General features: G+C 70.3%; 50 protein-coding genes and 1 pseudogene (1 of these 51 running past the window's edge). 25 read left to right on the top strand and 26 right to left on the bottom strand.

The features are described 5' to 3' along the window. The 4 genes from ACWD3H_RS31170 to ACWD3H_RS31155 all read right to left on the bottom strand — a co-directional run. On the bottom strand, nt 1-736 hold the 5' end (the start) of the coding sequence (locus ACWD3H_RS31170; protein ID WP_451957529.1) for a S9 family peptidase. 1,238 nt of this gene lie to the left of the window's left edge; the window shows 736 of its 1,974 coding nt (coding positions 1-736); its start codon is at nt 734-736; the stop codon falls past the left edge of the window. A 69-nt stretch (nt 737-805) separates the two neighbouring features. Then, complete coding sequence (locus tag ACWD3H_RS31165; protein WP_451957528.1) at nt 806-1,072, bottom strand: hypothetical protein; 267 nt, start codon at nt 1,070-1,072, stop codon at nt 806-808. Nucleotides 1,073-1,216: 144 nt separating this feature from the next. Next, the gene (locus ACWD3H_RS31160) at nt 1,217-1,888 is read right to left on the bottom strand and encodes a response regulator (RefSeq protein ID WP_451957527.1); all 672 of its coding nucleotides are present in this window, start codon (nt 1,886-1,888) and stop codon (nt 1,217-1,219) included. Next, nucleotides 1,885-2,982: a sensor histidine kinase gene (locus ACWD3H_RS31155; RefSeq protein WP_451957526.1), complete on the bottom strand. Its 1,098-nt coding sequence runs from the start codon at nt 2,980-2,982 to the stop codon at nt 1,885-1,887. Before ACWD3H_RS31155 ends, ACWD3H_RS31160 begins: the two co-directional genes overlap by 4 nt. 148 nt (nt 2,983-3,130) lie before the next feature. Here ACWD3H_RS31155 and ACWD3H_RS31150 point away from each other — a divergent pair, with 148 nt between their 5' ends. After that, the gene (locus ACWD3H_RS31150) at nt 3,131-4,264 is read left to right on the top strand and encodes an alpha/beta hydrolase family protein (protein ID WP_451957525.1); all 1,134 of its coding nucleotides are present in this window, start codon (nt 3,131-3,133) and stop codon (nt 4,262-4,264) included. 68 nt (nt 4,265-4,332) lie between these two features. On the opposite strand, the gene ACWD3H_RS31145 is transcribed toward ACWD3H_RS31150, so the two are convergent. Then, the gene (locus ACWD3H_RS31145) at nt 4,333-4,617 is read right to left on the bottom strand and encodes a hypothetical protein (protein WP_451957524.1); all 285 of its coding nucleotides are present in this window, start codon (nt 4,615-4,617) and stop codon (nt 4,333-4,335) included. Here ACWD3H_RS31145 and ACWD3H_RS31140 point away from each other — a divergent pair. Then, complete coding sequence (locus tag ACWD3H_RS31140; protein WP_451957523.1) at nt 4,616-5,695, top strand: alpha/beta hydrolase family protein; 1,080 nt, start codon at nt 4,616-4,618, stop codon at nt 5,693-5,695. The genes ACWD3H_RS31145 and ACWD3H_RS31140 overlap by 2 nt on opposite strands. Nucleotides 5,696-6,361: 666 nt before the next feature. Here the strand turns inward: ACWD3H_RS31140 and ACWD3H_RS31135 are convergent. Then, nucleotides 6,362-7,015: a phosphotransferase gene (locus ACWD3H_RS31135; protein ID WP_451957522.1), complete on the bottom strand. Its 654-nt coding sequence runs from the start codon at nt 7,013-7,015 to the stop codon at nt 6,362-6,364. Further along, on the bottom strand, nt 7,006-7,701 hold the full coding sequence (locus tag ACWD3H_RS31130; RefSeq protein ID WP_451957521.1) for a TetR/AcrR family transcriptional regulator: 696 nt from the start codon (nt 7,699-7,701) through the stop codon (nt 7,006-7,008). The genes ACWD3H_RS31135 and ACWD3H_RS31130 overlap by 10 nt, the downstream gene beginning before the upstream one ends. A gap of 110 nt (nt 7,702-7,811) precedes the next feature. On the opposite strand from ACWD3H_RS31130, the gene ACWD3H_RS31125 reads away from it, so the two are divergent. Beyond that, nucleotides 7,812-9,518, top strand: coding sequence for an amidohydrolase (locus ACWD3H_RS31125; RefSeq protein ID WP_451957520.1), 1,707 nt, complete (start codon nt 7,812-7,814; stop codon nt 9,516-9,518). 91 nt (nt 9,519-9,609) lie between these two features. Then, a complete protein-coding gene (locus tag ACWD3H_RS31120) occupies nt 9,610-11,211 on the top strand; it encodes a CocE/NonD family hydrolase (protein ID WP_451957519.1) in 1,602 nt (533 codons plus the stop codon). A 28-nt stretch (nt 11,212-11,239) separates the two neighbouring features. Here the strand turns inward: ACWD3H_RS31120 and ACWD3H_RS31115 are convergent, their stop codons facing one another. Both ACWD3H_RS31115 and ACWD3H_RS31110 read right to left on the bottom strand, forming a co-directional pair. Next, on the bottom strand, nt 11,240-14,074 hold the full coding sequence (locus tag ACWD3H_RS31115; protein WP_451957518.1) for a PEP/pyruvate-binding domain-containing protein: 2,835 nt from the start codon (nt 14,072-14,074) through the stop codon (nt 11,240-11,242). Nucleotides 14,075-14,293: 219 nt separating this feature from the next. Further along, nucleotides 14,294-14,950, bottom strand: a complete 657-nt coding sequence (locus ACWD3H_RS31110; protein ID WP_451957517.1) for a hypothetical protein — start codon at nt 14,948-14,950, stop codon at nt 14,294-14,296. A 590-nt stretch (nt 14,951-15,540) separates the two neighbouring features. Here ACWD3H_RS31110 and ACWD3H_RS31105 point away from each other — a divergent pair. Together ACWD3H_RS31105 and ACWD3H_RS31100 are read left to right on the top strand one after the other, a co-directional pair. Beyond that, the gene (locus ACWD3H_RS31105) at nt 15,541-16,776 is read left to right on the top strand and encodes an NAD(P)/FAD-dependent oxidoreductase (RefSeq protein WP_451957516.1); all 1,236 of its coding nucleotides are present in this window, start codon (nt 15,541-15,543) and stop codon (nt 16,774-16,776) included. 94 nt (nt 16,777-16,870) lie between these two features. Then, nucleotides 16,871-17,446, top strand: a complete 576-nt coding sequence (locus ACWD3H_RS31100) for a GNAT family N-acetyltransferase (protein ID WP_451957515.1) — start codon at nt 16,871-16,873, stop codon at nt 17,444-17,446. 45 nt (nt 17,447-17,491) lie between these two features. Here the strand turns inward: ACWD3H_RS31100 and ACWD3H_RS31095 are convergent, their stop codons facing one another. Continuing rightward, a complete protein-coding gene (locus tag ACWD3H_RS31095) occupies nt 17,492-19,102 on the bottom strand; it encodes a hypothetical protein (protein WP_451957514.1) in 1,611 nt (536 codons plus the stop codon). 325 nt (nt 19,103-19,427) lie between these two features. Here ACWD3H_RS31095 and ACWD3H_RS31090 point away from each other — a divergent pair, with 325 nt between their 5' ends. Next, complete coding sequence (locus ACWD3H_RS31090; RefSeq protein WP_451957513.1) at nt 19,428-20,030, top strand: ATP-binding protein; 603 nt, start codon at nt 19,428-19,430, stop codon at nt 20,028-20,030. 635 nt (nt 20,031-20,665) lie between these two features. Here ACWD3H_RS31090 and sigJ read toward each other — a convergent pair. Further along, complete coding sequence (sigJ, locus tag ACWD3H_RS31085) at nt 20,666-21,565, bottom strand: RNA polymerase sigma factor SigJ (protein WP_451957512.1); 900 nt, start codon at nt 21,563-21,565, stop codon at nt 20,666-20,668. 102 nt (nt 21,566-21,667) lie between these two features. On the opposite strand from sigJ, the gene ACWD3H_RS31080 reads away from it, so the two are divergent. Beyond that, nucleotides 21,668-22,030: a hypothetical protein gene (locus tag ACWD3H_RS31080; RefSeq protein WP_355619543.1), complete on the top strand. Its 363-nt coding sequence runs from the start codon at nt 21,668-21,670 to the stop codon at nt 22,028-22,030. Nucleotides 22,031-22,339: 309 nt separating this feature from the next. Here ACWD3H_RS31080 and ACWD3H_RS31075 read toward each other — a convergent pair whose 3' ends face one another. Next, the gene (locus tag ACWD3H_RS31075) at nt 22,340-22,528 is read right to left on the bottom strand and encodes a hypothetical protein (RefSeq protein ID WP_451957511.1); all 189 of its coding nucleotides are present in this window, start codon (nt 22,526-22,528) and stop codon (nt 22,340-22,342) included. 130 nt (nt 22,529-22,658) lie between these two features. Beyond that, nucleotides 22,659-22,835: an ATP-binding protein gene (locus tag ACWD3H_RS31070; RefSeq protein WP_451957510.1), complete on the bottom strand. Its 177-nt coding sequence runs from the start codon at nt 22,833-22,835 to the stop codon at nt 22,659-22,661. A 237-nt stretch (nt 22,836-23,072) separates the two neighbouring features. Between ACWD3H_RS31070 and ACWD3H_RS31065 the strand changes: the two are divergent. After that, nucleotides 23,073-23,220 (top strand): annotated as a pseudogene (locus ACWD3H_RS31065) (IS256 family transposase); the annotation flags it as partial. On the opposite strand, the gene ACWD3H_RS31060 reads toward ACWD3H_RS31065, so the two are convergent. Continuing rightward, a complete protein-coding gene (locus ACWD3H_RS31060) occupies nt 23,211-23,933 on the bottom strand; it encodes a MerR family transcriptional regulator (RefSeq protein ID WP_451957509.1) in 723 nt (240 codons plus the stop codon). The pseudogene ACWD3H_RS31065 and the gene ACWD3H_RS31060 overlap by 10 nt on opposite strands. 673 nt (nt 23,934-24,606) lie before the next feature. On the opposite strand from ACWD3H_RS31060, the gene ACWD3H_RS31055 reads away from it, so the two are divergent. Beyond that, on the top strand, nt 24,607-25,800 hold the full coding sequence (locus ACWD3H_RS31055) for an acyltransferase family protein (protein ID WP_451957508.1): 1,194 nt from the start codon (nt 24,607-24,609) through the stop codon (nt 25,798-25,800). Here the strand turns inward: ACWD3H_RS31055 and ACWD3H_RS31050 are convergent. After that, a complete protein-coding gene (locus tag ACWD3H_RS31050) occupies nt 25,781-27,046 on the bottom strand; it encodes a LacI family DNA-binding transcriptional regulator (protein ID WP_451957507.1) in 1,266 nt (421 codons plus the stop codon). The two genes, ACWD3H_RS31055 and ACWD3H_RS31050, sit on opposite strands and share 20 nt — an antisense overlap. A gap of 144 nt (nt 27,047-27,190) precedes the next feature. Between ACWD3H_RS31050 and ACWD3H_RS31045 the strand changes: the two genes are divergently transcribed. The 3 genes from ACWD3H_RS31045 (at nt 27,191) to ACWD3H_RS31035 (ending at nt 31,361) form a co-directional block, all read left to right on the top strand. Then, nucleotides 27,191-28,468, top strand: coding sequence for an MFS transporter (locus ACWD3H_RS31045; RefSeq protein WP_451957506.1), 1,278 nt, complete (start codon nt 27,191-27,193; stop codon nt 28,466-28,468). A 591-nt stretch (nt 28,469-29,059) separates the two neighbouring features. Continuing rightward, complete coding sequence (locus ACWD3H_RS31040; RefSeq protein WP_451957505.1) at nt 29,060-29,905, top strand: helix-turn-helix transcriptional regulator; 846 nt, start codon at nt 29,060-29,062, stop codon at nt 29,903-29,905. 238 nt (nt 29,906-30,143) lie between these two features. Further along, nucleotides 30,144-31,361 carry an MFS transporter gene (locus tag ACWD3H_RS31035; protein ID WP_451957504.1) on the top strand — a complete coding sequence of 406 codons (1,218 nt, stop codon included), beginning with the start codon at nt 30,144-30,146 and terminating at the stop codon, nt 31,359-31,361. Nucleotides 31,362-31,441: 80 nt separating this feature from the next. Here the strand turns inward: ACWD3H_RS31035 and ACWD3H_RS31030 are convergent, their stop codons facing one another. After that, on the bottom strand, nt 31,442-32,047 hold the full coding sequence (locus tag ACWD3H_RS31030) for an NADPH-dependent FMN reductase (protein ID WP_355553403.1): 606 nt from the start codon (nt 32,045-32,047) through the stop codon (nt 31,442-31,444). A gap of 151 nt (nt 32,048-32,198) precedes the next feature. Between ACWD3H_RS31030 and ACWD3H_RS31025 the strand changes: the two genes are divergently transcribed. Next, nucleotides 32,199-33,053 carry a helix-turn-helix domain-containing protein gene (locus ACWD3H_RS31025; protein ID WP_451957503.1) on the top strand — a complete coding sequence of 285 codons (855 nt, stop codon included), beginning with the start codon at nt 32,199-32,201 and terminating at the stop codon, nt 33,051-33,053. A gap of 169 nt (nt 33,054-33,222) precedes the next feature. Here the strand turns inward: ACWD3H_RS31025 and ACWD3H_RS31020 are convergent, their stop codons facing one another. From ACWD3H_RS31020 to ACWD3H_RS31005, 4 genes are all read right to left on the bottom strand, one after another. Continuing rightward, nucleotides 33,223-34,155, bottom strand: a complete 933-nt coding sequence (locus ACWD3H_RS31020) for an acyl-ACP desaturase (RefSeq protein WP_451957502.1) — start codon at nt 34,153-34,155, stop codon at nt 33,223-33,225. A 122-nt stretch (nt 34,156-34,277) separates the two neighbouring features. After that, the gene (locus tag ACWD3H_RS31015; RefSeq protein WP_451957501.1) at nt 34,278-35,003 is read right to left on the bottom strand and encodes a DUF998 domain-containing protein; all 726 of its coding nucleotides are present in this window, start codon (nt 35,001-35,003) and stop codon (nt 34,278-34,280) included. Nucleotides 35,004-35,171: 168 nt separating this feature from the next. Further along, entirely contained in the window at nt 35,172-36,410 is a 1,239-nt protein-coding gene (locus tag ACWD3H_RS31010) for a glycosyltransferase (RefSeq protein ID WP_451957500.1), read from the bottom strand. An 8-nt stretch (nt 36,411-36,418) separates the two neighbouring features. Beyond that, nucleotides 36,419-37,249, bottom strand: a complete 831-nt coding sequence (locus ACWD3H_RS31005; protein ID WP_451957499.1) for a DMT family transporter — start codon at nt 37,247-37,249, stop codon at nt 36,419-36,421. A gap of 210 nt (nt 37,250-37,459) precedes the next feature. On the opposite strand from ACWD3H_RS31005, the gene ACWD3H_RS31000 reads away from it, so the two are divergent. Further along, a complete protein-coding gene (locus tag ACWD3H_RS31000; RefSeq protein WP_451957498.1) occupies nt 37,460-37,861 on the top strand; it encodes a lipocalin-like domain-containing protein in 402 nt (133 codons plus the stop codon). Nucleotides 37,862-37,906: 45 nt separating this feature from the next. Here ACWD3H_RS31000 and ACWD3H_RS30995 read toward each other — a convergent pair whose 3' ends face one another. From ACWD3H_RS30995 to ACWD3H_RS30985, 3 genes are all read right to left on the bottom strand, one after another. Beyond that, complete coding sequence (locus ACWD3H_RS30995; protein ID WP_451957497.1) at nt 37,907-38,536, bottom strand: DedA family protein; 630 nt, start codon at nt 38,534-38,536, stop codon at nt 37,907-37,909. Between the two features lie 240 nt (nt 38,537-38,776). After that, nucleotides 38,777-39,235 carry a TspO/MBR family protein gene (locus tag ACWD3H_RS30990; RefSeq protein ID WP_355553381.1) on the bottom strand — a complete coding sequence of 153 codons (459 nt, stop codon included), beginning with the start codon at nt 39,233-39,235 and terminating at the stop codon, nt 38,777-38,779. Nucleotides 39,236-39,301: 66 nt separating this feature from the next. After that, nucleotides 39,302-39,946 (bottom strand): VC0807 family protein, encoded by a 645-nt coding sequence (locus ACWD3H_RS30985; protein WP_451957496.1) that lies wholly within the window; start codon nt 39,944-39,946, stop codon nt 39,302-39,304. 294 nt (nt 39,947-40,240) lie between these two features. Here ACWD3H_RS30985 and ACWD3H_RS30980 point away from each other — a divergent pair, with 294 nt between their 5' ends. Further along, nucleotides 40,241-40,588, top strand: coding sequence for a luciferase domain-containing protein (locus tag ACWD3H_RS30980; protein WP_350924259.1), 348 nt, complete (start codon nt 40,241-40,243; stop codon nt 40,586-40,588). Here the strand turns inward: ACWD3H_RS30980 and leuE are convergent. Beyond that, nucleotides 40,569-41,222: a leucine efflux protein LeuE gene (leuE, locus tag ACWD3H_RS30975; protein ID WP_451957495.1), complete on the bottom strand. Its 654-nt coding sequence runs from the start codon at nt 41,220-41,222 to the stop codon at nt 40,569-40,571. The two genes, ACWD3H_RS30980 and leuE, sit on opposite strands and share 20 nt — an antisense overlap. A gap of 177 nt (nt 41,223-41,399) precedes the next feature. Between leuE and ACWD3H_RS30970 the strand changes: the two genes are divergently transcribed. From ACWD3H_RS30970 to ACWD3H_RS30930, 9 genes are all read left to right on the top strand, one after another. After that, nucleotides 41,400-41,534, top strand: a complete 135-nt coding sequence (locus ACWD3H_RS30970; protein ID WP_350924263.1) for a hypothetical protein — start codon at nt 41,400-41,402, stop codon at nt 41,532-41,534. Next, nucleotides 41,534-42,676 (top strand): YeiH family protein, encoded by a 1,143-nt coding sequence (locus ACWD3H_RS30965; protein WP_451957494.1) that lies wholly within the window; start codon nt 41,534-41,536, stop codon nt 42,674-42,676. The genes ACWD3H_RS30970 and ACWD3H_RS30965 overlap by 1 nt, the downstream gene beginning before the upstream one ends. A gap of 703 nt (nt 42,677-43,379) precedes the next feature. After that, on the top strand, nt 43,380-45,212 hold the full coding sequence (locus tag ACWD3H_RS30960; RefSeq protein ID WP_451957493.1) for a cellulose binding domain-containing protein: 1,833 nt from the start codon (nt 43,380-43,382) through the stop codon (nt 45,210-45,212). A 32-nt stretch (nt 45,213-45,244) separates the two neighbouring features. Continuing rightward, nucleotides 45,245-46,804 (top strand): cellulose binding domain-containing protein, encoded by a 1,560-nt coding sequence (locus ACWD3H_RS30955; RefSeq protein ID WP_451957492.1) that lies wholly within the window; start codon nt 45,245-45,247, stop codon nt 46,802-46,804. A 219-nt stretch (nt 46,805-47,023) separates the two neighbouring features. Further along, the gene (locus ACWD3H_RS30950; RefSeq protein ID WP_451957491.1) at nt 47,024-48,694 is read left to right on the top strand and encodes a carbohydrate binding domain-containing protein; all 1,671 of its coding nucleotides are present in this window, start codon (nt 47,024-47,026) and stop codon (nt 48,692-48,694) included. Further along, nucleotides 48,691-50,724, top strand: a complete 2,034-nt coding sequence (locus tag ACWD3H_RS30945; protein WP_451957490.1) for a carbohydrate binding domain-containing protein — start codon at nt 48,691-48,693, stop codon at nt 50,722-50,724. The genes ACWD3H_RS30950 and ACWD3H_RS30945 overlap by 4 nt, the downstream gene beginning before the upstream one ends. Nucleotides 50,725-50,947: 223 nt before the next feature. Further along, nucleotides 50,948-52,348, top strand: coding sequence for a hypothetical protein (locus tag ACWD3H_RS30940; RefSeq protein WP_451957489.1), 1,401 nt, complete (start codon nt 50,948-50,950; stop codon nt 52,346-52,348). 27 nt (nt 52,349-52,375) lie between these two features. Then, complete coding sequence (locus ACWD3H_RS30935; RefSeq protein WP_451957488.1) at nt 52,376-53,227, top strand: PhzF family phenazine biosynthesis protein; 852 nt, start codon at nt 52,376-52,378, stop codon at nt 53,225-53,227. 49 nt (nt 53,228-53,276) lie between these two features. Next, on the top strand, nt 53,277-54,929 hold the full coding sequence (locus tag ACWD3H_RS30930; RefSeq protein ID WP_451957487.1) for an AMP-binding protein: 1,653 nt from the start codon (nt 53,277-53,279) through the stop codon (nt 54,927-54,929). A 6-nt stretch (nt 54,930-54,935) separates the two neighbouring features. On the opposite strand, the gene ACWD3H_RS30925 is transcribed toward ACWD3H_RS30930, so the two are convergent. Next, nucleotides 54,936-55,676: a DUF6597 domain-containing transcriptional factor gene (locus ACWD3H_RS30925; protein ID WP_451957486.1), complete on the bottom strand. Its 741-nt coding sequence runs from the start codon at nt 55,674-55,676 to the stop codon at nt 54,936-54,938. Between the two features lie 9 nt (nt 55,677-55,685). After that, on the bottom strand, nt 55,686-56,801 hold the full coding sequence (locus tag ACWD3H_RS30920; RefSeq protein WP_451957485.1) for an AI-2E family transporter: 1,116 nt from the start codon (nt 56,799-56,801) through the stop codon (nt 55,686-55,688). Nucleotides 56,802-57,089 lie beyond the last annotated feature (288 nt).

Below are 57,089 nucleotides of genomic sequence, written 5' to 3'. Positions count from 1 at the left end.
CGGTAACCGCCCTGTCGAGGCCCAGGCGGGAGAGCGCGGCCGTGTACCAGGCGGCCTCGCCCGGAGCAGGGCTGGTGACCGCGACGACCGCGTCGGGGCCGAGCCAGACCGCCTCCCAGATGTTGAGACCCTCCGGCGACAGCCTGGTGGTCGTACCTGCCGCGAGGTCGTGGATCCACAACGACCGCCACGACTCCTCCGTCACGCCGATCTCGACGCGCGGGTGCCAATCCGGCAGCTCCTCCTTCGGCTTGTACGTCGTGCCGCTCCCCTGATCACTGGCCAGATCGGCGCCGAGCCCCGCCACCCCGAGCAGCACCTTCGTGCCGTCCGGCGACCAGGAACAGTACTCCACCGTCCCGGGCACGGCCGGGGTCGCCTCCGCCTCACCCAGCTGACCGGTGCACAACAGGTACAGCTGGAACCGGCCTGCCTCCGTACGGTCCGACAGGAATGCCACCGTCGCCCCGTCCGGGGAGAAGCGCGGTTGCCGCGAGGAACCGGACGGCCCCGTCAGCGGCCGCAGGTCCGCACCGTCGACCAGGAAGCAGGCCTGGCGTGGAAGGCCGGCCAGCTCGTCGTACACGAGGCCGGTCACGGCGATCCGCGACCCGTCGGCGGAGCAGGACGGCTCCAGCAGCTTGTACGGCTGTCCCAACGCCGGCTCGTGCAACCGCCGGAAATACTCTTCGACCTGGCCCCAAGTGGCGCTGCCGCGCACGTCCCCACCGCTCATGGGCGGACCCTACGCGATGGGGCGGTCCATCTCCTATCGACTCAGGTCGGAAACCGGAGGGCTTGGACTCTACGGGTGTCGAGGCCAGAACTCCTTGGAGGGGCCGATCGCGACGAAACACTCGCAGTCAGGGTTGTCGCTGTAGATCCCCACGCGGTAGGCGCCGGCCCTGTCCAAGCGTCCGACACCGAAGTCGGTGGACCAGACGCCCACCGAGCCCGTCAAGCCCTGGACCGGGCGGCTCCACGAGGCGCCGTCCCGGATCCGATCATCGATCCGGCCGGAATCGTCAACCTGAACGTATGCCGACGAGACCGGCTCGGCGGAGTCCTCCACGAGTATTCACATGCCGCTTGAACTGCATGGATAGAGTTTTCGGCAGGCGCAGGGCTGTGATGATCCAGGCGCGTGAGTCGAAGTACACCCCGCTGCCGGTGTCGTGGGCGGCGAGGGTGGCGCGTAGCCGCGTGCGTCGTTCGTCTACCTGCTCCGCTTGGCGGCGGTGACCAGGCCTGATTCGTAGGCGACGATGACGAGCTGGGCGCGGTCGTGCACGTCCAGCTTCGACAGCAGCCTGCGTACGTGGGTTTTAACCGTGGAGATGCTGAGCCCCAAGTGCGCGGCGATCTGGGGGTTGGTCAGGCCGCGGGCGATGAGCGTCAGCACCTCGCGCTCGCGCCCGGTCACCGCTGCCAGCTCGCGCGCGATCAGGGGCTCGGCCGCCTCCTTGCGGGCGAACTCGGCGATGAGCCGGCGCGTGACCGTCGGCGCGAGCAGCGCCTCGCCGGAAGCGACCACCCGAATCGCGGCCAGCAGGTCGGCTGGCGGGATGTCTTTGAGCAGGAATCCGCTGGCCCCGGCGCGGAGCGCCTCGTAGACGTACTCGTCGAGGTCGAAGGTGGTCAGGATGATGACGTGGACCTGCGACAGAGCCGGGTCGGCGCGGATGTTGCGGGTCGCGGCCAGTCCGTCCATGTCGGGCATGCGGACGTCCATGAGCACGACGTCGGGCCTGGTGCGCGCGGCCAGTTCGACGACCTGGTCGCCGGTGCCCGCCTCGCCGACGGCGACCATGTCGTCGGCGGTGCCGACCAGCCTAGTGAGGGTGGCGCGCAGCAGCGGCTGGTCGTCGGCGACGGCGACCCTGATCACGGGGTGTCCTTCAGCGCGTAGGGGAGGCGGGCAAGGACGCGGAAGCCGCCGCCCGGGCCCGGGCCGGCGGTGAGCTGCCCGCCGTACATGAGGCAGCGTTCGTGCATGCCGAGCAGCCCGTGGCCGCCCCCGCCGCGCGGCGTGCCCCGGCCTTCGTCGGCCACCTCGACCTCCACCACCCCTGCCTTCGGTACGGTGACCCGCACCCGACAGCCGGTTCCCGCGTGCTTCACCACGTTGGTCAGCGCCTCCTGGACGATCCGGTAGACAGCCAGGCCGACCCCCTCGGGCAGATCCTCGGCCTCGACGCGCAGGTCCACCTCGACCCCCGCGTGCGCGGCCAGCGCGTGCAGGTCCTGCAGCCGGGGCGCGGGCGCCGTGCCCTGGGTGCTGGTCTGCGAGCGCAGCATGCCGAGCATCGCGCGCATCTCCAGCATCGCCTCCCTGCCGGTGGTCTCGATGAGCCGCAGCGCCTCGCGCGCCTCCTGGGGACGGGTCTCGGCGACGAGCCCGGCAACCCCCGCCTTCATCGTGATCAGGCTCATGCTGTGCGCGACGACGTCGTGCAGGTCTCTGGCGATCCGCAGCCGCTCCTCGACCACGGCCCGCTCCGCCGTACGCGCGGCAAGAAGATTCTTCTCGCGTACGGCCAGGCCTGCCGTCCAGGACAGGCCCATGAGGGCCAGGCCGAACCCAGCGCTGCCGAGCGCCTGCGTCCAGGACGGCCAGGCGGCGGCGAGCAGGGCGGCCGCCACGCAGACGAGGGACGCGGCCAGTCCGGTGACGGCCCGCCTGCGCGGCTTCTGCGCACCGACCGAGTAGAGCACGACGGCGACCGGCAGGTAGGCGGAGTCCACGCCCATAAGCAGCGCGGTGACGGCTGCGGCCAGCGACACCGCCAGCGAGGGCAGCGGCCACCCGCGCCGGGTCGCGACCGGCAGTGCGGCCAGGGCGGACAGCGCGGTCGCCGGTGGCAGGCCGGTCCTCAGCTGGGCCGCGGCGGCGAAGGCGGCGGCCAGCAGCAGCGCGGCCGCCACGTCCAGGGCCACCCAGTGGCCGTGGCGCAGCCTGTGCACCACCAGGGTCTCGTTCACCAGCCGACAGTATCCGCGCAGGTCACCGGCCGGGAAGTAACATCGTCCGCGAGGAGGAGCAGCGGTTTTCGCGTAGCGTCCTGGGTTGAGGCGAGATTCGTTCCGCGGCGCGATGCCGTACGCCTGCCCGGACGGCAGCGTGGAGAGCATGAAACGAACAACTCTCGTGATCGGCGTCGTCGCGCTCCTGGCGGTGGCCGCCGCCCCGGCAGTCGCGGTCACGGCCCCGGTGCGGTTCGAGCCGCCGTCCCCCACCGGCCCGCACAAGATCGGCACGGTCGCGCTGCACCTGGTCGACAAGTCCAGGACCGACCCGTGGGTGGCAGGGAACAAGCGCGAACTGATGATCAGCATCTGGTATCCGGCGCGCAAGACGGCGGGATACCCGGTCGCGCCGTGGATGCCGAAGGCGGCTGCCGACCGCTATCTGCGCGCGCTCGGCGTGCCGCCGGGCAAGCTGGTGCTGGGCGCGACGGACGGTCATCTGGGCGCCCCTGCCGACCGGCGGCTCGGGAAGCTGCCGGTGGTGCTGTACTCGCCGGGCGCCAACGCCTCGCGCTCCTACGGCACCGGGGTGGTCGAGGAGCTGGCCAGCCGCGGCTACGTGGTGGTGACTATGGACCACACCTACGACGCGGCCGTCGTGGAGTTCCCCGGCGGCCGGGTCGCCACCAACCCCAAGGGTGAGATCACCGACTTCGTCAAGGCGGCCAAGGTGCGCGCCGACGACACCAGGTTCGTGCTCGACCAACTGGCCGCGCACAAGCTCCCGGCGGGGTTGTCGGGGGTGCTGGACATGAAGCGGATCGGGATGTTCGGCCACTCCCTCGGCGGCGCCTCCACCTCCTCGGCCATGTACGCAGACAAGCGCATCAAGGCCGGGCTCGGGCTCGACGGCGCGGTGCTCGGTCCGGTCGCGGAGGCCGGGCTGGACCGGCCATACCTGGTGGTCGACACCCCGGGCAAGGGCGGGCTGGCCACCAACCCCGTCCTTCAGACGTTCTGGAAGAACCTGCGCGGCTGGCGGCTCAACCTCACCGTCAAGGGGGCGGCGCACAACTCCTTCGGCGACGACGCCCGGCTCATCAGGAAGGTCGCGCCTCTGATCGGGCTGCCAAAGGAGGAGCTGGCAGGATCCGTCGGGACGATCACGGAGAAGCGGGCGCTGGCCTTCCAGCGGGCCTACCCGCTGGCCTTCTTCGACCGGTTCCTGCGCGGGCGGAAGTCCCCGCTGCTGGACAGGCCGACGCCGCGCTTTCCCGAGGTGACCTACACCAGGTAGGTCACTCACAACCCGGAACGGGCCGCCCGAGTGACGCGGCCAGGGCGCTGGCGATGAGCTTCTTCCATTCAGCGAGATGCGGTGCTCGCGTGAGTGTACTCGAAGGCACCGAAGAAGCCGCCGTGGCCCCAGATGGTCCCCTCGCCGACCTTCTCCACGGCCATAGCGAGCAGGGTGTAGCCGGTGTCGGAGTAGTGGTAGACCTCGCCACGGGTGGGCGAGTGGGGGCGAAACTGCTCCTTGATAGCTGCTTTTGTACCGAGCTCCTCGACCTTCGTACCCTTCTGGGCTGACGGCAGGTTCGGTCGCGCGGCCGAGGCGGGCGGCCCGGCCGGAGGCGAGCCTGGAGACATGAAGCGAACCACCTTCCTCCTCGCCTGCCTCTTGGTGCTGGTCACCGCGTGCTCGGAGCGGCAGCCGGTCACGTTCGAGCTGCCCAAGCCGTCCGGACCCCACCCGGTGGGCACGACCGCGACGCGCCTGGAGGACACGGAGCGCGGGCGGGAGCTGATGATCAGCCTGTGGTACCCGGCCAAGACGACGGCCGGCCTTCCTGTGGCACCGTGGATGCCCAAGGCAGCAGCCGAGCACTATATGCGCGACCAGGGCATCACCGGGCTGCGCCTGGACCGCACCAGCGGATATGAGGGCGCGCCGATGGACACCGGGCTGGGCAAGCTGCCCGTGATCCTGTACTCGCCCGGCCTCGACGCCTCCCGCTCCTACGGGACCGGAGTCGCGCAGGAGCTGGCCAGCCGCGGCTTCGTCGTGGTCACGATCGACCATCCGTACGACGCGGCCGTCGTGGAGTTTCCCGGCGGCCGGGTGGTCGCCGGAAAGCAGCCCACCGACCTCGACCAGGCCGTCGTCGTCCGGGTGGCCGACGTGCGCTTCGTCCTCGACCAGCTCCCTTCGCTCGACAAGGCGGGCTCGTTCGACCTGGAGCGCATCGGGATGTTCGGCCACTCGCTCGGCGCCTGGACCACGGCGTCCGCCATGTTCGCCGACACGCGGATCAAGGCCGGGTTCGGGCTGGACGGCGCCAAACTCGGCAAGAGTGACGAGGGCCGGGGGGCTCTGGACCGCCCATTCGTCGTGGTGGACACTACTGGCAAGGGCGGCATGGACAAGAACCCCCTGGTCCGGCAGTTCTGGGACAAGCTGACCGGGTGGCGGCTGCACCTCACGATCAAGGGCGCTGGGCATAACTCCATGGGCGACGACGTGGTGCTGATCCGGCTGGCTGCCGCGCAGCTGGGGTTGGGGAAGGCGGAGCTGGAGGAGCTGGTGGGGACCATCCCGGTGGAACAGGCGCTCGCCTTCCAGAGGGAGTACCCGGCGGCCTTCTTCGACGAGCACCTCCGCAGCCACCCCTCCGCCCTGCTCAAGGCCCCTTCGGCGCAGTTCCCCGAGATCGGCTACCAGCGTTGATGCGAATTGCACGCCGCGTCATGGTCCGCCTCGGCGATGGCCCCTGTCGTTTGCAAGGGGTGTGGGGTGCGGAAACTCAGCCGCCGAGGTTGACCTGGGTGTGTGTGGCTCGAGCATGATGAGGTCTCGGGCATCCTGCTGACGGTGTTGTGGTCCTGCTGGGTCGCGGTGATCGGGCCAAAGCGATCGAGATCGTGGTGCTTCGCCATCAGGTCGCTGTGCTGTGCCGTCAGGTGAACCGTCCCGATCTCCAGCCTGGAGATCGGGACGTGCTCGCGGCCTTGTCGCGGCTGCTTCCCCGCTCGTCATGGGATGTTTTCTTCGTCACCCCGGCGACGTTGCTGAGCTGGCACCGTGCCCTGGTGACGCGCCGGTGGACCTACCCGTCCAAACGCCCGGGGCGTCCCTCTACCCGCACGGAGATCCGGGAGGCATTACAACCGGCACCGTCCTCATCGCTCACGAGACCGTCGGCCGCCTCAACCACCACATGCCCCCGCTACACCCACCGATCTCGATCAGGTCCGCCTGCAGCGCAGACAGGTACTTGACGGTCTGATCAACCAGTACCGGCGGGCCGCATAGACGAGGCGATGATCACAGGCCAGAGGCCACATCCGGGTTTTCGCACCCCACAGGGTGGGACTTGAACCCACGACCCACGGATTATGAGTCCGGCGGTCGCAGGGCGCGCAGTCGCGCCGCCTCGGTCGCGGTGACGTTCGGGTCCGCCAGGCGCGCCGTGACGACCTCGGCGGTGCGCGACGCCGGATCGGTACGGCATTCCCGCTGGAACGCCCGTAGCAGGGCACGCCTGCGAAGCCGGGCGGCGAACCCCGAGACGTCGCCGTTCCGCACCAGCACGAGGGTCTGGGCCACGTCCGCCGCGGGATCCCCGGCGGCGGCGTTGCACCAGTCGATGACACTCGGCCCGCGGTCGGTGAGGATGACGTTGGCCGGGTGGAGATCCAGGTGCAGCACCCGGTGGTCCGACTCGCCGGCGAACCGGCGCGGGAGCCAGTCGGGCGCGGTGACCGCGTGCAACGTGTCGTGCAGCTCGCCGAGCAGCCGGCCGTACACCGTCGTCCGCCAGGGCCGCCGCCGCAGGGCCTCCAGCATCGTCGGCCCGTGCAGCCGTTGGAGCACCAGATCGGTGTCGGTGACGTCGTGCACCCGCGGAACCGGGTATCCCTGAGCCGAGAGGTAGGTCATCAGGCGCGCCTCCTGGCGGGTCGGCCCATCCTGGCGGTACCGGCGCAGCACCCGATCATCGCCGAGCGCGTACACGTCCGCGGTCCTGCCCCTGGCGATCAGCTCCACGGCCGTTTCCCGTCATCACCGGATTCCCGGACGATGGAGTCGAGCAGGAGCCCGAGCGCGGTCTCGAACAGCTCGTCCGGATCGACCTTGGGGAGATGGTCGCGGATCGCGTGGATGTGGGGGTGGGAGTCGGGGTCGGCCGCGCGGTAGGCAAGGCTCGCCCCGGCGATCTCGGCCGCCTTGGTCTCGGGGGCGAGGCTGTGGAAGGCGGCCTCCCCGCCCGACCACAGAAGCGCGAAGTCGGCGACGACCCGGTAGAGCATCGCCGCCCGGGTGCCGTCGAAACCGGCGCCGATCAGTGCGCCGATCATGGTGTCCGCCGCGCGCATCTCCGCGGTTCCCCTGGTCGTGCGCGGCCCGGACAGGGCCGCGGCCGCAGGGTGGGCGAGGTAGGTCGCGCGGATCCTGCGGCAGAGCTCGGCGAGGGTGTCCGCCCAGTACGGGGCCGCGGTGAAACCCTCGAACGCCTCCTGCAGCAGCCGGTCGGCGACGGCGAGCAGCAGGTCGTCACGGCCACTGAAGTGCCGGTAGACGGCGGTCTGGTCGGCGCCGAGCGCCCTGCCCAGCCGGGGCATGCTGAAGGCGGCCGCCCCGTCCTCGTCGAGCAGGCGCAGCGCCGTGCTCACGATGAGGTCGGGGGTGAGTGCCCCGCGGGGCAGGCGGGGACGTCGCTGAGGATTGCTCACCGGGTCATCATCTCAGGTCGCCTCCGCGTCCGGCTGGAATTCAAAGCCATGGACAAAACTATAGTCCAAGGCATTGACATTGCTGTGCCCTGGGTGTTTGCTCAGGGGTCATGAACGAGAAGCCGGCGGACCTGGTTCTCATCGACGGCCCGGTTTTCACCGCCGATGCCGCCAGGTCGTGGACCGACGCGGTCGCCGTACGCCAGGGACGGATCGTGGCGCTGGGAGCGCCGGCCGTCAGGGAGCTGATCGGCCGCACCACCGAGGTGGTCGACCTGGCGGGCACCCTGACGATCCCCGGATTCGTGGACGCCCACGCGCACCCGGTCTTCGGGGGCCTGGGACGTGCCAGGTGCGACCTGCTCGCGGGAGAGGGGAACCTGGCCGCCCCGGCTTCGGCGGGCGCGGCCGAAACGCTGGCCCGTGTCGCCGCCTACGCCGCCGCGCACCCCGGCCGCCCCTGGGTCGTCGGCGGAGGCTGGTCGATGGACCACTTCCCCGGCGGCACGCCGCGCAGGGAGGACCTGGACCGCGTCGTGCCCGACCGGCCGGTGTTCCTGCTCAACCGCGACGGGCACGGCGCGTGGGTCAACAGCAGGGCACTGGAGCTGGCCGGTGTCGACCGGCACACCTCCGACCCGCCGGACGGCCGGATCGAGCGTGACCCCGACGGCACCCCGACCGGGACGCTGCACGAGAACGCGGCCGAGCTGGTCTCCCGGCTGCTGCCCGCCGTCTCGCCCGAGGAGTACGCGCAGGCGCTCATGGAAGGCCAGCGCCACCTGCACTCCCTCGGCGTCACCGGCTGGCAGGATGCCCTGGTCGGAGACTACCTGAGCTACCCCGACGCGCTGGAGACCTATCGCGCGGCCGCGGCCGACGGGCGGCTGACGGCCCGGGTGGTGGGTGCGCTGTGGTGGGACAGGGACGCGGGCGTGGCACAGCTCGACGACCTGGTCAGGCGCCGGGCCACGAGCACGGTCGGCCGGTTCGCCGCCACCTCGGTGAAGATCATGCAGGACGGCGTGTGCGAGAACTTCACCGCCGCGTTGCTGGAGCCGTACCGGTCGCCGGGCGGGGCAGGGGAGAGGCGGGGGCACAGCTACCTTGACCCGGGGGCGCTGGGCGAGGCGGTACGCCTGCTGGACGCCGAGGGCTTCCAGATCCACTTCCACACGATCGGCGACCGCGCGGTGCGTGAGGCCCTCGACGCGATCGAGGGCGCACGGGGCAGGACCGCCGATCCGGAGCCGTCGCGTGGGCGTGGCCACCGGGGGGACAACCGTCACCACCTGGCCCATCTGCAACTGGTCCACCCCGATGACGTGCCACGCCTGCGGCGGCTGCGGGTCGCGGCCAACATGCAGGCGCTCTGGGCGGTTCGCGACGAGCAGATGGCCGAACTGACGATCCCGTTCCTGGGCGAGGAGCGGTCACGGCGGCAGTACGCCTTCGGCGCGCTGCGGGAGGCGGGGGTCACGATGGTGGCGGGCAGCGACTGGCCCGTCTCCAGCGCCAACCCTCTGTGGGGGATACACGGCGCGGTCAACCGGCTCATCCCCGGCGACCGCGAGGGCGAGCCCTTCCTGCCCGAGCAGCGGCTGGCGCTGGCCGACGCGCTGAGCGCCTACACCGCGGGGGGAGCGTGGATCAACCACCTCGACCACCTCACCGGCACGATCGCCGTCGGAAAGTACGCGGACCTGGCCGTGCTGGACCGCGACCCGTTCGAGGAACCGGCCCACGAGGTCGCGGACGCGCGGGTGGACCTCACCTTCGTCGAGGGCGTCCTGGTTCACGAGCGGACCTCCCGATGACCACGACCGGGGCCGGGCGGGCGACCCCGAGCGCCCTCCCGGTGACGACCTCGCCGAAGACCACCGGATCAACCTCAAGAGAGGATCCCTGATGGAAACCCTCAGGATCGGCCCGGCCCCTCTCCACCCGGGAGCCGAACAGTTCATGGTGCCCATGCGCGACGGCACCCGGCTGGCCACCGACGTCTACCTGCCGCCCGCACCCGGCAGGCACCCGGTCGTCGTCTCGCGCATGCCGTACGACAAGGCGAGCGCGTGGATGGCCGTCGACAGGATCGCGCCGCGCTACCTGGAGCGCGGCTACGTCTTCGTCGCCCAGGACGTACGCGGCAAGTTCCGCTCGGAAGGCGAGACGATGCCGTTCGTCCACGAGGTCGAGGACACCTACGACACGCTCGACTGGGTGGTGGGGCAGCCCTGGTCGGACGGGGCGGTCGCGATGACCGGCGACTCCTACCACGGCTACACGCAGTGGGCGGGAGTCGCCGGCGGCCACCCGGCGCTGCGGGCCGTCGCGCCCCGGGTGACCGGTACCGGCATCTCGGACATGCTCCTCGTCGGCCGGGTGAGCTGCCTGTATCAGGCCGCCTACTTCGCGCACATGTGGGTGGACCGGGACGTCCACTACTACGAGACCGATTGGTCGGTCCGGCCGCTGAGGGAGGTCTTCGAACCCGCCTTCTCCGCGATCGGAGCCCGCTCCGCGGCCGTGGACGCGATGCTGGCCGGCTGGCCGCCCGTCAACCCGTTCGCCTCCCGGCACCCGTTCACCGCACGCCCCGTCCCGGTGCTGCACCGGGTCGGCTGGTTCGACAACCTCATCGACCTGTCCATGCGCGACCACTCGGCGCAACTCGCCGTACCGGCCTGGCGGGACCTCGCCTACCTCGACGCCGACGCCTGCGACCACCACACCTACCATCTCGCCCAGGCCCCCGTCGCCCCCGCGGACGACCACGCGCTCGACGCCGCCCTGCTGGACCGGATCCTGCCCCGCTACCTCGGCCGGACGCTGGACTTCTTCGACGTGTTCGTACGAGGGCTGCGGCCGGTCACCTCGCTGTCGCGGGCGACGTGGTTCCAGGGGCACGACGGCGAGCGCACGGCGGGCGAGTGGCCGCCGCGGGACGCGGTGGAACTGCTCCTGCACCCGTCGGGGAACGCGCTGGCCACCACGCCGGAGACGGGTGCGCGTGTCGTCAGATGGACGCACGACCCGGCCGATCCGGTCCCGTCGATCGTGAAGGATCCGTGGGTCTTCCTGCACGAGTACCCGGACGAGAGCCCGCTGCACGACCGGCCCGACGTGGTGGTCTTCACCGGCGAGCCCGCCGGGCGCCCGCTGGACCTGACCGGGCCGGTCAACGCCCTGGTCGCGGTCGAGACCGACGCGCCGAGCATGCACCTGTTCGTCAAGCTCCACGACGTGGCCCCCGACGGCTCCGCCCACATGATCTCCCGCGGGCAGGCGCTGATCACCGGGTCGGCGGGCGTCCAGGTCGATCTCGGCCACACCGGCTACCGGCTGAGGTCAGGCCACCGGCTGCGGCTCGTGCTCTCCTGCAGCGACTACCCGCTGTTCGCCCCGCACCCCGGCACCGCCGAGGACCCGTGGTCGGCGACCGCCACGCGCCCCTCGGTCCAGACCCTGCGCCCGGCGGCCACCTTCCTCTCCCTCACCGTCACCCCGTGAGCCCCTGACCGACATCCCGTGCCTGTGGTCAGGCGGCGGTGACGACACCGGAGGCGCCGTCGACGGTGATCTCCTGGCCGGTGACGATGTGCTCGGTCGCCCCGCTCACGCCCACCACGGCCGGGATGCCGTACTCGCGGGCCACCACGGCGCCGTGGGAGTTGGCGCCGCCCATCTCCATCACCAGGCCGCCCGCCGTCAGGAACAGCGGGGTCCAGCCGGGGTCGGTGGAGGGGCAGACCAGGATCTCCCCGGGTTCCAGGTGCGCGCCGACCGGGTCGAGGACGACCCTGGCGGCACCGGTGACGGTGCCCGCCGAGGCCGGGGTGCCGGTCAGCGCGCCGTTCACCGGTGCCCGTACGGCGGTGGCCTCCGGTTCGGTGCCGTCGGACAGCAGGACGCGGGGGACGTGCCTGCGGCGCAGTTCGCGGGCGGCCTCCGCACGCCGCCGCGTCACGAGATCTCCCAGTGCGGCCTCCGCCGGCGCGATGGCCCTTGGCGAGGACGGGGCGCCAAGGGCCGCCCTGGCCTCGTGGAAGGTCAGGAAGAAGACGTCGTCGGCGCGGGAGAGCAGGCCACGGGAGGCCAGCTCGGCACCGACGGCCAGCAGCTCGGCCCGCATCGCGGCCAGGGCGGTCACCACGACGTACTTGGGCATCTCACGCAGGCCCGCCAGCGCGCGGGTCCGGCCGAGCGCGAAGCGGACGAGGGGCCCGCGCGGCCCTCCGGCACGCCCGCTCAAGGTCTTGATCATGACAGTGGCCTCGGTGGCGCCCCTGGCGAACAGCGCGTCGGGGGCCAGGGCCGGGTCCTCCAGCCGCAGGTAGTTGGCGAGGACGCCGAGGATGTGGGTCGGCTCCTCCGACCAGCGCGGCAGCCCGAGGTCGATCTCGGCGACCGCCCTGACGCCGTAGCCGGAGAGGAAGTCCGCCAGGCCGTCTCCCAGCACGCCGGGCAGCGTCCCGGCGTGGAAGCGTTCGGCCAGCTCGGCGGCGGGGGTGCCGAGCAGCAGGGAGGCGGCCTCGCCGTCCTCGCGGATGCGGGCGGCCAGCCGCCACAGCGCCAGGTCCATCTCGGTGGTCACGTTGTGCGGGAGCCCGCGCAGCACCGTCTCCAGCTCACCGGGCCGGGCCCGGTCGCCCAGCACCAGGGCGGCCAGGCCGAGCATCGCGAACCCGGCGGCCGCGGCCGGGGCGATGGTCGGCAGCAGCGGGAAGATCTGGCCGCCCAGCATCCGCTCGACATGGTCGAGACGCTCGGCCGGGGTGGCGCCCCGCGGTGCCGGGAGCCGTCCCCGCAGACGCTCCCGGAGCAGCTCCACGTCCCGGTGCGCCGAGGCGGGGTCGCGCAGGGCCCGTACGAAGCGGCGCGGGATGTGGAAGCGGGCCGCGATCCGCATCGCCCGGCGCAGCGGCGGCCGGAGCGAGGGCTGGGTGACGCCGAACCGGGGGTCGTCGAACAGTCCGCGCAGCACCCTCGCGGACCTGGCCTCCATCACGTCGAGCACCTTCGGGAAGAGCACCCGGCCCACCCGGCTGCGAATGAGGCCGGTGACGTCGAAGAACAGCCGCCCGCCCGCCTCGGCGACGGGCGGGGCCCCGGCCGGCCGGTCGGCCACCGGCATCCCCAGCATCTCGGACACCGATGACGAGAGCAGCCTGAAGGCCGACATGCCCATGGGGGTGATCGGCCGGTGGAGACCCTGGGCCAGGCTGAAGCAGAAGTAGATCCGGGTGTCGCCGGGCCCGGAACCTCCGGACGGCACCTCCACCGCGGTTCCCGTGCCGCCCGTCACGGCGGGAGCAGCGCCCGCCGGGCTCGCGGTCGGCTCCGCGTGGTGGGGGATCGGGTAGAGGGTGGTGATGGGACGCGCCTGGGTCAGCCAGAGAACACCGGCGGCGTCGATGGCCCACTCGATGTCCTGGGGTGCCCCGTAGTGCCGCTCGACCCGGTCGCCGAGCTCGGCCAGCGCCGCCAGCCGCTCGTCGGTGACGCAGGCACTCTCCACGGGGTCCGCGGGGGTCTCGACGTGCTCGACGCCGCCGCCCGCCAGCGACCGTACGGCCACCTGCTTGTCTCCCAGGCGGCGCTCGGTGATCCGGCCGGTGGCGGTGTCGAGCACGAAGTGGTCGGGATTGACCGCGCCGGAGACCACGGCCTCGCCGAGACCGGGACTGGCGTCGATCACCGCCTCGCGCCGCCGCCCGGTGACCGGGTTGGCGGTGAACATCACCCCGGCCACCTCGGACTGGACCATCTCCTGGATGACGACCGCCAGGCGCACGGTGCCGTGGTCGATGCCGTTCGCGGCCCGGTAGGCGACGGCCCGGTCGGTCCAGAGCGAGGCCCAGCACCGCCGGACCGCGTCCAGCACGGCGTCGGCGCCGATCACGTTGAGGTAGGTGTCCTGCTGCCCGGCGAAACTGGCGTGCGGCAGGTCCTCGGCGGTCGCGGAGGAGCGGACCGCGACGGGGCCGTTCGCGCCGCTCCTCGCGACGTCCGCGATGTCATCGGGGACCGGTGCGGCGAGCACGGTCTCGCGGGCCTTGGCGGCCAGCGCGTTCAGGGCGGCGACGTCCTCGGCGGGCGTGGTGGCGAGCGCGGTGAGCAGATCCTTCAGCGCGGTCCGTTCGGTGACCCTGCGGTAGGCCTCGGTGGTGACGCACAGGCCCGGGGGAACGGGGAGCCCGGCGGTGGTGAGCACGCCGAGATTGGCCGCCTTGCCGCCGACCAGGGGCAGCATCTCCGCCCCGATGTCCTCGAATCTCAGGATGAGAGGCAGGGGCGCCTCCTGCTGAGACCCCGCCGGAGGTGTCGGGGATGGGATGTCGCCGGCCAGCCGGTCACGCTCCACGCCGTCCATCGGGCCGCTCCCTGTGTCGCTGCATCTGATGCGTGCTGCAACGTTAGGCCGGGGAGGCCAATAAATCAACAAGTGATGAATTATCTGCCGCGCCCGCCCGGCCAAGGCTCGTCATGCCTGTCCCGCCACCGCTCGGGGGCCCGGGAAACGGAACGGCGACGGCGCCGGCCTGGTGAGGCCGGTGCCGCCGCCGCGAAACGCGAGTCCGGAGGTCAGTGCCTAGTTGCCCCAGCCGAGGAGCCAGACCTGGCCGTTGGCCCCGTAGCGGTTCTTCTGCCACGGGTATGCCCGGGAGGAGCACACGCCCGTGTAGGGGTTGTAGGAGGTGCAGAAACGCCATCCGTCCGTGACGTCCCAGACGTTCCAGCCGACCCCGTACGCCTGGATGTTCTGGCAGCCCTCGTACATGTAGGTGGGCAGGTTGGTGCTTCCCGTGCAGCTCGCCGAGGTGTACGTGATCTGGGTGCCGTTGCCGCACCACGTGTGGTAGCCGAACCCGCTGAGGCCCGGAGCCCCGTACGTGGTCGTCAGATACCAGCAGCCCGACGTGAAGTTACCGGAGGTGTTGGAGAACTGCCTGGCGGGCGACAGGATGCCGCTGGCGAACCTGCCCTGGTTGGTGTCGATGATCCGGGGAGGGGTTTCCTGCTGGCGGGACATGTCGATGTACTTGTCCAGCCCCCTCCTGCGGATCTCGTCGGCGGTCAGGGCGCGCGCCGTGGGCCTGGGGGGCGGATCGACCCGCTGGACCGGGGCAGCCGGCGAGCCGCCCGGGGAGGCCGGCGGGGCGGGTGAGAAGGCTCCGAGGCTCAGGACGGCGATCGCCGCGAACGCGCAGCTGACCGTGACTCGGGCGAATCGTCGATTCAATGGCATGCGGCATGCTCCTTATCAAAACGGCGCGCCGTGGGCAGGGGCGTAGGCATCCCCGTCCACGGGGCGAGCTTGATGGCGTAGGAAATATATAAGCCCGCCTTTCCTGGAGTGCGGAATCTGGTTTCCGGCAGGGTAAACGAAAATTTCCCCGGGTAATCGGCAGGAGGTCTTGCGTGACCTCGCCGCCTGTGATTTCACGGGCCTGACCAGGCCGCAGGGAACCCAGTGCGACGTGTACGAAAGGGATTATGAAGGACCGGCGTGTTTTTCCGGCGGGCGGCTCGGGCGCCTTTCCTGGGAATTCCCGAGAGTAAGCGAATCGTGCCCCGGCCGGACTTCTTTCGCTGATTTACCGCCCGTTTGGGGGACGTGTTCCGACAAGCGTGCTCAATCCGGTACCGGGGCCGGGCGCGGAAACCGGTTGTTCGTTTCCCGGGAGGATCGCCCGGTGCCCGTCACTCCGGCGTCCTGCTTCGAGGCCGATCAGCCGCCGATCCCCGGGCGGGCCCGGCGTCCGCCGACCCGGCGCACCGGATCCGGGCCTCTCGCGATCGTTGGAACCGGCGTGGGAATCGGATAGGAAGGAGAGCATGACTACCGAGCAGACGTTCGTCATCGTCGGAGCGGGCCTGGCCGGGGCCAAGGCGGCGGAGTCCCTGCGCGAGGAGGGCTTCTCGGGCCGGATCACGCTGATCGGCGCCGAGACCGAACTCCCGTACGAGCGGCCCCCGCTCTCGAAGGGCTACCTGCTCGGCAAGGAGGAGAAGGCCAAGGTCTACGTCCATGACGAGGGCTGGTACGCGGACAACTCCGTGGAACCGCTGCTCGGGCGCCGCGTGACGGACCTCGACCGGGCCGCGCACCAGGTGGAACTGCACGACGGGCGGCGCATCCGGTACGACAAGCTGCTCCTCGTGCCCGGCGCCTCACCGCGCCGCCTCGGCGTGCCCGGCGCCGACCTGGACGGCGTGCACTACCTCCGCAGCCTCGACGACTCCGAGCGGCTGCGCGAGGCGATCCGCGGCGGGGGCAGGGTGGCCGTCGTGGGCGCGGGCTGGATCGGGCTGGAGACCGCCGCGGCCGCCAGGGAGTACGGCTGCGAGGTGACGATCATCGGGCCGAGGGCGGTGCCGCTGCACACCGCGCTCGGCCCCGAACTGGGCGCCTTCTTCGCCGACGTGCACCGGCGGCACGGCGTCGACCTGCGGCTCGGCCGCGAGGTGACCGGGCTGCTGGGCTCCGGACGCGTCCACGCGGTCGCCACCGACGACGGGCAGGAGGTCGCGGCCGACGTGGTGATCGTCAGTGTCGGCGTGAACCCCAACACCGAACTCGCCGAGCGGGCCGGCCTGGCGGTGGAGAACGGGATCGTCGTCGACGAGTCACTCCGCACCGACGACCCCGACGTCTACGCCGCCGGTGACGTGGCGAACGCGTTCAACCTCCTGTACGGCACCCGCATCCGCGTCGAGCACTGGGCCAACGCACTCAACGGAGGGCTGACCGCGGGTAAGGCCATGCTCGGCCGGCCGGTCGTCTACGACCGGCCGCCCTACTTCTTTACCGACCAGTACGACGTCGGCATGGAGTTCTCCGGCTGGTTCGCGCCCGGCGGGTACGACTCCGTGGTCATCCGCGGAGATCTGAAGTCGGGCGCCTTCCACGCCTTCTGGCTCGCCGACGGGCGCGTCGTGGCGGGGATGCACGTCAACCAGTGGGACGAGGGCATCGCACCGGCCCAGGATCTGATCCGCAGCGGTGCGACCGTCCGCCCAGAGCGGCTCGCCGACCTCTCCGTACCGCTGAGCGACGTCACGAAAGGCTGACACGCACGGCCTCGCCCCCGGTACGGGAACCGGAGCGGCCGCTCGCCCGTCCACGGGTAAGGAGCCATGGGAAGAGGGGCCGTAGGAGGCGAGCATGACCCCCACCGAAAACGTGACCATAGAGACACGAGGCCACCGGGAGTCGCTCGCGCTGACCGGGACCGTCTGCGACCTCTACCAGGCGGTGTTCTCGTTGCCTCCCTTCAACGGGAACCGCGCGGAGTTCGCCAACCAGCGCTCCTACTTTCCCCACCTGATGGACCAGCCCGGATTCCGGCTGACCACCGCGCGCTCCGGCCCCGACTTCGTCGGATTCGGGTACGGGTACCTGCTGCCCGCCGACGCCCGCTGGTGGACCGGGCTGGCCGAACCGGTCGACGAGGAGTTCGCGACCGAGACCGGGACCAGGACGTTCGCCATCATCGACTACGGGGTGCTGCCCGGCTGGCGTGGCCTCGGGGTCGGGCACCGGATCCACGACGAGCTGATCGCCGGATCCGGTGCCGAGCGGGCGACCCTGTCGGTGCAGCCCAGGGCGGCGCGGACCCGGGCGATCTACCGGCGGTGGGGGTGGCGGAAGGTGTCCCACAAGCTGCTGGACCCGCCGATCCCCGCCCCGGTCTTCGACATCCTGGTGCTGGAGAAAATACCCACGGCGCGCCGCCGGTGAGCCGACTCGTCAGACGATTCGCGAGGTGATTCGCCAGGTGATTCGTCAGGCGATGAGCTGGAGGGCATGCAGCTTCTCGTCCAGAGCGGCCACCTGGCGGGTTCTCGCCCACGGGTTCAGCGCCTCGCGGATCTCCACCACCGAGCGGGCCAGCCGCGGCGAGGTGTTCCGGCAGGTGAGGCGGGCGGCCTCGCCGATATGCTCGCACGCCTCGTCGATGGCGCGCAGCCGCAGATGCGCACGCGCCAGATCCAGTCGGCTGAACGCCAGGTTGCGGACGAACGTCGGGTCGATCCGGGCCAGGGAACGGGCGGCCATCTCGACGGCGGCCTGGGCGTCGCCCATGTCCAGCAGACACTTGGTCTTGGTCGACAGATACTGCCCGTCGCCGTAGAAGTAGAGCAGCTTACCGCCCACGTCCTCCGTGCCCGCGTGGCCGAGCTCGCGGAGGCCCCGGTCCAGGCTCCTCATGCACCGGGCGTGGTCCTTGTGGCGATCGGTCTTGGCCGAGCGGCGCAACACCGCGGAGTAGGCGCGGGCGCCGACGTCGCACGCGTACGACACCAGCAGCTTGCTACCAGCCCGCTGCCCCCAGGCCAGCGCCCCCAGAGCGTGCTCGACACCCTGGCGGGGATCGCCCTGCCAGGTCGCCAGCTGCGACCAGTTGGCCAGGACGAAGCTGTTCATCGCGTCGTTGTCGGCCCGGTGCGCGGCCGACTTGGCCTGCTCGTAGTAGTAGTTCGCCCCGTTGAAGTCGTTGAGGTTGAACAGCACCCAGGCGGTGAACCTGCAGATGTTGGCCAGCAGGTACAGCAACCTCTCGCGCACCTCGTCCGTCGACGCGGCCGGGATCAGCGATCGCACCAGGTGCTGCTGGGCCAGCACGGTCCCCAGCACCGACTGGGGGCCGAGACTGTCCTCCTGGCGCATGCAGTGATGCAGTACCGCGTCGATGTGGTCGACCGTCGCCTGGTCCACCCGGGACGGCTCGGCGGCGATCAGGGCGAGCCGGTCGAGCTCGTCGTCGTTCAGCCGGTCCAGTAGCGGAGAGGCCGCCGCCGCGGCCGCCGCGGCCCTGACCAGGGCCAGCACGTCGCGCCGGTTCATGGACGCCGCCCACTGGGCGAGAGCCCGTACGAGGGCGTCGTACTCCTCCTCGCGGGTCGACCCGACCGGCGCGGGTCCGGCGGGCAGGGCCGGCAGGGTCGCCAGCACCCCCTGGATATCCTCGTGGCAGAGGCTGCCCGCGGCTCCCGCGGCCACCAGTTCTCGTCCCCGGAGTCGGGCGGCCGGGGCGTTGTGCTCGTCGGCATCGCGGTGGTCTTCACCGTCGACCAGATCGGCGGTGCGGCAGTGATAGATACGGGCCAGCCGGTTCAGACCGGCGATCGGCGGCTCGTTGCCGGTGGGGCCAGGCCAAGCCTCCCACGACCCGAGCTTGCGGGTCGTCAGTGGCTCGTTCGGCCAGTACTCGTTCCATAGATGGCAGACCTTGGCTTGTGTGAGTCGATGCGCCTCCCGGAAGCCCTGACGGGAGTTCAGGTGCCAACGTCGCTGGAACTCCGCTGCGACCTCCGCCCACGTGCAACCACGCTCGCGGAGTTCAGCGCTGAAGATGTCCATCTGCTGCTTGACGCTGCGCGGTGCACGTGGCATCGGCTCGGCCTCTCCCGGCGGGTCCTCCGGTGGTGATTCTTCGGGCCGAACGTTACTGGTCGATCACGTTCGGTGACGGCAGAGTGCAGAAATCAGCGACCAGATCGCCGATCCCTGTCGCGTCATCGTCGTGCGGGGCGAATCGACATCCGACAGCGACCAACAGACGTGGTCTCGTCGCCTGTTTCCGGCACGCTCCGCACAGGAGGGTTGAGACAACGCCGGAGCCACCGGATTCGCGTGATCTCATGGCTCGGGCGGGGCGTCCCTATCTGCGCCGGGGACGTGCGACCGAATCTCCGTTGAACCTCCCTGGAGCCATCACATGACCGTGCTCCCCGTCGAACGGCCGGGACCGATGCACTCACCGTTTCACCCCGATCTGGGCGCCCCCGACGAGCTGTCCCTGGACGCGGCCGAGCTGCGGCTGGCGGCGCAGCCGACCGCCGCGTCCCAGGCCCGCGACTTCACCCGTACGCAGCTGCGCAGGTGGGGCCTGCGGGAGCTTTCCGATGTCTGCGTGCTGGTCGTCTCGGAGATGACCACCAACGCCATCAAGGCCACCGCCGTCCCGCACACTCCGGACGGCTACGCCTGCCCGCACCCTTCGGCCCCCTGTGCCTGCTCGCAGGTCGCCGGCCCGTACCCGATCGTGCTGCGGCTGCGCCTCACCACCGTGGGCCTGTTCGCGGAGGTCTGGGACAGCAGCGACGGCGAGCCCCAGATCACCGAGGCGGGGGAGGACGACGAGAGCGGCCGGGGCCTGCAACTCGTCGGCGTCTGCACCGACGAGTGGGGCCACTACCGGTCACCGGCCAGGGGGAAGGTCGTCTTCGGCCGCTGGGCTCTGCCGTTCGCCCGGTACGACCTGGACGTGGTGCCCCGGCAGCCGTCCGCGTACTCCCGGATCCGTACGGCACGTACGTGATCCTTTGCTCCGCGACGAGGTGGGACTTTGCGGAGAGGTACTGCCCTGCTTCCCCGGCAGTCGGCTGGACGCCGTTGATTCCAGCCTGTTTTGTTGGCTCGTTTTACTAAGGTCTGCTCGGTAGGCGATGAATCTACCGAGCCGGTGTCGACAGGCAAGGGCCGTTATGACGGGTGCCGGCCCATGCCCGCGAAAGAGAGCCGAACGGCTTTCGCGACACCGCCGGCCTCGCCGACGGCGCCTGACCGCGGAGGAACTGGTCGCCCACCACCGTCGACTCCCGCGCGTGAACCACGAACTCATGCGCCGAGAGGCCGACGATTTCTTCGGCATGGAAGATCGCGTCGGCAGCGATGACGCTCCTTGGGAGCGTGATCATGCCTGACCATGACGAGTCGGGAGTACTCGACACCCGCACATACATCGATCTCGATCTGATCGATCCGGCGCGGTCGCCGACCATCCCCGAGATCCCCCTTGCCGACTCCACCAGGGCGTCGCCATGGCAAAAGGCGGTGGAGTCAGAGCCGCACGCATGGAAAAGCTGGGAGCGGCCGTCGCCGATTCGGATCTCCCCTCCCCATGTCCACGACAACGACCAGGGCACGGACCAGTTACACGATCGGCCGGACAAGTCAGCCGTCCCGCACCCACGGCCGCAGCTTCTCCGGATTGCGGACCGCCCAGATCCGGGTGACGCGGCCGTTGGCGACATCGAACGAGGCTACGGTCATGACGGTGCCGGCATGCTGGGCCACCAGGCCCGGCACACCGTTGACCGACCGCTCCAGGAGTTCGAACCCCGGAGCCTTGTCGGCGATGGCGACCATGTACTGGGCGATGCGCGTACCGCCTTCGATCGGGCGTAGGACGGTACCGACCATGCCGCCGCCGTCGGCGGTCATCACGGCGGCCGGGTCGAGGAGCTCGATGAGGGCCGCGATGTCCTTGGCCTCCCATGCCTCTTTGACATGCCGCACCGCGTCGGCCTGCTCGGCCGCCGTCACCGGAGCCCGCGCGACGCGCACCCGCCGCCGAGCGGAGGCCGCGAGCTGCTTGCAGGCCGCGGAGGTCCGGCCGAGGATGCCGGCGATCTCGGCGAAGGGGTACCGGAAGACGTCGTGCAGGACGAACGCCACCCGCTCGGCGGGTGTCATCGACTCCAGGACGACGAGGAAGGCCATGGTCACCGATTCATCCAGGACCATCTGGTCGGCGGGGTCGGTGCCATGGCCGTGGTCCCACTCGGTGTGGTCGGGCAGCGGATCGGGCAACCACGCGCCGACATAGCGTTCACGCCGGGCCCGCGCCGAGCCGAGCACGTCCAGGCAGATGCGGCCGGTCACCGTCGTCAGCCAGGCGCCGGGGGACACGATCTCGTCCTGCCGACTTCGTGGCAGCGCGTACCAGCGCGCGTAGGCCTCCTGTACGGCGTCCTCGGACTCGGCCAGTGAACCGAGCAACCGGTAGGCGACATTGAGCAGTTGGCGTCGCTCGCCGGCCATCTCATCGGTGCTCGTCCCAGCCGCCCCCATGCTCCCGACCGCCTCCTCGCCTTACCTTTCGCAGGCCCGCGTCGTCGGGCTGGTGAGACCTTATCGACCTACTGCCCCCCGGGCGGAAAAGGGGACCGTGGCATGGCAACCCAGGCGACGGCACAGCGCCGCTTCTCGTTTCTGCAGATCGCGATCACCCTGCAGACCCTGACCATCTTCCTGCAAGCGGTCTCCGCCGGACTGCTGCTGACCTCGCCCTACGGAGAGACACTGCACAGCGCCGGAGCCCGCGTGATGTACGGGGCGTCGGTGCTGTACGTGCTCGCGGCGGTGCTGGCGTGGAAGCCGGGCGGCGGCTCGCCCCGGCCCATCTGGCACGCGTCCGGCTTCCTTGTCCTCGCCTCGGTCCAGGTCGCGCTCGGCATCGCGCACATACCGTCGGTCCATCTCCCCCTGGGCGTCCTGATGTTCGGACTGAGCGTGCTGGCGCTGGCGCGGCGCTGAAGTCCGATACGGGGGCATACAGGGATCAGTTGGGGCCTGTCTGGCGGATCAGGCCGTGTCAGGGGGCCTTTGTGCTGGTGAGCGAGGACTGGCGCGTCGAGATGCATGCGGAGCGTGGCAACCGACGACAACGCCGCAGAAAACGGGGTCTCTCCTGCTCGGGCGAGGCCGAGAGCTTGGGGAAGTGGCAGGGCCCGCGACCGCGGCAAGATCCGCCGAACAGGCCCTAGTAGTGGGTGTCTCTCCACGATGCCCCGGCTCTGGGGTCGGGCGTCGCGGGTGAGGTGGCGCGCAGACCACCTCCCGTCGCTATCGCACGAGTCCGTGCAGCAGTGCGATCCACATCGCGTCCGCCTCGGGGGCCTGCCACCGGTCGCTCTCGCCGATGGACGGCCCTGCCGGTACGCGCTCGGTACGGCGGACGAACCTCAGCTCGTTCACCTGGCACAGCTCATAGAGGGTCGGGCCGCAGTCGCAGGTCCATCTGAGAACCCGCACCTTTTCGTCTCCGCGTGACGGACCCCAGGTCAGGGCCTCGCAGTGGGATCGCGGGGGAAGCACATGAGGGCTCAGGCAGCGGGGCGGGCAGTCCCAGCGGACCATGTGGTCACCGTCCGCCGAGCTGGAATCAGACGACCCGTCCGGCCGAGGTCTCGTACCAGCCCCAGTCCGAGGACAGCTGCTGAACCAGCCAGAGGCCGCGTCCACCGCCGCTGTCAGGATCGGCGTCCAGGCAGACCCGGGGTCGCTGTCCGGTGGTGGATCCGGCGTCGATGACATCGATATGGAGCGTTCCATCTGGCACGCAAGGTAGGGGCCAGGCCCCTGGATCATCGGGGCCACCCCAGGCCGGCTCCCGGGCGGCCTCGACGGGGGTGCGCAACGCCTGGACCGGGGCCCACGAGCCCTACTCACGCATGATTGCCGCGAGGGCGGTCGATCGCCTCTTACCGCTGCGTGGCTGTACGTGGACCTGGTGCGCGCGGATGCTCTGGGACCAAACAGGAGGCGCTGGCCTTTCCGCTCCGCGAGAGGTACGCCGTGGTTGGCGATCTGCAACATCGGAGGACAAACGCGCCCGCGATCGTGAGAAAGAGCGCGGGCTTGCCAGCCGAGAAGCGCAATGCCTCCGGCCGGCTCGTCGAAGCGCCGTCACCACCAGCTGGATACGAGCCCTCGATCAACTCGCCTCGCCTGCCAGCGCCTGGGCGCGAGCGAGTACCTTCAACTGGGCGGCGTTGAACAGCTCGGCGAAAGCGGACGCGATCGCGGCCTCGGCGAACCTCGGGCCGCGCGTCGCCGCGGAGCCGGGGTCCGCCATCCAGGGGAACCGGGCCTGGCTCCGCTGGATCGACTCGGCCAGATGGCGCGCGATGGTCTCGATCGTCGCATCGTCGGCGTCCTCTGGGAGGTAGTAGAACTCTTCGTCGGCCTCGCCCTCGGTGGCCTCTGTCATGAGCTGACGGAGGTCGTCGAGAGCGCTGTCCTTGAGCACCCCCGAGAACACGGTCAGCAAGGCCCGGTCCCGCTCCGACAATCCTTCTGCGACCGGACCGAACGGCAGTGGGGTGTCCAAGGGGGCCCGGTACTTGAGGATGACAGCCAGCTCCGCGCGAATCCGTTGCAGGCGCTCGATCGTGCATGCCAGCTCGGCATCGAGCACGCGGATGGCTTCGTCGGGCTCCTCGTCCGCACTCCCCATCGCCCGGATCTGGGCGAGCGACAGGCCGAGCTCGGTCAGCCGCTTGATCTGAAGCAGCCGGACGAGGTGCGTCGTCTGGTATTGCTTGTACCCGTTGGGCGCTCGGCCGGGCAACTCGAGCAGCCCCATTTGGTGGTAGTGCCGCACCGTCTTGATGGTGGTGCCGGCGAGGTCGGCGAGCTGTCGCGTGCTCCAGGCCATGCCCGGGTCCTCCTCTGATGTCGCGCCGGATCGTCCTGGATCGAGCACAGCCCATGCCCAGGGACACGCTCAACCGCCGGGCCCTCGATCCTCGTTGTAAGAGCAGACGACCATCATCATGCTCGTCGAAGACACGGATGCTCACGCTCGGCCAGATCCATCTTCTCTGCGATGGCTCGGGCAACCGGTTGACACGGTCGCGGATTGCAGGTTCCGCGACCGGCTGTCCAACGTGACCGCCGCTGAGCAGGCAATCCGCGCGTCGTGTCCGCCGGCGGCGAGAAGTCCGCTGACGGACAGCAGGTCGGCCGCGACGTCCGGGGCGATCGGTCTCTTTCGTCGGTACATGGCGCTGGAAGGCAACACCATTGCGCCGGCGGGCAATTATGTAAGATCTTTCACTTTTAATTATGGGAAGTATGGCCGGCGGGGATTCTGAGAACAATATTCGGGTTCGGTAATCTTTATGGTCTGATTTGTCCGATAGGCCGGAAAGGGGTCGTCAAAGATCTCGAACAGTTCGTCGATATCCGAGGGCGGATGTTGATTCGATGGTTACTCCGAATGGCAGCGGCATCATCGGAATCTGCTGTTTATCAGCGCATCCCCGGCTGATATGGCAAAGTGTCCAACCGATATCGATAAGTAAGGGTGGACCGTCCGAGGGATATCGGTGCTGAGGCTGCCCTTCGCCTGTCCGTACGAAGAGCCGGTGTTCGGTAACCGAGGTCAAGTGAATCCTTCCCCCTCTCGGAGTGTGGCCGCGGAGCGCCACAGGTCTCCCGGCCTGGTTGCAGGGGTCGGGCGGCACCGCGCCCCGAATCGCGACCGGCTCCACGAAATCGATGCGCTCCGTATCGCCGCGGCTGTCTCCGTGGCGATATACCACTACGTCTTTTCCGGGTACGCGGGCGGTGCGATCCAGGTCGGTTTTCCCGCAGGGAGTGAGATCGCCAGATTCGGCTACCTGGGCGTGGACGTTTTCTTCATGATCAGTGGCTTCGTCGTGCTGCTCAGTGCCTGGAACCGTCGCCCGGGAGCCTTTCTGGTCTCGCGAATCGTCCGCCTCTATCCGGCCTTCTGGGTCGCGGTCACGATCACGACGGTGGTCTCGGTCACGCTGGGTATGGGAAAATATCCCATCACCTTTGGGCAGTATCTGGCCAATCTGACGATGTTCAACGCGTTGCCCGACATTCCCAACGTCGACGTCGTCTACTGGACTCTGTGGGCCGAGATCAGGTTCTACGCGCTCATCCTTGTGCTCGCCTGGATCGGCATCACGCGAAGCCGGGTCATCGGAGTGCTGTGGGGCTGGCTGGCCCTGACCTTCCTGCTGCAGAGCGGAGTGCTTCCCTCCTCGGTTCACTCGGTGGCCGACCTGGTGGTGCAGTCGCAGTTCTCGCACTACTTCATCGCGGGCATGGCCCTGTGCATGGTCTACCGGTTCGGCCTGTCCTGGCGGCTCGGCGCGATCGTCGTGGTCTCCCTCGGCAACGCCGTCTACCGGGGCATCGAGTTCGCCGGCAAGGTGAGCACCCGCTACCACACCGAGATCGGGACCGCCGTCGTGGTGGCCGTCATCATCGCGATCTTCACGGTGATGACCCTCGTCGCGCTCCGCGCCACCCAACGTCTCGGACGTCCCTGGTTCGCCGTCGCCGGAGCGCTGACCTACCCGCTGTACCTGGTCCACGCGCACGTCGGTTTCGTCATCTTCGACCGGCTCGGCGGCAGCGTGCCACGGTACTTCCTGCTGGCCGGCCTGGTGGCGCTGATGGGCCTGGCGGCCTACGCCATCCACATCCTGGTCGAACGCCCGCTGGCGCCCTTGCTGAAACGGCTTCTCACGCCGGTGGCTCGGTGACGCCGTGTATGTCCGTCTTTCCGGGCCGCCGGGTGGAGGTGCGGCTGATCAGGTGCCAGGAGATGTCGGTGCTCTGGTCGGCGGGGGCGGGGTGGCCAAGGGCGGTGCGGGCGCAGCGGGCGCCCTGGTCGCGGAGGGACTGGGCGATCGTGGTGAGCCCGGCGGGGGTGGCCGCGTCGGAGTCGTCCCAGCCGCTGAGGGTGAGGTCGCCGGGGACGCTCAGGCCCAGCCGGGCGGCGGTGCGCAGCGCGCCGAGGGCCAACTCGTCGCTCATCGCGGCGATCGCGTCGCAGGCGTACGGGCCGGTGAGCAGTTCGGCCACGAGGGCTTCGGCCTCGTGCGCGCTGTTGGTGGAGCAGACGGCGACCAGGACCTGTGACCAGTCGCCGCCGGTCTCGGCCCAGGCGTCGCGGTAGCCGCGCAGGCGCTGCCGGGTGACCCGGAAGGTCGAGGCGTCGGGGTCGATTCCCGGAGACGCGCTGGCCGGAGTGGTGCCGGGAGGTTCGGCGTTCGGGTCGAGGGCCGCGGGGACGGAAGCAGGGACAGGGGCGGAGGGCGCGGTAGCGGGAACGCGACCGCGATCCGGAGTGGGAGTACGCCCGAGATCGGGGAGCGGGCCGGGACCGGCCGTACCGAAGGCGACCTGGGAGATCCGGTCGCGGTCGAGGGGGAAGCTCAGCACTCCCGGGCGCCGTGCCCCCGCGAAGACCTCGCGGCCCACGGCAGCGGCGGCGGCGCGGTCGTCCGCGGCCACGAAGAACAGGCCGTCGCGGTGGGGGCCGCCGTGGATCACGGCGGGCAGGCCGGTGGCGGCGATGGCGTCGATGACGGGGTCGTCGTCGGCCGTCGTCCAGACCACGAAGGCGTCGACGGCGGCCTCGGTGACCCGGTCGACGTCGGAGGGGGCTCCGGTGACCGGGACGAGCGTCAGCGCCATGCCGTGGTCGGCGCAGACCTGGGCGACGCCGGACAGGAAGCGGGTCGCCTGGGGGTCGTCGAAGGCGTAGGTGAGGTGCTCGCCGAGGACGACGCCCAGGGTGCCGGTGTGACCCCGGCGCAGTGACCGCGCGCCGGGGTGTGGCCCCGGGTAGCCGAGGCGCTCGGCGGCCTCGCGGACCCTGGCCCGTGCCTCGTCGGAGACCCGTCCCGGCTGGCCATAGGCGTACGAGACGGTCATTACGGACACCCCTGCCGCGCGGGCGACCTCAGCCATGGTCACCCGGCGTCGTGCCGTCCGTCCGCTCATGGGCCGAGGATATCTGTGTATCGATACACAAGGAGTTTGTGTATCGTTACACACGTGTCAGTGGATAAGGGTGGTACCCGGGCGCGTGCGGCCTATGCGGGTTTTGCCGCGTTCGGTGCTTTCTGGGGAGTGTGGGGTGCCTCGGTGCCCGCTATCCGTGCCCAGGCGGAACTCGGTGACGGGGAACTCGGTACGGCGCTGCTCTTCATCGGGGCGGGGGCGCTGCCCGCGATGCTGGTCACCGGCAGGGCGGTCGACCGCTGGGGACTCCGGGTCGCCGCGCTGCTGCTGGTGACGCTCGGCGCGGCGGGGACGCTGGTGGCCGTGGCCGGACGCGACTTCTGGAGCCTGTCGGCGGGTCTGGCCCTGCTCGGCGCCTCCTCGGGCGCGGCGGACGTCGCGATCAACTCCGCGGCGGGCTCGGCGGAACGGGCCTCCGGCAGACCGGTCATCACCCGCGCGCACGGCACCTTCTCCGCCCTGGTGGTGGTCGGCAGCCTCTCCGCCGGGCTGCTCGGCGCCCTGGGAGTGCCGGTCGTCGTACCGTTCCTGCTGGTCGCGGTCGCCGCGACCGGTGCGGCGCTCAGCGTCGTCGCCGATGCGCGGGTCGCCCCGGTCGCGGCGGGGGCCGCCCGGGGCGGCGAGCGGCGCGGGGACGAGGTAAGCCGAGCGGGCGGGAGCAGGGGGCCTGGTCGGCCGAAGTACGAGGTGAGCCAGGCAGGTGAGAGAAAGGGCAGTGGCCGGGCGGAGGTGCAGGACGGCGAGCGGCGCGGGGACGCGGTAAGCCGATCAGGCGGGAGAGGGGTGCGTCTGTTCCCGCTGCTCGTGGTCGGCGGGCTGGGCGCGCTGGCCTTCGCGGTGGAGAACGCCCACCAGAGCTGGGGCGCGGTCTACCTGGCGGACGTGGCCGACGCCGGTCCCGCGCTCGCCTCGGCCGGTCCGGCGGTCTTCGCCGCCGTCGTCGCCCTCACCCGCTTCGCCGCCGGCGCGTTCGGCTCCAGGTACGCCACGATCGTGCTGGTCTCCGGCGCCGTGACGGCCGCTGCCGGAACCCTGCTGGTGTCCGCCGCGCCGTCCGTCCCGGTGGTCCTGCTCGGGCTGGCCCTGGCCGCGGCCGGTACGGCGGTGCTCTTCCCCACGCTGATGGGCGTCGTCGCCGCCCAGGTCGGCGAGGCAGCCAGGGGGAGGGCGACATCCGTGGTGGCCACCGTGGCCTACCTGGGCTTCCTCGCCGGTCCCGTCTACGTCGGGCGCTGGGCCGAGGCCACCGGCCTGTCGGGGGCGATGACGGCCGTCGCCGCCCTGGCCGCCGCCCTCGCGGCCCTGTCCTGGCCCGCCCTGCGATCGACCGCCCGCACCGGCTCTTCGTGGGATCCCGGTGACCTCCCCCCTGCGGAGCGAGCCTTCGGCCGCATCTCATAGCAGCCCGGCCGGTTCCCACGCGGCCTGCGTACCGGCTGTTTCCGGTAGTGGCCATAGTTCGACCGTCTCCGACCGCCCTGGCAAGGTGTCCGGGATGCTTCGGATGAACACGATGACCCGCGTGTCCTGGAGCGCGTCGCAGGCCAGTTCCGTCGCGCGTCTGGGGGTGTTTTCGATCCCCTGCCACATGGGGAAACAACAACGCCGGTTTTCGATCTGCCGAACGTGAGCCTTTCGATCCGCCGAGATTTCGAGGTGGCCGGACGGTGCTCGGGAGTTCCGGTCCGACCCTGCGCCGCCCCTTGGTCCGGACACCCGCCGACCCGGGACTCCATCCGGTCGGCCGCGTGCCGGAGTCTGGTCGCTCGCTTCCGGGCCAGGCTCCGGCAGTGCTACTGGGCGCTGGCAGCCGGGCGTACCACGATCTCGTTGACGTCGACGTCGACGGACCGGCCGATCGCGAAGGCGACGGCGTCCGCGATCGCCTCGCGTCACCGAGTCTGGGCGGGTCGCGGGTCGCCGACCAGGACGCTCACCGCCTGGGTGTGACACACCCGGGCAGGCCGCCGTCTGCCTGTCTAACCTGGGGGTATGGCTGACAACGAGCTGGGAGACTTTCTGCGCGCACGCCGCTCGGGCCTGCTGCCAAAGGACGTCGGCATGGCGACCCATGGGGTACGCAGGGTCGCCGGACTGCGCCGCGAGGAGGTCGCCGTTCTGGCCGGTATGAACGCCGACTACTACACCCGCCTGGAACAGGGGCGCGAACGCCACCCCTCACCCCAGGTGCTCGACGCCCTCAGCCGTGCCCTGCACCTGGACGCCGACGCCCGCGCGCACCTGTACCGGCTGGCGGGCACCGCGCCGAACGAGCGGCCGGACCAGACCCGGGACACGGTCGGCCCCGCACTGCGCCAGCTGATGGACGGCTACCCGAACACTCCCGCGTTCGTCGTCAACCGCACCCTGGACATCCTTGCCGCCAACGCCCTGGCCGAGGCCCTGTTCTCGCCCTTCGAGCCCGCCGACAACCTCGCCCGGATGGCCTTCCTCGACCCCGCGGGACGGCACTTCTACACCCGCTGGAACTGGGCCGCCCAGGCCACCGTGGCCAACCTGCGGCAGGCGGCCGGGTTCGACCCCGAGCATCCCCGGCTCCGCGAGCTCGTACGGACCCTGACCGAGCAGAGCAGGGAGTTCGCGGCCCTGTGGAGCGCCCACAGCGTGCGGGGCAAGACCCGGGACGCCAAACAACTCATGCACCCGGATGTCGGCCCCCTGACCCTTACCTATCAGGCCTTCGACGTGCGTGACGCGCCCGGCCAGCAGCTGATCATCTATCATGCCGAACCCGGCAGCCCCAGCGCCCAGGCACTCACCCTGCTCGGCAGCATAGGCGCCACCCGGCGACAGCCCCTGGACCGTTCGGCCGATTGAGTGCCCGTGACCTCGTCTGAAGAGACGGCCTGGAGGGGGCGGCGAGGGCTTGTGGTGCTCGGCCGAGTGGGAGAAGGGCGGTTCGTGGCATAAGGTAGATGGCTGTTGCGTTCCACAGGGGCGCATGCAATGACCGCTCGGCGGCCGCGAGAGCGGTATCACCCCGGTCGAAGCCCACCACCCCCGGTGGGCTCCCGAGCCGGGCGGAGTCTCCGTCTGGATGTTGGACGGAGATCTGTTGAAGTCGTACTTCGCCGTGCTCGGTACGCCCGGAGCCTGGCGGTTCCTCGTCCCCGCGTTCGCCGCGCGCCTGCCGTACGCGATGCTCCAGCTCGGCGTCCTGCTGCTCGTGCAGTGGTCCACCGGCTCGTACGGCGTGGCGGGTGTCGCCGCTGCCGCCGCCGCGGTGGCGGCGGCGCTGGCCGGCCCGCAGACCGGGCGGCTGGCCGACAGGTACGGTCAGCCGAAGGTACTGTTCCCGCAGGTCGCCCTGCATGCGGCCGCGCTGGGCACGCTGCTCGTGCTCGCCTCCGCCGGTGCCCCGGCCCCGGCGCTGGTGGTCGTCGCGGCACTGGCCGGTGCCACGGTGCCGCAGATCGGCTCGATGGTCCGGGCCCGCTGGGCGCACCTGCTCGGCGGCTCCGGCAGGCTCGACACGGCCTTCGCCCTGGAGTCCATCACCGACGAGCTGACCTTCACCCTCGCCCCGGTGCTGCTGGTGGCCATCTCGACCGGGTTCTCGCCGGTCTGGGCGCTGCTGCTGGCACTGGTCATGATCGTGACCGGGACGCTGCTGTTCGCCCTGGTCGGCAAGGGCGCTCCCGAGCCGATGCCGGTCCGGGTCCGTGCCCAGCGCGGGGTGCTCCGGCTGCGCGGGGTGGCCGTGCTCGCGGGTGCCTTCGTCGCCATCGGTACCGTCTTCGGCAGCCTCCAGGTCGGCATCACCTCCTACACCGCCGCACTCGGCCAGGCCGGAACGGCGGGGTCGATCTACGCGACCTTCTCGGGGGCCAGCTTCGTCGGCGGCATCCTCTACGGCGTCGTCCGCTGGCGGGCGGGTGCCCCGATCCGTCTCGTGGTGGGCGTCGGACTGCTCTCCGCCGCCACGGCCGTCCTGATGTTCGCCACGTCCATCCCCATGCTGTACGGCGGGGCGGCCCTGGCCGGGTTCGTCATCGCCCCCGCGGTGATCACCGGCTACACACTGGTCGAGACCCTGGTTCCCAGCGAGGTCAGGACCGAGGCGTTCACCTGGCTCACCGGCGCGATCGGCCTGGGCATCGCGACCGGCGCCGCCGTGGCCGGTCAGCTCGTGGACCGCTTCGGCGAGACCCTGGCCTTCCTGGTCCCGCCGATCACCACCGGCCTGGCGGCCGTGCTGGTCCTGGTCTTCCTCCGCACCCTGCGGCCCGCCGCCCACCGCTCCCGGCCTCGCGAACTGGCCGCCGCCGTCTGAGTGAGCGTCCGGAAACTCGGGTCACCGGTCGCCGGTGCGGGCGAGCCGGCGTGACATGTTCATGATCATGGCGATGTGAATCATGGCCTCGTGGCGTACGGGCGGTCGCGCCGGGCGTCGTGGAGGATCGAGCCCCACCAGAGAAGCTGGTCGAGCATCACCTTCGCGGCTTCGTTGGGCCTCTCGGGGTCCTTGAGGACGCCGTCGGGACCGAACAGCTCGTAGTACCGGGGGAAGCTGACGTAGTCGCGGACCGTGTGAGCGTGCAACTCGCCGAAGACCTGGCGCAACTGCTCCACCGCCAGGAGGCCGCCACTCCCCCCGCTGTAGCCGACGAAGCCGATCGCCTTGGCCTCCCACTCGGCGTAGTGCCAGTCGATCGCGGCCTTCAGCGAGGCCGGAAAGCTGCGGTTGTAGTCCGGCGTCACCACGACGATCGCGTCGGCCGCGTCGATCCGCCGGGTGAGGTCCGCCATTTCCGCAGGACGGGCCATGTTGGGTTCGAGCACCGGCGGCAGGGGCGGCAGTTCGAGCGGCAGGGGCGTGTCCGCCAGATCGATGAGGTCCACCGCGAACCGGCCGTGCCGCTCGGCCTGCTCGGTGAACCAGTTCGCGACCACCGGGCCGAACCGTCCCTCCCTGACGCTACCGATGATCACCGCGAGGTTGAGGGTCTCACTGGGCATGGCTGTGCTCCCTGCTGGAGATACGGGTTCCGAAGTGACCGGAAGGTCACGCCCCCCAACCTGCCGGGCGGTACGGAGACCAGGAAGACCGGGCCAAGGCTGGTAGTGACAGGGCCACGACCCCGGCGGTCACGGCTGTTACGTTCGAAACGTGAGCGACAACGAGCTGGGCATGTTCCTGCGCATCCGCCGTGAAGCCGTCACCCCCGCCGAGGTGGGGCTGCCCACCGGCCCACGCCGCCGCACGCCGGGCCTGCGCAGGGCCGAACTGGCCACACTCGCCGGAGTCAGCGTCGAATACCTGACCCGGCTCGAACAGGGACGAGACCGCCGCCCGTCCGCCCCCGTGCTCTCCGCGCTGGCCGTCGCGCTACGGCTGACCACGAGCGAACGCGTCCACCTGCACCGGCTCTCCAAGTCGGCCGACGGCGGTTTCACCTGCACGGGCGCCACGATGCCGGCCCGCGCGGTCCGCCCCACCGTGCGGGCACTGCTCGACCGGCTGGAGCCCGCCCCCGCCCTGCTGGTCAACCGGCTGAGCGAGATCCTCGCCTGGACGGCGGGGTACGAACGGCTGGCGCGCCCGATCGGCCTGCTGGACGACAGCCCGCCGAACCTCGCCCGCTTCGTGTTCACCGACAGCCGGGCGCGGACCGCCTATCCCGACTGGGACCATGTCGCCGACGAACAGGTCGCCGCCCTCAAGCAGGGGCCGTTCAGGGCGGACTGGCACATCGCCACGTTGGCCGACGAACTGGCCGTCACCGCCGGGGCGGATTTCGCCGGGCGGGTGGACACCCTGCCCGGTCTCCCGAAGTCCAGCGGCGTCACGCGGCTGGTCCACCCCGACGCGGGTGAGCTGCGCCTGGCGTACGAGACCCTCGAACTGCCCGCCGACGACGACCAGCGCCTCATCGTCCATCTCCCCGCCGATGACGCCACCGCCGCCGCGTTCGACCGCCTCACCGGCCGCCGCCCGGGCGCGCTGCGCGCGGTGTCCGGCTGACGCGGGACACGTCGCCCGCCGGGGACGCGGATGTTCGTGCACTGCCCCCGAAGTCGAACCACGCGCTCATCGGCTCCACCGCGTTCAACCCGAAGGGGCCGAGACGCATCTGCTGGGGTTATCCAATCGAGGGCTGGGACACCGCGCCGCGTCCATCTGGGGAGGTGGTTCAGGTGCCTGCGGCCTGGCGGGCGCGGCGGGCCTCGCGGCGCTCGACGAAGCGGGAGGCGGTGGTCTCCAGGCGGTCGAGGAACTCGGAGAGCTCCTCGCGGGCCTTCTCGCCCTCGGGGCCGAGGTCCTTCATGTTGAACACGTCCCACTGGCGCAGGACCGGCTGCAGCACGTCGTCCATGTGCAGGCGCAGGTCGTAGATCCCGGCGTTGGCGATGGTCATGGCCTTGCGGGTGAAGCCCTCGATGCCGGTGCCGGGCATCTGGAAGGTGGTGACGACGTCGGTCACGGCGCGCATGGTCTGGTCGGGGGCGAGCTGGAAGGCCGCGTTGAGCAGGTTCCGGTAGAAGAGCATGTGCAGGTTCTCGTCGGCGGCGATCCTGGCGAGCAGGCGCTCGCAGTTCGGGTCCTGGGATGCCTTGCCGGTGTTGCGGTGCGAGATGCGGGTGGCCAGTTCCTGGAAGGAGACGTAGGCGACCGAGGCGAGCACGCCCTCGTAGGAGTTGCTGAAGCCCTCGCTCATGTGCACCATCCGGGCCCGCTCCAGCGCGACCGGGTCGACCGCGCGGGTGACCGTCAGGTAGTCGCGGATGGCGGTGCCGTGGCGGCCCTCCTCGGCGGTCCAGCGGTGCACCCAGGTGCCCCACGCCGCGTCGCGACCCAGGGTCGTGGCGATCTCGTGGTGGTAGCTGGGGAGGTTGTCCTCGGTCAGCAGGTTGACGATGAGGGAGACGCGGGCCTCTTCGGGGATCTTGGTGTCGGACTCGTCCCAGGCGTCCCCGTCGAAGAGGCCGTCATAGTTCCGGCCTTCCGCCCAGGGAATGTACTCATGTGGGAACCACTCCTTGGCCACCTTGTGGTGTCGGTCCAGCTCCCCTGCGACGACGGGCTCAAGCTCGAGCAGCAGCTCGATCTCACTGAACTTTCGCATCAGGCCTCTCCCTCAAAGACTACGCAACCGTAACCTACGTTAGCGTAGGTAACACCTTGCCGGGTACGTGCGACACGTCTCATTTGCTCGCCGGTAAGCGAGCGGAGGGGATGGCTTTGTTGTCAGCCGAGACCTATCGGCTGGTGAGGGCGCCGGGCGTCGTCCGGGCCGGGCTGGATGGGGACCGTCACCCCCCGGTCGCTCCCGGGCCGCCGGTGGCCGAGGCGACCGGTCGCGTCGTCGCCGTCCAGGTGGCCTGACCGCAGGGCGGCGAGGAAGACCAGTGTCATCTCGGAGAGCAGCAGCAGACGCTGCGCCAGGCCGTAGTGGTCGGGGCCGCCGATCAGGTCCGAGATCAGCGAGCCCGGGTGGGCGGCCAGGAACCAGGCCAGCAGCGCCACGGACAGGACGGCCGACCCCGCCAGTGCCCGGCTCCCGGACCGGCGGCCGAGCATCCACCCCGCGCAGGGCAGCGCGGTGAAGACGACGGCCGCCGACCAGCGGTGGATCTCCCCGCCGATCGAGGTGACACCGGGCGCCGCGTCGGTGGGGAACGTGGCGGTGAGCAGGAGTCCAAGTGCCGAGGCGACGAACAGCGCGCGCGCCGCGGCGCCGCGCACCGGGTCCACCCTGGCCAGCAGGTACGCGACCCAGAGGCAGCCCATGGCCAGGGCGATCGTGCCGCCGGTCATCGCCCAGGCGCTGTCGCCACGCAGCGCGTACTCGCTGACCAGACCGTTCAAGGGGCTCACCGCGCCCGCCGAGGTCAGGTGCGCGTAGCCCATCGCGGCCAGGGCGAGCAGTGGCCCGGCCATCCCCGGCAGCCGGGACGGCAGGTCCTTGTTCATCGCGCAGCCTTCCGGTGAATCGCTGTGGAGTTCATCGCCCCGCCTCCCGGTGAATCGTCTCGGGGTTCATTGCATCGCCTCCGGTGCTTCGCCTCGGAGTTCACCGCGCCATGTCCTGGTAGATCACCGTGCGCTCGGGCGCTCCGCCCCGGAGCGCACCCCACGGGATCACCGCGCCACTTCCCGGTAGATCGCCTCGAACCTGGTCAGGGAGGCCTGGTGGTCGTGGGTCAGCGCGATGGCGCGGCTCGCGCTGCCCATCGAGGCACGCAGCCCGGGTGAGGCGAGCAGGGCACCCAGGTGCCGCGCCAGCTCCTGGACATCACCCGGTGAGAACAGGGCGCCGTTCTCGCCGGGCCGTACCAGGTGCGGCAGGGCCATCGCGTCGGCGGCGACGACCGGCAGGCCGGTGGCCATGGCCTCCAGCGTGGCGATGCTCTGCAGCTCCGCGACGCCCGGCATGGCGAAGACGTCGGCGGCGGCGTACGCCTGGGGCAGAGCCTCGTCCGGTACGAATCCGAGGAAGGTCACCCGGTCGCCGACTCCGATCCGGTCGGCCAGCCTGGCCAGTGCGGCCCGTTGCCCGCCGGTGCCGACCAGCGCGATCTGCGCGTCGGCGTTGTTGAGCACGTGCGGCAGGGCGCGGATGAGCTCGTCCAGCCGCTTCTCCTCGTCCAGCCGGCCGACGAACAGGATCGTGTCCCGGTCGGGCAGGCCGAAGGCCCCGCGCGCCCACGCCTTCGGCTCGGCGCGCGGCTGGAACCTCGCCAGGTCGATGCCGCAGGAGACGGGCTCCACCGGCGGGCCGAAGCCCTTCGCGGTGAGCAGTCCCGCCGCGATCCTGGTGGGCGTGGTGACCCGGTCCGCCCGGGAGAAGATCCGGTTGAAGTCCTTCCAGGCCAGCGCGCCCGCCCTGGTGCGGAGCCGCTCGGGGATGTGCGCGAACTGGAAGAGGTTGTCCGGCATGAAGTGGTTGGTCGCCACGACGGGGATGCCGGCACGCCGGGAGGCGGAGATCGCCGCGCGGCCGACGATGAAGTGCCCCTGGGTGTGGACCACGTCAGGGGAGATCTCGTCGACGAGCCGGTCCAGCCGGGTCGGCACCGAGACGCGCATGGTCGGGTGGACCAGCACCGGCGCCGAGCGCAGCCGGTGCACGGTCACTCCCTCCACCCGCTCGGTCCTGGCCGGGCCGGTGTCCGAGGCGCACACCACGTGGACCTCGTTGTCCCGCTCGGCCAGGCCCCGGGCCAGCCGGTGCGTGAAGTAGGCGGCGCCGTTCACATCCGGCGGGTAGGTGTCGGTGGCGATCAGCACCCGGCGAGGCCGGGTGGGAAGGATGGCGGGGGCCCGCGCGGGGATCGGCAGGGCGGTGGCGGACGGCATGGCCATCAGGACTCCGTTCATCGTGCTGTTCATCGTGCTGTCGCGTCGGGCGACGGGGACATCGGGGTGGTACGGGCCAGTGAGACGGTTCCGGCGGCGGTGAGCGCCGACGCCGCCAGTGCGGTGAGCACCGCCGCCACGCCGGTCGGCAGTGGTTCACCGAGCAGGAGGGCGCCGAAGACGACGGCGGTGAGGGGGTCGGACACCTGGAGGGCGGCGAAGGCGACGCCGAAGTGGCCGACCGCGTAGGCGCGCTGGAGCAGGGCCAGTGCGAGCAGAGCGGGCACCGGGACGGCGAGCAGGAACCAGAACTCCCCGCCCCCCTCGACCAGGACCCGGGTGAGCGTGGCGGTCGCGCCGTACAGCACGCCCGCGCCCATGGCGAGCAGGCAGGCTCTCGCGGCGGGGGAGGCGTGCCTGGCGGCGGCCCACAGTGCCAGGGAGGCGGTGGCCGCCCCCGCGAGCAGGGCCACCGCCTCCCCGGTGCCAAGGTGTGGGTCGCCGCTCTGGTCGGGCACGACCAGCACCAGGCCGATCAGCCCGATCGAGATCACCGCGGCGGCGGCCAGCTCGCCCGGCCGCGGTCTGCGACGTCGCAGCGCGGCGGCGCAGGGCAGGGCGAACAGCAGGCTGGCCACGCCCATCGGCTGCACCACGGTGAGCGGGCCGTACTTCAGCGCGACGACGTGCAGGGCCGTGCCCGCCGCGATGGCCAGGCCGCCGAGCAGCCACCTGGGGCGCCGGACAAGGTGCCTCAGCATGGCGCGGGAGGTGCTCGACGCCTCGAACTGCTGCAGCGCGGCGCCGAGTGCGAAGAACAGGGAGCCCAGCAACGCCAGGCCTGCCGCCAGCACGGTCATGCGCACTCCTCCCAACCAGATGAAGCCATGGCGAGATGACCGGATCGCCTCGGGAAGGCGTCCGGTGGGGGTCTCGCGATGAACAGTGGAAGCGTCCCCTGGCGGGAGGTGCCGGAGCCATCGGGGTTAACCCTGACTTCGCAGGGAATTCCCCGAGATTCGCATCGGGGCTGTTGACTGGCTGGCTTCTCTTATCATAGTTTCACGGGCATGGATCTCGTGGGCGCCTGGCGCCTGGTCGAGTGGCGGATCGTCAGTGCCGGGGGAAGGGTTTCGCACCCCTTCGGCACCGACGCGGTGGGGCTGCTCTGCTACACCCCCGACGGCCACATGAGTGCGACCATCGCGCGCGCCGGGCGACCCCCGCTACCCGGTGCCAGCCCGCGGAAGGCGCCCCCGGAGGCGCTGGCCGAGGCGTTCACCTCGTTCTTCGCCTACGCGGGCCGCTACGAGATCCGCGACGGGCACGTCGCCCACGACGTCGAGCTGTCGCTCAACCCGGCCTTCGCCGGCACCGTCCAGATCCGGGAGCTGAACGCCGACGGCGACCGTCTGGTGCTGGCGGCGGAGGAGGGCGGCCGGTGGCACACCCTGATCTGGAAGCGATCATGAACGCCGCCGCCGGGGGGCTTCGGCGTCCGGGGGCTCCCTTCGCCGTCAGTCACCGGAGGTGACCAGGCTCACCTGCGGTTCCGCCGGGACCCGGCGCCGGCGCAGGTAGCGGACGGCCTCGACCACGGCGGTGATCGTCACGGCGATCCCGAGACCGAGCAGCAGGCCCTTGACCGGGTCGTTCTCGAAGGCCGCGCCGCCCACGTAGCCGATCAGTCCCGAGTAGAGCGCCCAGGACAGCGCGGCCACCGCGTCGAAGAGGGCGAACGAGCGCCGGGGGTAGGCGACCGCGCCCATCGTGAGGGTGCAGGCGGTCCGGCCACCCGGGATGTAGCGGGCCACCACGAGGATCAGCCCGCCCCGCTCCGCCAGCGCCCGCTCCGCCCAGGCGAACGTCTTGCGGCTGCGCCTGCCGTTGCGCAGCCGGTTGTTGGCGCCGCGCCCGATGGCGTACGAGACGTGGTCGCCCGCGAACGCGCCCAGCGCGGCCGCCGCGATGACCAGCGGCAGGTCGGGTGCGCCGGTGGCGGCGGCGAACACCCCGGCGGTGATGACCGACGTCTCCGCCGGCACCACGGGGAAGAACCCGTCGAGTAACGCCAGCGCGAACAGCGCCAGATAGATCCAGGGAGACGCCATCGCATCGTGCAGGGTGTCAAGGATTGCCTGTGTCACACCGGGCTCCAGTCGGGGGCGGGGATGTCTCGCACGGAACGCTGACATCCCTGGTGATCCCCGGGTATCCGGGAGAACCCCCGGGGTCTCCGGTCATGTCCCTGAGATCACCACGAGATCCGTCCCACCGACCCTAGGAACCGGGCGGGGCCCGCCACATCCTCCGAATGGCCCCCACCACCTCCGACTTTCGTCGGGGAGTGACCGGGCTCGGGGTCCCCGCGCACGAAGCGGGGATGCTCAGTTGAGCTGCCAGATGGCGAGATTCAGCGAGGACGCGTAGGTCACCCAGAGCAGGTAGGGGACCAGGAGCCAGGCGGCGGGGCGGCTGATCCGCCAGAACAGCACGATGTTGAGCACGATGGCCAGCCAGAGGACGACGATCTCCGCGAACGCCAGGCCGTACTGCCCGGCGCCGAAGAACAGCGGTGTCCAGGCCGCGTTGAGGACCAGTTGGACCGCGTAGACACCGAGCGCCGGGGTCAGGCCGCGCGCCGACCAGGCGAGCCAGCCGGACAGGGCGATCATGACGTACAGCACCGTCCAGGCCGGGCCGAACAGCCACTGCGGCGGCGCCCACGGCGGGCGCTTCAGCGACAGATACTCACCGCCGGCGTTGACCGCCGCCAGTGACCCCACCGCCGCCACCAGCACGAGCGCGATGACGAACACCGGAAGCCCGGCCCAGCGTTTTGGCATCCGACCCATGACCATGCGAACCTCCCCGCCCTCTTTTCGTGCGTCCACCGCACGGCGGTTGCCCCGCTAGGCGGGCGGGGTGGCGAGGGGGTCGTAGTGCAGGCGGCGTAACACCCGGCGGAAGGCGTACAGCGAGAAGGCCACGGCCAGGCCGCTGATCACGGCCACGGTCGAGGTACGGACCAGCAGGTAGGTGCCGATCGACTCGTGAAGCAGCAGCCAGATGCTCACCGCGGAGTTGGCCAGCAGCACGAAGGCCCACAGCAGGGTGATACGGGCGAAGAACCGGCGGACCCGCTCGTGTTTCAGCACCGCCGACGGCAGGTGGATGTAGTCGAGGGTCAGCCGCTGCACCAGTGGGCGGTTGAGCCGGACCGAGGCGAGGAAGACCATGCTGATGCAGATCGTCCCCAGTTCGGGCTGGAGGAAGTAGAGCACCGCGCTCCCGGTCCAGAGCCCCAGCAGCGCCCGGACGGTGATCGCGATGACGGCGAGGATCATCGTCCCGGGCACCGGAATCCGCCGGACCAGCCGCCACCCCACTCCCGCGTACACCCAGGTGACCGCCGCGACCAGCGCGCCCCGCAGGCCGAGGACGGCCAGCGCGGCGTAGAAGACGGCCAGGGGGGCGACGACGCCCTCAAGCAGTCTCGGCGCCGCCTGTCTGGCCAGGGCGGCGAGGCGGGGGAGGACGATGGGCTGATGGCTCATGACGCTCCACGGGCTGGTGCGGTGGTGGGCGCTGGATGTTCGCGCCTACCCCGGCACGCCGTATGCATGCCGGCCATGTCGAGGGCGATCGCGGAGACTGCCGTCTCCGGCTGTTCACCGGCCACTCACCGTATCTGACCGAGGTCCAGCATCTCGTGAAAACCGCTTATTACCATCTCAATCGGGTGCGAGGGAGGTGTGAATTATTACGATTAATGAAGAGGATCACTTGCCCGGTAACGGTTGAGAAACGGAAGCTTTCCCGATTGGGTCCGGTCCGCGACCATGGGAGACATGGCAGTGCTGAGCACGCGCGCGTCCAGCCGTTCCACCGAGGGCGTTGCGAATGTGGCGGCCCAGCTCATCGGCTGGCCCGACCTGGCGCTGAAACGCACCCGCAGGGGGCTGGGATTCCGGTCCGGCGGCCGGGAGATCGTCAGAATGTCCGGCGACCACACCGCGGAACTGCTCCTCACCACCGACGTGATCGACCGGTGGGCCCGGGTGCTCACCGACTGCCGGCGGGTCACTCCCGGCGCGGACGCCGGGTGGGTGGCCATGACCATCGAGGGGCGGGCCGACGCCGAGCTGTTCCTCTCGCTGGTCAGCGTCGCGATCAAGGTCAACCAAGGGTCGCGGTAGCCAGTCGCACGCCGAAGCCGATGAAGAGCGCGCCCACGCCCGTCCGCAGTGCCGTCGACATGCCGCGGCGGGCCCGGAACTGGCCGGCCAGGAACGTGCCACCGAAGATCAGCGCCGACAGGTAGAGCACGCTGAACAACTGGCAGATCGCGCCCAGGATCAGAAACGACAGCGCGGGGGTGCCGTAGGCGGGGTCCACGAACTGGATGAAGAACGAGATGAAGAACAGGATCGCCTTCGGGTTCATCAGGCTGATGACCAGGGCCTTGCGGAAGGGGCTCTCCGCGATCCGCTCCGCCACGGGGGTCGTGGCCCGCGCGGCCTCGGGGGAGCGCCACGAGCGCCAGGCCCCCCGCAGCATCTGGAACCCGATCCAGGCCAGGTAACCCGCCCCGGCGTACTTGACGACGTTGAACAGGATCGGTGTCGACTTCAGCAGCGACGCGACCCCCGCCGCGGCGAGCACCATCAGGACGGTGTCGCCGAGGAAGACCCCCATGACCCCTCGGTACCCCTGGCGTACCCCGCGCTGGGCGGCGGTGCTCAGCACGTACAGCGAGTTCGGGCCGGGCAGCAGGATGATGAAGAAGGCGCCGACCACGTAGGTCCAGATGTCGGTGATGCCAAAGAACATGGTGGTGCTCCAGGGGGCGTTACGGGATGCATCGCTACCGTACCGCCGGAGGTGTGCTCGCCGACCCGCGGGTCCGATGGTCAACGGGCGAGCTCGACCAGTTTACCTTTAATCCCTATCGGCTTAACATGAAATCGCTCGGGGGGTGTACCGCGAAACAACGAGTGAGGTCGTGAGATGAGCGAGACAGATCCCCCTACCGCGGACGACGGCCGGACGGCGATCAACGAGGACTGGGCGGCGACGGTCGTCGGGCTCGTGCTCCTGGCACTGGTGCTCGTCGGCGTCATCCCTGTCGGGCTGGTGCCCTGATGAGCACCGGGAAGCGAGAGAACGTAGAGGTCGGCGCGGCCGGCGGTCCCGCGGCCGCCTCCGGGAGCGGCCTGGGGTGGGCGCTGCTCGGCGTCCTGGCCGTCCTGCTGCTGGCCGCGGCCACCCGTTACCTGGACAGGAACGTGCCGGACCTGCTTGAGGGCACCGCGCTCGGGGACATCGGGGCCGCCGTCGAGTATCCGGTGTACGCGATCATCCTGGGACTGGCGGGAAACGCGGTCCTGACCGCGACCGGGCTGCGCGACCGCCTCGCCGGAGGTTTCCGCACCGAGTTCTTCATCAAGACCGGCCTCGTCCTGCTGGGCGCCTCGATCAACCTCAAAGTGATCGTCACGGCCGCCGGTCCCGCGATCATCCAGGCGATCGTGCTGATCACCGCGGTTTTCCTGTTCACCTGGTGGCTCGGCGGCAGGCTCGGCCTGGACGACAGGCTCCGCGCGCTGCTGTCGGCCGCGGTGTCGATCTGCGGGGTGAGCGCGGCCATCGCGGCGGCGGGCGCCGTCCAGGCCAGGCGAGAGCAGCTCGCCTACAGCGCCAGCCTGGTGATCGCCTTCGCCCTGCCGTCCATCTTCATCCTGCCCTGGCTGGCCGGGGTCTTCGGGCTCAGCCCGGAGGTGGCGGGGGCGTGGATCGGCGGCAACATCGACACCACCGCCGCGGTGACCGCCGCCGGCGCGATCGTCGGGGACGACGCGCTCGCGGTGGCGAGCATCGTGAAGGTCACCCAGAACGCGTTGATCGGCGTGGTGACCATCGCGCTGACCGCCTACTTCGCCTTCCGGATCGAGCGCCGCGCCGACGCGGCGCGCCCAGGGCCGGGAGAGTTCTGGCGGCGTTTCCCGAAGTTCGTGCTCGGCTTCGTCGCGGCCTCCGTGATCGCCACCTGGTGGCTGTCCACGGTGACCGCTGCGGACGGCAAGGCGACCATCGGGGTGGTCAACGACCTGCGGGTCTGGTTCCTGATCCTGGCCTTCGTCAGCATCGGCCTGGAGTTCCGGGTGGCCTCGCTCAGGGAGGCCGGCTGGCGTCCGGTAGGGGTCTTCGCCGCCGCGACCCTGGTCAACGTGGTGGTCGCCCTCGGGTTGGCGCTTCTGCTCTTCAGCGGTTTCGACATCGCCTGAGAGTCGGGTGAGCGGGCGTCCGGTGCGGTTCGCCGCACCGGGCGCCTTAGTCGTGCCGGGGAACGGCCGACAAGGTAATCGCCGCGCGCTTTGGAACGTTCCTGTCCGATAGCGCGGCGGCTGACGTTTTTGGGCCTTGTGGCAGGACTCTGTCAAGGCTACGATCACGACAACTCTTAGGAAACTTTCCTAAAAGAAGTGCCGAATGGGGGTGCCCTTGGCTCGTGCGCCCCCTGTGACCAGATCATGAGCTGCGAAAACTCGGCGGCGCGAGCCGCCGCAACCGAAGGTCCGACCGTCCGGACGCCTCACCCCCCAGGTTCCACGTCCATGGGAGCGATCATGCGGCGCACCTTTCCCCTCCTCGTCCTGACTGCGGTTGCAAACCCTGGTCGCGCCCTGCCCGCGCCCGGTGCCCTCGCCCCGGCCCTGCCCGGCGCCCCCGTCCCGGCCGCTCTCGGCGCCGCCGTCGCCGCACTCTCACCCGCCGATCGGCGATGCCCGGAGCATGCGACGGCGGAGGCACCCGCGACTCGATGAGCCCGGCGGTCCCCGGCGTACCGCGCTGATCAACGGAACGGTCTCACCACGGCGAGACCGCACCCACCTCGCCGTACGGCTCGCGCCCACGTTCGCGCCCGCGCACCTCCCCGCGTGGCGCGGGCCGTACGGTCACACCCCCCACAGAACGCATGAGGTTAACGTGAAATTACGCGCCATCGCTCGTTCTCTCGTCGCCCTGGCGGCCCTCGTCCTGGCGATGACGGTCGCACTACCCGCCCAGGCGGCCTCGGCCACCGCCGTCTTCACCAAGGTCTCCGACTGGGGGACCGGCTTCGAGGGCAAGTACACGATCACCAACGGCGGCACCACCACGATCAACGGCTGGTCGGTCGCCTTCGACCTGCCCTCCGGTGCCAACATCGGCTCCTTCTGGGACGCGTCGCTGAGCCGGAGCGGGCAACGCTTCACCTTCACCAACGTCGGCTGGAACGGCACCCTGGCGCCCGGTGCGACCGCGAGCTTCGGCTTCAACGGCAGCCCCGGCGGCGTCACCCCGTCCAACTGCACGCTCAACGGCGCGGCCTGCGGCGGCACCGGTACCACCGTCCCCGGTAAGCCGGGTGCGGTGTCGGCGACGGGTGGTGCGAACAGTGTGGCGTTGTCGTGGGGTGCGTCGTCGGGTTCGGTGACCGGTTACCGGGTGTACGAGGGTTCGGCTGTCAAGGCGACGGTGACCGGGACGAGTGCGACGGTGTCGGGGTTGGGGGTGTGCGAGGCGCACACCTACACGGTGGCGGCGTACAACTCCGCGGGTGAGGGTCCGAAGAGCGACCCGGCCGGTGCCACCACCACCGGCTGCACCACAGGCACCCCGGGTAAGCCGGGTGCGGTGTCGGCGACGGGTGGTGCGAACAGTGTGGCGTTGTCGTGGGGTGCGTCGTCGGGTTCGGTGACCGGTTACCGGGTGTACGAGGGTTCGGCTGTCAAGGCGACGGTGACCGGGACGAGTGCGACGGTGTCGGGGTTGGGGGTGTGCGAGGCGCACACCTACACGGTGGCGGCGTACAACTCCGCGGGTGAGGGTCCGAAGAGCGACCCGGCCGGTGCCACCACCACCGGCTGCACCACAGGCCCGCTGCCCAAGCACTTCCTCACCGGGTACTGGCACAACTTCGACAACGCGGCGGTCGAGCTGCGGCTGTCGGCGGTGCCCAACGAGTACGACCTGGTCGCGGTCTCCTTCGGCGAGGCCACCGCCACCCCGGGCGAGGTCGTCTTCGGCGTGGACCCGGGCCTGTCGGCCTCCCTCGGCGGCTACACCGACGCCCAGTTCAAGACCGACGTGCAGACCCTCCACTCCCGCGGCAAGAAGGTCATCCTCTCGGTCGGCGGCGAGGCCGGTCGGGTACAGGTGGCGAGTGCCGCCGCCGCGACCAAGTTCGCCGACACCGTCTACGCCCTGATGCAGAACTACGGCTTCGACGGCGTCGACATCGACCTGGAGAACGGCCTCAACGCCACCTACATGGGCCAGGCGCTGCGTGCGCTGCGGGCCAAGGCCGGTGCGAACCTGATCATCACGATGGCGCCGCAGACCATCGACATGCAGTCCACCGGCGCCGAGTACTTCAAGCTGGCGCTGAACATCAAGGACATCCTCACCGTCGTCCACACCCAGTACTACAACTCCGGCTCCATGCTCGGCTGCGACCAGATGGCCGCCTACTCGCAGGGCACCGTCAACTTCATGACCGCGCTGGCCTGCATCCAGCTGGAGAACGGCCTGCGCCCCGACCAGGTGGCGCTCGGCCTGCCCGCGGGACCGGGTGCGGCGGGCGGCGGGATCGTCGCCCCCGCACTGGTCAACCAGGCCCTGACCTGCCTGGCCACCAGGACCAACTGCGGTGGCTTCGTGCCGCCGCGCGCCTACCCCGGGATCCGCGGCGCGATGACCTGGTCCATCAACTGGGACGCCAGTAACGGCTGGAACTTCTCCAGGACCGTCAAGCCGCACCTCGCGACCCTGCCCTAAGCCTCCGAACACCCCCCAACCGAGGAAGAAGCATGAGAATTCGACGAACGCTGACCGCGGTTCTGGCCGCGCTCGGCATGTCACTCGGCCTGTCAACGGTCGCGGCCCCGGCCTTCGCGGCATCCCCCACCGCCGTCTTCACCAAGGTCTCCGACTGGGGGACCGGCTTCGAGGGCAAGTACACGATCACCAACGGCGGCACCACCACGATCAACGGCTGGTCGGTCGCCTTCGACCTGCCCTCCGGTGCCAACATCGGCTCCTTCTGGGACGCGTCGCTGAGCCGGAGCGGGCAGCGCTTCACCTTCACCAACGTCGGCTGGAACGGCACCCTGGCGCCCGGTGCGACCGCGAGCTTCGGCTTCAACGGCAGCCCCGGCGGCGTCACCCCGTCCAACTGCACGCTCAACGGCGCGGCCTGCGGCGGCGGCAGCACCCCCGGCACCCCGGGCACGCCCGGTACCCCGTCGGTCACCGCCACCACCAACTCCTCGATCTCCCTGTCCTGGGGCGCCTCCAGCGGCACCGTCACCGGCTACCGCGTCTACGAGGGCGGCACCCAGCGGGCCCAGGTCACCGGGACCAGCGCCACCATCGGCTCGCTCGGCACCTGCACCTCGCACACCTACACCGTCAAGGCCTACAACGCCCAGGGCGAGTCGGCCGCCAGCGGCGCGGTGAGCGCCACCACCACCGGCTGCACCAACCCCGACCCGGTCGGCAAGATGCCCGGAGCCCCGTACCTCTACATGGGCTGGGGCAACCCGCCGAACCCCGCGACGGTCATGAGCGCCACCGGCGTGAAGTCCTTCACCATGGCGTTCATCCTGTCCAGCGGCGGCTGCACCCCCGCCTGGGACGGTAACCGGCCGCTGACCGGCGGCGCCGACCAGACCGCGATCAACCAGATCAAGGCCGCGGGCGGCAGCGTCCAGATCTCCTTCGGCGGCTGGCAGGGCAACAAGCTCGGCCCGAACTGCGCCACCCCGGCCGCCTTCGCCGGAGCGGTGCAGCAGGTCATCAACGCGGTCGGCCCGGCGGTCGTCGACTTCGACATCGAGAACACCGACGAGTTCGAGAACTACACGGTCCAGGACCGCATCCTCAACGGCCTGAAGATCGTCAAGCAGAACAACCCCAACGTCAAGATCGCCGTCACCTTCGGCACCACCACCACCGGCCCGAACTCCCACGGCATCCGTCTGATCAACCAGGCCAAGGCGCTGGCCGTGCCGATCGACAACTACACGATCATGCCGTTCGACTTCGGCGCCTCCAACATCTACACCGACACCGTCAACGCCTCCGAGGGCCTGAAGAACGCGCTGAAGGCGGCCAACGGCTGGACCGACGCGCAGGCGTACGCCCGGATGGGCATCTCCGGCATGAACGGCCTGTCCGACCAGCAGGAGCTGACCACGGTGGCGGCCTGGACTCAGATCCGCGACTGGGCCAAGTCCAAGGGCCTGACCCGTCTCGCCTACTGGGCGGTCAACCGCGACCGTCCCTGCCCCGGTGGCGGCGTGGTCTCCAACTGCAGCGGCATCGCCCAGTCCGACTGGGACTTCACCCGCGTCACCGCCGGCTTCTAAAACCGCACGGAGCGGGCCCGCCCAGCACGAAAACGTCTGACGCGGGCCCGCCCAGGGCGAAAACGCGGAGCGTAAGCGCGCCGAGCGAGAACGCCCGGGGCGGAAACACGCCGCGCACGATCCGTACGGCCGACACGACTCGTACGGCCCGCACCTCGCCCGGGGTGCGGGCCGTACCCCCCACGACACCCTCCTAAAGATCTTTGCGGGGTAAATCGGATGCACCTCAGGAAACTCGCCGCAGCCGCCGTGCTGGCGCTCGGCGGGACGATGCTCGCCGCGACACCGGCCCACGCGGCCAACATCGCGACGAACCCGGGCTTCGAGAACGGGCTGAGCGGCTGGACCTGCTCGGCCTCCTCGGGCGCGACGACCGTCTCCTCGCCCGTACACGGCGGGACCAAGGCCCTGCAGGCCACGCCCCAGGGCTCGGATCAGGCCCGCTGCCAGCAGACGGTCAGTGTCAAACCGTCCTCGTCCTACTCGCTGTCGGCCTGGGTGCGCGGCGGCTACGTCTTCCTGGGGGTGAGCGGCACCGGAACGACCGACACCAGCACCTGGGCCTCCTCCCCGTCGGCATACACCCAGCTCACGCGTACCTTCACCACGGGCGCCTCGACCACCTCGGTGACGATCTACACCAGCGGCTGGTACGGCCAGGGCGCCTACCAGGCCGACGACGTGGTCCTCGACGGCCCGCCGGGAACCGGCACGCCCAACGACACCACCCCGCCGACCGTGCCGGGGAACCTCACCGTAGGCGGCCCGACCGCGAACTCACTGACCCTGGGCTGGTCGGCCTCCACCGACGACTCCGGCACCGTGGCCCGCTACGAGGTCTCCCACGACAGCGGCGCGCCCGTCGACGCGGGCTCCGGAACCGGCTACACCGCGACCGGGCTGAGCCCCGACACCGCCTACGGCTTCCGCGTGCGGGCCTGCGACGGCGCGGGCAACTGCTCGGCCTACACCTCCTCGGTAAGCGGCCGGACCAGCCGCGACACCGGCCCACCGCCCGGCGGTGAGATCCGCTACGCCCCCTACATCGACATCACCATGCCCACGCCCTCCCTGGTGAGCGCGGCGGCGGCGACCGGGGTGAAGAACTACACCCTCGCCTTCGCTCTCGGCGACAGCAGCGGATGCAACCCGGCCTGGGGCGGCACCATCCCGATCAACGACTCCCGGATCGTCAACGACGTCAGGGCGCTCCAGGCTCAGGGCGGCCAGGTCATCGTGGCGACCGGCGGCGCGATGGGACCGTACCTGGAGCACGTCTGCGGTACCTCCGCCGCGCTGGTCGCCGCCTACAAGAAGGTCCTCGACACGGTCGGCACCAACCATCTCGACGTCGACGTCGAGGCCTCGATCGACGCCGCCAAGGTCAACACCGCCCTCAAGCAGCTCCAAGCCGAGCGCGGCACCGTGATCAGCTACACCCTGCGCATCCAGGGCCAGGACTACGGCGTCGACCCGTTCTCGCTGTCGATCCTCCAGGACGCCGCCGCCAAGGGCCTCAACGTCATGGTCAACCCGATGCTGATGAACTTCGGTTACACCGGCAACTGGGGCGACGCCATGATCGCCGCCGCGCAGGCGACCCTCGCCCAGATGAGGACCGTCTGGCCCGCCAAGACCGACGCCCAGCTCAAGAAACTGCTGGGCCTCACCCCGATGATCGGCAGGAACGACACCGGGATGACCACCACCCAGGCCGACGCCCGCAAGCTGCTCGCCTGGGCCAACACCAACCACGTCGGCTTCATCGGCTTCTGGTCCAGTGCCCGCGACAACGGCGGCTGCCCGAGCGGCCAGGTCTCACCGACCTGCAGCGGCATCTCCCAGTCGGCCTGGGAGTTCACCAACATCTTCAAGGGGTTCACGGGATGAGGTTCAGGAAACTCGCGGCGATCGCCGTACTGGCACTGGGCGGGACGATGCTCGCCGCGTCACCCGCCCACGCCGCCAACATCGCGGTCAACCCCGGCTTCGAGAACGGGCTGACCGGATGGACCTGCACGGCGTCCTCCGGGGCCACGGCGGTGTCCTCGCCGGTGCACGGCGATACCAGGGCACTGCAGGCCACACCGGCCGGGAACGACACCGCCCGGTGCCAGCAGACGGTCAGCGTCAGACCGTCCTCGGCCTACACCCTGTCGGCCTGGGTCAGGGGCGGCTACGTCTTCCTCGGCGCGACCGGCACCGGCGGGACCGACCCCAGCACGTGGACGTCCTCGCCGTCGTCCTACGCCCAGCTGTCCACCTCGTTCACCACCGGCGCCTCGACCACCTCGGTGACGATCTACGTCAACGGCTGGTACGGCCAGGGCACCTACCAGGCCGACGACTTCGTCCTCGACGGCCAGCCGGGCCAGGGCCAGCCCCCCGCCGCACCCACCGGGCTCACCGGCACCGGCAACGTCACCACCGCGTCGCTGAGCTGGAACGCCTCCTCGGGTGCGACCGGCTACAACGTCTACCGCAACGGCACCAAGGTCGGCAGCGCCACCGGGACCACCTTCTCCGAGACCCCCGGCGCGGGCACCCACAGCTACCAGGTGAGCGCGACCAACGCCTCGGGTGAGTCGGCGAAGTCGGGCGCGATCTCCGTGACGGTCGGCAACGACCAGCCGCCGCCCCCGTCCGTACCGTCGGGGCTGGCCGCCACCGTCAGCGGCACGAGCGTCTCGCTGAGGTGGAACGCCTCCTCGGGTGCGACCGGCTACAACGTCTACCGCAACGGCACCAAGGTCGGCAGCGCCACCGGGACCACCTTCTCCGAGACCCCCGGCGCGGGCACCCACAGCTACCAGGTGAGCGCGACCAACGCCTCGGGTGAGTCGGCGAAGTCGGGCGCGGTCTCCGCGACCGTCACCAACATGCCGCCCCCCGGCGACCTGCCCAAGCGGGTGCTGGTCGGCTACCTGCACGCCTCCTTCGCCAACGGCTCCGGCTACATCCGGATGGCCGACGTCCCCAATGAGTGGAACGTCATCAACCTGTCCTTCGGCGAGCCCACCTCGGTGACCTCGGGGGACATCCGCTTCACCCAGTGCCCGGTCGCCGAGTGCCCCAACGTCGAGTCCGAGGCGGAGTTCATCGCCGGAATCCGGGCCAAGCAGGCACTCGGCAAGAAGGTGCTGATCTCGATCGGCGGCCAGAACGGCCAGGTCCAGCTGAGCACCACGGCCGCGCGCGACAAGTTCGTCCAGTCGGTGAGCGCCATCATCGACAAGTACGGCCTGGACGGGCTGGACATCGACTTCGAAGGCCACTCCCTCTACCTCGACAGCGGCGACACCAACCTGTCCGCACCCACCACCCCGGTCATCGTCAACCTGATCTCCGCGCTGAAGACCCTCAAGGCCAGGTACGGAGCCCGGTTCGTACTGACCATGGCCCCCGAGACGTTCTTCGTCCAGCTGGGCTACCAGTTCTACGGCCCGGGACCGAACGGCTCCGCCGACCGGCGGGCCGCCTCCTACCTCCCGGTCATCCACGCGATGCGTAACGACCTGACCCTGCTGCACGTCCAGGACTACAACTCCGGGCCGATCACCGGGCTGGACAACCAGTACCACACCATGGGCACCCACGACTTCCACGTCGCCATGACCGACATGCTGCTCGCAGGCTTCCCGATCGCCGGCAACCCGGCCAACGTCTTCCCCGCGCTACGCCAGGACCAGGTCGCCATCGGCCTGCCCGCCGCCGCGTACGCGGGCAACGGCTTCACCACGGTGGCGGAGGTCCAGAAGGCCTTCGACTGCCTGGCGAAGGGGACCAACTGCGGTCCGTACCGGCCCAGGGGGGTCTACCCGAACCTCCGCGGCCTGATGACCTGGTCCATCAACTGGGACAGGTACAACGCCTTCGAGTTCTCCCGCAACCACCGGGCCTATCTCGACGGTCTGGGCTGAGAACTCCTCGCCGCCGGGAGAGACGGACTTCCGGCGGCGAGGTTCCCCCCTCCGCGTCCGCGGGTCTCATGGGGCGGGTACGTCCTCTTACGCCCGGAGCGGTTCGCGACCATCACTCTTCGTGATGACTTGGATTCTCAAGGTCGCCAAAACTGGCAGAGAGGTCTCGGTTTAGAGACCGGGTGGCCGGTCGGCGGTGAGGTCCGGCAGGCTAGAGGCCGTCATGGACTACGCAATTCTCACGGGGTTCGTCCTCGTCACAGGTGTCGTGCTCGCCCTGGTCGCACAGTGGAAGGGCTGGCGGCCCTCACTGCTGGCCGTGCTGGTGGTCGGAATCGTCTTCAGGGTGCTCATCATGACCACCTCGGCGATGGACACCTGGCAGCCGGTCGACTTCGTCAACAGCTTCAAACCCGCGGGTGAGGCGGTCCTGAACCGTGAGGATCCCGTCCTGGGGAGCAACGGCGGCTGGCACTTCCTGCCGACCATCCCCTACGTCTACGGCTTCCTGCTCTGGCTGGGCATCCCCTGGGAGATCGGCGGGCGCCTGGTCACCGTGGTCGCCGACATCGCGCTGATCCCGCTGGTCGGCAAGCTCGCCGGAGGCTCCAAGGCGTCGTTGCGCGCCTTCCAGTACGCCTGCAACCCGCTGGCCATCCTGGTCGCCTCCGTGCACGGCCAGGTCGAGCCGGTCGCCCTGGTCTTCGGCGTCGCCGCCTTCGTCGTCGCCCGGGGGCCCGGCGACCCCGACCGGCCGGGCATCCGGACCGACGTGGTCGCGCTGGTGCGGGGCAGCGTCGCGTTCCGAGGCCTCCCCGGTGCCGTCCGGCATGCCACGGGTCCCACCGGCGTGGTCCGCAGGGCGCTCACCCCGCGCCCAGGCGACCGGCAGTCCCTACGCCGCGCCCTGTTCGCGGGGCTGCTGATGGGCCTGGCGCTCTGTGCCAAGAGCTGGCCGATCTGGCTCATCCCGGGCATGCTCCTGCTGCTGCCCACCTTCCGCGCCCGCGTCGTGGCGTTCGTGGCCACCGGCATCGCGCCGATCTTCTTCCTGGTCACCCTGCCGATCTTCGCGGGCACCTCGCTGAGCCAGATCCCCGAGGTCATCCGGGTGATCCAGGACGTCCGCCCGATCGTCGGCCAGTGGACCTGGAGCGCCATCCTGATGGGCGGTGTCAACGATCTGAACCAGGCGATCGCCACCTTCGGCACCCGTCTGGTCTACGTCACCCTGCTGGTGACCGCCTTCCTGTGGCGCCGCGCCGACCCGGTCGACCTCACCACGGCGCTGCTGATCGCCTTCATGGTCGCCACTCCCAGGCTCGGCGCGCAGTACCTCCTGTGGTTCATGCCGTTCCTGGTCGCCCGTCCGACCCGTTTCGCCTGGCCGGCCATCATCGGCGTGTCCTTCTGGGCCGCGTACGGCTACCTCTACATGACCCAGTTCGACTCCGCCACCTGGCGGAGCCTCCATGTCTTCTGGTCCCAGGGCTCCATCGTGCTGCTGCCGATCCTGGTGCTCGCGATGCCCTGGGCGCGCCGCGTCTTCAAAGCACCTGAGGCTCCCGAGGAACCGCCATCCCTGCGGCCCGTCCCGGCCTCCCCCAGCCTGTCACCGCCGTGATGGGTTAGCTGGTTAGTGTAGGCAGGTGTGACGAACACTGTGGAAATTCTGCGCTACACGGCCTTCACCCATGATCCCGAAGGGGGGAACCCCGCCGGGATCGTCCTCGACGCGGCCGGGCTCTCCGACGAGGAGATGCTCGCCGTCGCCGCCGAGGTCGGATACTCCGAGACGGCGTTCGTGACCGCTCGCGACGACGGGCGGCGCGCCTTCCGGGTCCGGTACTTCGCGCCCTCGACGGAGGTGGCGTTCTGCGGGCACGCCACGATCGCCACCTCGGTGGCCCTGGCCGAGCGCCTCGGGACCGGCCGGCTGGTCTTCGACACGAACGCCGGTGAGATCGTCATCGACACCGAGATCGCCGACGACGCGCTCCGTGCCACGCTCACCAGCGTCCCCACCTACTCCCGGCCCGTCGCGGAGGAGACGCTGGAGGAGGCCCTCGCCGCCCTCGGCTGGTCCCGCGACGAACTCGACCCGGCCTTTCCTCCACACGTCGCGTTCGGCGGCGTGCAGCACCTCGTGGTCGCCGCGGCCTCGCGCGAGCGCCTGGCCGACCTCGACTACGACTACGAGCGGCTGAAGGCACTGATGATCCGCGAGGACTGGACGACGGTGAACCTGTTCTGGCGGGAGAGCGACGAGCGGTTCCACACCCGTAACCCTTTCCCGGTCGGGGGCGTCGTGGAGGATCCGGCCACCGGGGCCGCGGCCGCCGCCTTCGGCGGCTACCTGCGCACTCTCGGCTTCGACTGCTCGGAGTTCACCGTCATCCAGGGGGTGGACATGGGGCGGCCCAGCACGCTGAAGGTCTCGATCACCTCGGCCGACGGCCGGAGCCGGGTGAGCGGCGGAGCGGTGGCGCTGGAGATCGTCTGAATCCCCGGCACGGCTTGACTTTGACCAAGCACTTGCTCAAGATCCGGGTGTGGTGACATTCGCGGACCTGATCCGGGCGCGGGCCGGTGACGAACATCCCGGCCTGCGCTTCGAGGACGAGAGCTACAGCTGGGCGCGGATCGTCCACGAGGCGGAACTGCGGGCGGCACTGGCACTGGACATGCGGGAGCCGGGCCGCCCGTTCCACCTCGGCGTCCTGCTGGAGAACGTCCCCGAGTACGTCTTCTGGATCTTCGCCGCGGCCCTCTCGGGCGCGACCCTGGTCGGCATCAACCCCACCCGGCGCGGCGCGGAACTCGCCGCGGACATCCGGCACACCGACTGCCACCTCATCGTCACCGACACCCCGCGCTCCGCCCTGCTCGACGGTCTCGACCTCGGGCTGCCACCCGGCCGGGTCCTGCTCGCCGACACCGACGGCTACCGCGCGCTGCTGGCCCGCCGCACCGGCACCGAGGCGAGGGCGGCCCTCGACGCCGAGAAGCCGCCACGGCCCGAGGAGGCGTTGCTGCTGCTCTTCACCTCGGGTTCGACCGGATCCCCGAAGGCGGTGATCTGCGGTCAGGGGCGGCTGGCGGCCATCGCGGGGCGGGGCGGCCGGTTCGGGATCGACCGGGAGTCGGTGACCTACCTCGCGATGCCGCTCTTCCACGGCAACGCCGTCATGGCCAACCTGGCGATGGCCACCGGCGTGGGCGCGACGGTGGCGATGCGCCGCCGCTTCAGCGCCTCGGAGTTCCTCGCCGACATCCGCAGGTACGGCGTCACCTACTTCAACTACGTCGGCCGCGCCCTCGCGTACATCCTGGCCACCCCCGAAGGCGACGACGACTCCCGCAACCCGCTGCGGGCCGCCTTCGGGACCGAGGCCTCCTCCCGCGACCTGACCGAGTTCGCCAGGCGGTTCGGCGCCCAGATCATCGAGGGGTACGGCTCCTCGGAGGGGGCGATCGCGATCAGCAAGGTCCCCGGAACCCCGGCCGACGCGCTCGGCCTGCCGCAGCAGGGGATGGACGTCGCCGTTCACGACCCCGCCACCGGTCGCGAGTGTCCGCGGGCCCGCTTCGACGACAGTGGCGGGCTGGTCAACGGGCACGAGGCGATCGGCGAGATCGTCCGGCGCGACGCCTCCTTCGAGGGCTACTACAACAACGCCGAGGCGGACGCCCAACGGCTCCGCGACGGCTGGTACTGGAGCGGCGACCTCGCCTACCGCGACAGCGCCGGATACTTCTACTTCGCGGGCAGGGACGCCGACCGGCTCCGGGTGGACAGCGAGAACTTCGCCGCCGCGCCCGTCGAGCGCATCCTCGCCCGCTACCCGGGCACGGTCATGTGCGCCGTCTACGCGGTGCCCGACCCGCGCACCGGCGACCAGGTCATGGCCGCGCTGGAACTCGACGGCGACTTCGAACCTGCCGGATTCGCCGCGTTCCTCAACGCCCAGCCCGACCTCGGCACCAAGTGGGCTCCCCGCTTCGTACGGCTGACACCGGAGATGCCGCTCACCGCCACCAACAAGGTGGACAAGAGCGGTCTGCGGCGCCAGCTGTGGGAGTGCGCCGACCCGGTGTGGTGGCGGCCGGGACGCGACCTCGCCTACGTCCCGCTGACCGAGGAGGCGTGCTCGGCACTGCGTGCCAGGTTCGTCGACTTCGGCCGCGCCCGGCTGCTTCCCTAGTGCCCGTCAGTATCCGTCGCCGGACTGTCCGATCAGCCGGCCCAGGGGAACTCCCGCCAGCCGCCGTACCTCGTTCGCCATGTGAGCCTGGTCGGCGTATCCGCTGGCCGCGGCGACCTCGGCCGCCGCGATGCCGCGCCTGGCCAGCCGCAGCGCCCGCTGGAACCTGACCACCCGCTGCAGTGTCTTCGGGCCGTACCCGAAGGCCCGCAGGGACCGGCGCAGAAGCTGCCGCTCGCCGAGCCCCAGATCCCAGGCCACCTCCCTGACGCTCCGCCCCGCCAGCAGTGCCTCGGCGATCGCCGACGCGGCGGGATCGGGCTCGGACGTCGTGCGCATTCGTACGGCCAGAACCCGTTGCACGGCGTCGGCGACTGGCTCCGGTGACCCTCCCGTGAAAGGGGCCAGCTCGGACAATTCCCTGAGCGGTTCCAGCTCGGACAGCGGTACCCGCAGGTCACGCAGGCTGTCGAGCGGCACGCCGAACACCCCGCCCGCCGCGCCGGGTCTGAACCGGATCCCGATGTAGCGGTCGCCCGGCGACATCCACACGGTTTTCGGGCCGGTGTCGGGACCCGCGACCTGTGCTCCGCTCGGACCCCAGATCAGATCCACACAGCCGTCGGGCACGACCAGCTGGGGCGTGCCCGTGGTCGTGACGGCGGTTGTGACGGTGGTCGCCTCGTTGCTCCACACGCAGGCCACCCGCCCGGCGACGCGGGAGTCCGGAGCCCACTCGCGATACATGGCCTCAGGTTACGGGCGGCTCTCTCCTCCTCCGTTCTTCTCCTGCCGGTCGCCCGTCGTCGAGTCCTCCGCCGCCGGCTGCCCCTCGTCGGGCACATTCCCCGAGACGAGGGCGGCGGCCCACTCGCCGTCGGGATCGCTGTCGATCAGCAACGTGCGGGTCAGCAGGCTGAGCGGGATGGCCAGCAGCGCGCCCAGCGGGCCGAGCAGGAACGTCCACAGGATGAGCGAGATGAAGGTCAAGGTCGTGGACAGCCCGACGGCGTCACCGAGGTACTTGGGCTGGATCAGCGACTGCACCACGAAATTGATCAACACATAGGCGACGATCACGAAGAGCATGGTTTTGGGGCCGCCCGACAGGAGACCGAGCAGGGCGGGCGGTATCAGGCCCAGGACGAAGCCGATGTTGGGGATGTAGTTGGTGATCAGTGCCACCACGCCCCAGAGGAGGGGGAGCGGCACGTCGAGAAACCAGAGCGCGGCCACGTCCAACGCGGAGCAGACCAGCCCGAACGCCGTCGACACCACAAGATAACGACGGGTCCGGTGGGCGAAGTCGTGGAGCGCACCGATGAGCAGGGGTCTGCGCGCCGCCCCCATGGCGAGAATCCTGGAGAAGGCCTGCGCGTCCAGGCACATGGCCAGGAGCAGGACGATGATGAGAACGATGCCGGAGAACGCGCCCACCAGCCCGCTGAGGAATTCCTGCGCGATCGTGAAGACCTTGCCGGGATAGAAGGAGTTGATCGCCTGGTTTATCTGCCGCGTGCCGATGCCGAGGTTCGCCGCCAGTTCCTGTGCCTGCAGAACGAGGTGCTGGAACTGCTTGTCATAGGTGGGTATGAGAGCGGCCAGTTGCGCGACGGCAAGGGTCAGGATCGCCACCATGCCCAGGAGTATCAGCAGCACGATCACCAGGGGGACGGCCACTAGTACCCACCCGGGAGCACCGTGCCGGTGAAGCCAGGTCCTGACCGGGGAGACCGCCAGTACCAGGACCAGCGCCAGCAGTGCCGGTCCAACGATCGAGTCGACTTGCCTGACCCCTCCCAGGACGATCACCGCACTCGCGGCGCAGAGAAGCACGACGAGCGCCCTGGGCAATACTCGCTGGTCCGTCATATTCGATCTCTACCCAGCGAACGGGAAACACGTCTCCATGGGGCACGCGCTTTGATTTGACGGGACCCGGCGGCGTACATAGAGTTCACAGGCCCGAGGAGGTCGGCGGAGATCGCCAGAGCCTCGGGACCACCCTTTTGATCAGTTCCCTCGTCGGGACGCATGCGTCGCGCCGAGATCCGATTGGACAACAACCGGATGTTGGAGTAAGTTAGAGGGGTTGCCCTGGAAACAGGGTGGTCGCAATCCTAGCGGGTTCGGCGGGTCTGAGTCGATGGTCGGGAAGCC

The organism is Streptosporangium sp. NPDC002607 (assembly GCF_053592655.1).
The sequence above is the reverse complement of the archived record's forward strand: the minus strand, read 5'-3'. Positions and strand labels throughout refer to the sequence as shown.

Coding starts and splice junctions, on each gene's coding strand:
- ACWD3H_RS31145 (WP_451957524.1), bottom strand. CDS start 4,617: ATGTCTCCAGGCTCGCCTCCGGCCGGGCCGCCCGCCTCGGCCGCGCGA.
- ACWD3H_RS30965 (WP_451957494.1), top strand. CDS start 41,534: ATGAGCACCGGGAAGCGAGAGAACGTAGAGGTCGGCGCGGCCGGCGGT.
- ACWD3H_RS31030 (WP_355553403.1), bottom strand. CDS start 32,047: ATGCCCAGTGAGACCCTCAACCTCGCGGTGATCATCGGTAGCGTCAGG.
- ACWD3H_RS31125 (WP_451957520.1), top strand. CDS start 7,812: ATGAACGAGAAGCCGGCGGACCTGGTTCTCATCGACGGCCCGGTTTTC.
- ACWD3H_RS31015 (WP_451957501.1), bottom strand. CDS start 35,003: ATGAACAAGGACCTGCCGTCCCGGCTGCCGGGGATGGCCGGGCCACTG.
- ACWD3H_RS30980 (WP_350924259.1), top strand. CDS start 40,241: ATGGCAGTGCTGAGCACGCGCGCGTCCAGCCGTTCCACCGAGGGCGTT.
- ACWD3H_RS30945 (WP_451957490.1), top strand. CDS start 48,691: ATGAGGTTCAGGAAACTCGCGGCGATCGCCGTACTGGCACTGGGCGGG.
- ACWD3H_RS30985 (WP_451957496.1), bottom strand. CDS start 39,946: ATGAGCCATCAGCCCATCGTCCTCCCCCGCCTCGCCGCCCTGGCCAGA.
- ACWD3H_RS31140 (WP_451957523.1), top strand. CDS start 4,616: ATGAAGCGAACCACCTTCCTCCTCGCCTGCCTCTTGGTGCTGGTCACC.
- ACWD3H_RS31090 (WP_451957513.1), top strand. CDS start 19,428: ATGACCGTGCTCCCCGTCGAACGGCCGGGACCGATGCACTCACCGTTT.
- ACWD3H_RS31005 (WP_451957499.1), bottom strand. CDS start 37,249: ATGACCGTGCTGGCGGCAGGCCTGGCGTTGCTGGGCTCCCTGTTCTTC.
- ACWD3H_RS31050 (WP_451957507.1), bottom strand. CDS start 27,046: ATGAGCGGACGGACGGCACGACGCCGGGTGACCATGGCTGAGGTCGCC.
- ACWD3H_RS30990 (WP_355553381.1), bottom strand. CDS start 39,235: ATGCCAAAACGCTGGGCCGGGCTTCCGGTGTTCGTCATCGCGCTCGTG.
- ACWD3H_RS31040 (WP_451957505.1), top strand. CDS start 29,060: ATGGCTGACAACGAGCTGGGAGACTTTCTGCGCGCACGCCGCTCGGGC.
- ACWD3H_RS30940 (WP_451957489.1), top strand. CDS start 50,948: ATGGACTACGCAATTCTCACGGGGTTCGTCCTCGTCACAGGTGTCGTG.
- ACWD3H_RS31060 (WP_451957509.1), bottom strand. CDS start 23,933: ATGGCCTGGAGCACGCGACAGCTCGCCGACCTCGCCGGCACCACCATC.
- ACWD3H_RS31105 (WP_451957516.1), top strand. CDS start 15,541: ATGACTACCGAGCAGACGTTCGTCATCGTCGGAGCGGGCCTGGCCGGG.
- ACWD3H_RS31150 (WP_451957525.1), top strand. CDS start 3,131: ATGAAACGAACAACTCTCGTGATCGGCGTCGTCGCGCTCCTGGCGGTG.
- ACWD3H_RS31115 (WP_451957518.1), bottom strand. CDS start 14,074: ATGGACGGCGTGGAGCGTGACCGGCTGGCCGGCGACATCCCATCCCCG.
- ACWD3H_RS31000 (WP_451957498.1), top strand. CDS start 37,460: ATGGATCTCGTGGGCGCCTGGCGCCTGGTCGAGTGGCGGATCGTCAGT.
- ACWD3H_RS30970 (WP_350924263.1), top strand. CDS start 41,400: ATGAGCGAGACAGATCCCCCTACCGCGGACGACGGCCGGACGGCGATC.
- ACWD3H_RS31080 (WP_355619543.1), top strand. CDS start 21,668: ATGGCAACCCAGGCGACGGCACAGCGCCGCTTCTCGTTTCTGCAGATC.
- ACWD3H_RS31120 (WP_451957519.1), top strand. CDS start 9,610: ATGGAAACCCTCAGGATCGGCCCGGCCCCTCTCCACCCGGGAGCCGAA.
- ACWD3H_RS30950 (WP_451957491.1), top strand. CDS start 47,024: ATGCACCTCAGGAAACTCGCCGCAGCCGCCGTGCTGGCGCTCGGCGGG.
- leuE (WP_451957495.1), bottom strand. CDS start 41,222: ATGTTCTTTGGCATCACCGACATCTGGACCTACGTGGTCGGCGCCTTC.
- ACWD3H_RS31010 (WP_451957500.1), bottom strand. CDS start 36,410: ATGAACGGAGTCCTGATGGCCATGCCGTCCGCCACCGCCCTGCCGATC.
- ACWD3H_RS30925 (WP_451957486.1), bottom strand. CDS start 55,676: ATGTATCGCGAGTGGGCTCCGGACTCCCGCGTCGCCGGGCGGGTGGCC.
- ACWD3H_RS31095 (WP_451957514.1), bottom strand. CDS start 19,102: ATGCCACGTGCACCGCGCAGCGTCAAGCAGCAGATGGACATCTTCAGC.
- sigJ (WP_451957512.1), bottom strand. CDS start 21,565: ATGGGGGCGGCTGGGACGAGCACCGATGAGATGGCCGGCGAGCGACGC.
- ACWD3H_RS31110 (WP_451957517.1), bottom strand. CDS start 14,950: ATGCCATTGAATCGACGATTCGCCCGAGTCACGGTCAGCTGCGCGTTC.
- ACWD3H_RS30920 (WP_451957485.1), bottom strand. CDS start 56,801: ATGACGGACCAGCGAGTATTGCCCAGGGCGCTCGTCGTGCTTCTCTGC.
- ACWD3H_RS31100 (WP_451957515.1), top strand. CDS start 16,871: ATGACCCCCACCGAAAACGTGACCATAGAGACACGAGGCCACCGGGAG.
- ACWD3H_RS30955 (WP_451957492.1), top strand. CDS start 45,245: ATGAGAATTCGACGAACGCTGACCGCGGTTCTGGCCGCGCTCGGCATG.
- ACWD3H_RS31020 (WP_451957502.1), bottom strand. CDS start 34,155: ATGCGAAAGTTCAGTGAGATCGAGCTGCTGCTCGAGCTTGAGCCCGTC.